Below are 56,332 nucleotides of genomic sequence, written 5' to 3'. Positions count from 1 at the left end.
GGAGGCCGACCTCCTGATCAACCTCGCGCTCGGCCACTCCATCGACGGCGACCTGGAGACCGCGTTCGCGACCAACGAACGGGCGCTGGAGATCGGGATCCGGCTCGGCGCACCGCGGATCATCCTGCGTGCCCTGGCGAACAACGTCGACGCCCTCGACAACCTCGGCCGCTCGGAGGAGGCCGTGGCGCTCGCCCTGAAGGGCGAGAAGCTCGCCCGGCGGTACGGCAGGTTCCGCCAGCACGGGGTGTTCATCGCCAACAACCGCGCCGAGGCGCTGGAGTCGCTCGGCCGGTGGGACGAGGCCATCGAGGTCATCGAGCGGTCCCTGACGATGGGTCCGACCCTGCGCAACCGGTGGCACATGCTGCGGGTCCGGGCCGACATCGCGATCGCGCGCGGCGAGGAGGACCTGGCGCAGGACATCCTCACCGAGGTCGGTGCCTTCTCCCCGCACCGGGACGAGCAGACGCAGGAGTGGACGAACAATACCCGCCTGGTCCTCGCCTGGCACATGCTGCGCGGCGAGCCGCTGACGGCCCTCGACGTGCTGGAGGCGGCGCTTGACGACCCGCCGCTCACGCGCAAGGCGATGCTCGCCGGGCGGCTGCTCGCCTCGGTTCGTTACGTCTGCGACGCGGCGGCTCCGGTCGCCCCCGACCGGGTGCCTCACGTGCGGGAGCTGGGCGACCGTCTGGCCCTCAACCTGGGCGACGGGCCGGTGAACGAGGCGTTCGGGCTGGTCTATCGGGGCGAGTTCGACGCCGCGGCCGAGGCGTGGCAGCGGCTGGGCCGTCCGTACGTCCGGGCCAAGGCGCTGCTGCACGCCGCCATGGCGACCGCCGCGAGCGGCGACCGCGAAGGGGCCTCGGCGCGCCTGCGTGAGGCATGCCCGCTCGCGGTCGCGCTGCGCGCCACCCCTCTGGTCACCCAGATCGAGACGCTGGCCCGCCGCGTCGGCTCACCTCTCTCCGACGCCACGCCGTCCGAGCCCGTACGGCAGGCCGACCTGACCCCCCGCGAGCTGGAGGTGCTGCGCCTGGTGGCGGCCGGGCGCAGCAACCGGGACATCGCGGCCGAGCTGTTCATCTCGGCCAAGACCGTCAGCGTGCACGTGTCGAACATCCTGCCCAAGCTGGGCGTGTCGACCCGGGGCGAGGCCGCCGCCGCGGCCCACCGCCTGTCCCTCCTCGATTAGACGAACGAGAGTCAGGCGAACAGCGGCTCGGCCAGCAGCAGCACGCCGAAGACGGCGAACGCGGCGGCCGCGCCGTACTTGATCCACTTCTCGGGCAGGCGCGCGCCGAGGAACCGGCCGACCAGGATGGCCAGCGCGTCGGCGGCGACCATGCCCACGGTCGAGCCGACCCACGTGCCGAACCAGCCGTGCTGGGTGGCCAGCGTGATGGTGGCGAGCATCGTCTTGTCGCCCAGCTCGCTGAGGAAGAACGCCACGGCGACGGCGATGAACGCGTTGCGGGTGGTCTTGGCCGCCTTGCCCTTCTCCTCCTCGGTGAGTTCGTCGCCGCGCAGCGTCCACGCCGCGAAGGCGAGGAACGCGAGGCCCGCGATGATCGAGATGGCGGTGGTGGGGAGGGCGTCGCCCACGATCCTGCCGAGGCCGACGCTGAAGAGGTGGACGAGTGCGGTCGCGGCGGTGATGCCGGCCAGCACCGGCCACGTCTTGAAGCGGGTCGCGAAGGTCAGGGCCATGAGCTGGCTCTTGTCGCCCAGCTCGGCCACGAAGATGACGACGAGCGAGATCCAGAGGGCTTGCACGGGGTCGCCTTCCTACGGGGGAGGTGCGACCGGGCCGCCGTACGACACCCGGGGAGTTCGGGCACGACTTCGGCCCGGCAGCATGTGGTCATGACTGTCGGGCCGAAGGTCTCGTCCGCCACGAGGGCTCCACGACCGGGCGGACGAACCGCCAGTGTGTCGATCAGTGGATTCTGGACTACTCCCCTTCGGTGTCCTCCGAGTTTATCCGAGCTAAAGACGCACTCCCACCAGGACGGGCTCGTTGACGAGCCACACCCCGAACTTCTCGTGCACGCCGTCGCGCACCTCGCGGGCCAGCGCCAGCAACTCGGCCGCGCCCGCCTCGCCTGAGGGGTTGGTGAGGGCCAGCGTGTGCTTGGTCGAGATGCGGGCCCGGCCCTTCTCGTAGCCCTTCGGGAACCCGGCGTTCTCGATCAGCCACGCCGCCGGCACTTTGACCGTGCCGTCGGGCAGGTCCCAGCGCGGATGGCCGGGGGCCCGCAGCGCCAGGGCCGCCGCCTCCTCCGGGCCGAGCACGGGGTTGGTGAAGAACGACCCCGCGCTGCGCGTGTCCGGATCGTCGGGGTCGAGCACCATGCCCTTGCCCCGCCGCAGCTCCAGCACCGCCTCCCGCGCGTCGGCCAGCGGCACCCGCGCGCCGATCTCCACCCCGAGCCGGGCGGCCAGCTCCCGGTACGCCACGGGCCCCGACAGCGGGGAGCGCTCCAGGGCGTAGGTGACGGCCAGCACCACGTGCCGGTCCGGGTCGTGCTTGAACGCGCTGTGCCGGTAGGCGAAGCCGCACTCGGCCGCCGTGAGGTCCCCCACCTCGCCGGTCACCCGGTCGTACACGCGGACGGCGGCGACGGTCTGCGAGACGTCCTGCCCGTACGCGCCGACGTTCTGGATCGGCGTGGAGCCCACCAGCCCGGGAATGCCCGACAGGCACTCGACCCCCGACCAGCCCTCGGCCACACAGCGGGCGACCAGGGCGTCCCAGTCCTCCCCCGCCTGCACGGTGACCAGCGCCCGCCCGTCCGCTGCCGGCGAACTCCGGGACGTGACGTCGACGCCGCGGGTGGCGACGCGCACCACGAGCCCGTCGAATCCGTCGTCGGACACCACGAGGTTGCTGCCGCCGCCGAGCACCAGCACGGGCTCGCCCTCACGGTCGGCCTCGGCCACGATCGCGACCAGCTCGTCCTGCGTCCGCGCCTGCGTGAACGCCCGGGCCGGTCCGCCCGTACGCAGCGTGGTGTACGGGGCGAGCGGCACCCCTGCCAACCGGTCAGCCATCGGTCTCCTCGCACCCGGAACATCCCGACGAACAGGATAGCTATCCGCGGTCCTCGCGCTCCGCCTCGGCGATCGACTCGTCGACCCTCGACGTGGCCGAGCTGCCGTCCCACAACAGCTGGGAGGCGACCACCGACGGCTCACCCGAGGGGGTCAGCGCGGTCTCGATCGTCCCGCCGGGAGCGACGTCCCGCTTGACCTCGGTGATCTCTTCAGGGCCCACGGCTCCGGCGGCCTCCCTGGCGTTCCGCGCCCGTGGACGCGGCATCGCGCCGCCGTGGGCGTCGCCGGCCTTGCCGGGGTCCTGGGTCTCCGCGGCGACGCCGGCGACGTCGCCGCGCTCCCGCTGGGTGGTGACCGGCTCGTTCTTTGCTTCGATGTCTCGCTCGCTCACGATCCGACCGCTACCCAGCACCGCCACGGCCAATCGGGCCGGTCGGCAGAGGCCGGCCAGGAGAGGGTGCTCAGGAGAGCTGGACCACCGCGCGGGCCTTGGACAGGACGCGGGCGTCGCCGGACCTCGCGGTCAGCGCGACGACGACGCGCTTGTCCTCACGCTTGTCCTCGATGACCCCGCTGATCGTGATCGTCGCGCCGTTGTCGTCGTCCGGCACCACGACCATGGACGAGAACCGCACGCCGTACTCCACCACCGCGCCGGGGTCGCCCGCCCAGTCCGTCACGAACCGGCCGCCCTGCGCCATCGTGTACATGCCGTGCGCGATGACGTCCGGCAGGCCGACGGCCTTCGCGTGCCGCTCGTTCCAGTGGATGGGGTTGAAGTCGCCCGAGGCGCCGGCGTACCTCACCAGGTCCACCCGGCGGACCCGGTATTCGGCGGCCGGGATCTCCTGGCCGGTCTCCACCTCGTCGTACTTGACCGTCGCCGCCATGATCAGGCCGCCCCTCCCCGCTCCACGATGATGTTGTACGTCCGGCAGACCAGCTCTCCCGAGGTGGTCGAGACGTCGCTGCGCAGGGTCAGGAACTCGTTGCGGCCGACGCTGCGGATCTCCGCGATGGTCGAGGTGCAGACCAGCTCGTCGCCCGCGTGGATGGGCCGCTCGTACTCGAACCTCTGCTCACCGTGCACGACCATCGCGAAGTTGAGCCCGAGGTCGGGGTCGGCGAGCGCGTCACCGGTCCCGAGAAGGCTGAACACGATGGGGAACGTGGGCGGCGCGACGACGTCCGGGTGCCCGGCGGCCACGGCGGCCCGCCTGTCGTGGTAGATCGGGTTGGAGTCGCCGATCGCGGTGGCGAACTCGCTGATCTTCACACGGCTGACCTCGTAGGGCGCGGACGACTCGTACGTCCGCCCGACGAAATCGCGGTTCAAAGGCATCGGGCCGGGCTCCTTCGAGATGAGCTGGGTAGGCCGTACCGTAACAGACCCACGCCGGCGAACACCGGCCCGCACCGTGCGGACACGACACCGGCCGGACACGACAAACCGGCGCCCCCGCAAGGGAACGCCGGTGTCGGAAGTGCGTGCGGTCCGTGCCGTGACCTAGCGGGTCTCGCGGTGCGCCCGGTGCGTCTTGCAGTTGGGGCAGTACTTCTTCAGCTCAAGCCGATCCGGGTCGTTGCGCCGGTTCTTCCGCGTGATGTAGTTGCGGTGCTTGCACTCCTGGCAGGCCAGCGTGATCTTCGGCCTAACGTCTGCGGCAGCCACGTGGGAGTGCCTTTCTGCGTTCGGGACTACTGGACAACCCGCACCGGGGCCCCCTTGTTCAGGTGGCCCGGCAGGGTAGTAGCGGAGGCCGGACTTGAACCGGCGACACAGCGATTATGAGCCGCTTGCTCTGCCTGACTGAGCTACTCCGCCTCGGCCGGAAACCAGATCCGGCCACGCAAGGATACCCGACCTGTACGGCTATTCGCGCATCGGGATCAGCCATGATCGAGGTCGGTCTTTCCGATGGGAACGAGGAGTCCCCACCAAGCCGAAAGCCCCACCCGGCAGCGCTCAGTCAGAAACACTGCTTGGATAGGACTTTCCGGCTAGAGCCCCCAAACGGAATCGAACCGTTGACCTTCTCCTTACCATGGAGACGCTCTGCCGACTGAGCTATAGGGGCGGGTCCGCCTGCCGCTCTCGCGCTGCGGACAGGTGTAACCATACACGGCCACGGCGGTGTGCGCGAATTCGAATCTCCCCTCCGGCGCACGGTTCAGGGGCACGGTTCAGAGGCATGGCTCAGGGTGTCGGCAGCACCCCGGACAGGTCCGCCTCGGTACGGTGCCGGACAGGCACATCGGCCGTGACCGCGTACCGGCTGAAGTAGCCCTTGCCCTTGACCGGGATCACGCTGCTCAGCGTCACCGTGGCGGCGTACGGCGCGTCCGCGCACTCGGGCAGGCACCAGGTGCCGCTGAGCCTGCCCGCGCCGGTCGCCCGGGTCGGCCCCCAAGTCCGCCAGGTGACCCCGCTCATCGTGCTGAACTCCGAGAGCACGAGGTTCGCCGGCCGCTGCTCGGCCCTGCCCCGCTCGGAGTTCTGCAGATTGAGCACGTACACCGGCGTCTCGGCCACGGAGCCCGTGGGCGCCGACCCGCAGCCGCCGGCGGCGAGGCAGAGCACGGTGACAGTGACAGACAGGCTGACAGCCGGAAACACAGGCAGGCGCATCGATTCCCCCTCGGCACTCTGAGTGCCCAGGGCCCGCCGCCGTTACGCCTGTGACCAGGCTATTTGACGGCCGTACGGGCGTCGCCCGCCCTGGCGGGCAGCGGGATCACCTCGCAGAGGTCGGCGAGATCGACATACCGGGCGACCTCCTCGACCGAGAGACAGTCGGCGACCACCTGACCGTTGCGCCGCACCCGCAGCACCTGGCGGTCGCGGCGGTACGCGGGGACGATCTCGTAACCGTCCGGTCCCACCCATCGGCTGTCCATAGGGGAACAAGCTATCGGGTTTTCCCCACGGCTATCTCCCGTCCCATGGGAATCGTCTTAAGTAGGGTCTTAATCGACCCCAAGTGCCGGGGCGCACAGTGAGCGTGACGCACCACCGTCCCCCACGTTCACGAAGGGTCTTCCGATGTCCGACACCCCCAACCTGCTGGGCTTCCGCATCGCGCACCGGGCGATGCGCGCCGACTCCCGGCGCCTCGCCCACGTCGCCGCCGAGATCGCCGCGGGCCGGCAGCCGTGCGGCCCGGAGCGCGCCGCCGCCATCCGTGAGTACGCGACCAAGCTGTGCCGCGGCATCCACCACCATCACAAGGCGGAGGACGACCACCTGTGGCCGCTGCTCGTCCGCTCGGCGGGCGCCGAGATCGACCTGAGCGAGCTGAGCGAGGACCACTCCGAGCTCGACCCGCTGCTGGAGGAGATCCAGGCGGTCGCGGGCGACCCGGCCGAGCTGGCCAAGCCGCTGCGCCGGCTGGCCGACCTGCTCGACGAGCACATCCAGGAGGAGGAGCGCACCATCTTCCCGATCATCACGCGGCACGTCTCCGGCAAGGACTGGGAGGAGATGGAGCAGCACGTGCGCAAGGGCGGCGACCCGCGCTTCGAGCTGCCCAGGATCGAGCAGCACGCGCGGCCGGAGGAGCTGGCTGAGCTGCGCAAGCTGGCCGGGCCCGTCCTGGTCGTCATGCTGGCGCTGCTGCGCCGCGCCCACCGCCGCCGCGAGCGGCTCATCTTCGGAGCCGCGTGAGCGCCCGGCGGGCGGCCTCCTCCCAGTGCGGGGAGCCGACCTGCCGGGCGACCTCGGCGGCCCGCAGGTAGTGGGCCTCGGCGTCGCCGGGCCGGTCGAGGAACACCGCCAGGTCGCCGAGCGTGTGCGCGACCGGCCCGAGCGTGACCGAGCCCGAGTGCAGGCCGGCCAGCTCGCCGTCGGACGGCAGCAGCAGGCGGTAGCACTCCTCGGCCGCCGCCCGGTGGCCGAGCGCGATCGCGTTGTCCGCGCGCAGAGACATGAACACGAGCCAGTAGTAGTCCCGGCGGGGGACGCGCGCGGAGGCCCACACCGCGCGGGCCTCCTCCAGCCGGCCGGCACCGGCGAGCGCCCGCGTGTACAGCTCGCCCACGTCCTGCGGCAGGCGTTCCCACAGAGCGGCGAGCTCCTCCACCGCCTCGTGGACCCGCCCCGCCGCCAGCTTGACCACGAAGCGGCCGACCGTCCCCACCATCGCGCCGTTGGCGTCGCCGGTGCGGGCCAGCTGCTCCCCGAGCTGCGTGTAGACGCTCTCCGCCCGCTCGAACTCGCCCCTGACCAGCAGGTGCAGGGCGTCGAGGAAGGCGAGGATGCCGAGGGCGAGGCCGAGCTGGCCGCTCGTCGACAGCTCCATGGCCATGTCGGCGTGCCGGCGGGCGGTGGTCCAGTCGTTGCGGCTGAGCGCGACCATGAGCAGCGAGAAATGGCCGAGCGTCTGATAGCCGAGGAGCCCGGCGGCGGCCGAGGCGGCCAGCAGATCGTGTCCGAGCGTCTCCAGGTCGTTCCGCCTGTCCGGGGTCAGGCAGACCCAGTAGCGGCCGTTGAGCGCCATGCAGCGCAGGCGGAGGTCGCCGAGGGCGTCCGCGATCGCCAGCGCCTCCGCACTGGCGGCCTCGATGCGTTCCGGGTCGTGTCCTTCGAGCGCGTGGCAGAGGGCGACGAGCATCCGGCAGCGCAGCTCCCCGGCCTCCGCGGGCAGCGACTCCTCGATCGCCCCGACGAGATCGGCGTCGAGCGCGCGGTCGGGCTGGATGGTCCAGATGACCGGCGCGTCGAGCGAGGAGACCGCTCTGGCCACCGCCGCCCGATCGCCTGTCCGGCGGGCCACCTCCAGCGCCTTCGTGCGGTTGCGCACCGCCGTGATCACGTCGCCCGCGTGCGCCTGCGCGGACACCAGGCGGCACAGGAGGTCGAGGCGGACGTCCGTGGGCGCGTCGTTCGCCCCTTCGCTCAGCAGGTCGAGGGCGCCCAGCGCGCCCTTCAGCAGCGCCGCCGCCTCCCTGTGCGCGTACAGCGCGGTCGCCTGGCCGGCGGCCCGCGCCGCGTACTCGGCCGCCGTGAGGGCGGTCGCGGTCGTCGCCGCGGCGAGCGCGTGGTGCCCGAGCGCTCCCACGTCGCCGGGGCGCACCCGCTCGAGCGCCGCCAGGACCTTGCCGTGCATCCGCGTACGGCGCAGCCTCGGGATGTCCTCGTACAGCGTCTCGCGGACGAGCACGTGGGCGAACCGGACGCGGCCGGGGCGCGGCTCCTCCAGCAGGCCGGACAGCACGCCCGCCTCCAGGCCGTCGAGCACGGTCTCCTCGTCGGCCCCCGGCATGGCGATCAGCACGTCGGCGTCGGCCTCCCGGCCGAGGACGGCGGCGTTGCGCAGCGTCGTCCGGGCCGTCGCGGGCAGCCGGGCGAGGCGGCGGCGGATGAGGTCGCGCACGCCGGGCGGCAGCGCGTGGGCCGCCGACGGGCCGTCCACCGCGAGCAGCCGGGCCGTCTCGGTCACGAACAGCGGATTGCCGCCGGTGCGCTCGGTGACCGTGCGCACCGTGGCCTCGTCGACCCGCGTGCCGGAGCGTTCCGCGAGCAGGCGGGCCACCTCGGGTTCGCCGAGGCCGCCCAGGGTGATGTTCTCCGCCGCCTGCACGGCGAGCGCCGCCCCGGTGGCCGTGAGGTCGTCGCCCGCCTCGGCCGGCCGGTGCGTCAGCAGGACGAGGACCGGCGTCCGCGTCAGGCGGCCCGCCAGGTGGCGCAGGAGCTGGAGGGTCTCCTCGTCGGCCCGGTGCACGTCCTCCAGCACGATCAGCAGCGGTCCCGGAACGCCCTCCAGGTAGTCGCCGGCCGCCCGCGCCAGCCAGAACTGGCCCACGGGCGCGGCGTCGTCGGTCAGCAGCGGCGCCAGCCGGGCCGCGGTCTCGGGTTCTGGCGGGCAGGTCGCGGACAGCTCTCGCAGCACCTCGCTCCACGCCCACGCGGGCGGCACGCCGCCGGTCGTCTCGGGACAGCGGCCGACCACGGTCTGCCAGCCGTCCGCCGCCAGGCGCCGCACGAGCGCGTCGGCGAGCGTGCTCTTGCCCGAGCCCGCGTCGCCGCCGAGCCAGGCGATGCGGAAACCGGCTCGGGCCTGCTCCGCCGCGGCGGCCAGCCGGGACAGCTCCGCCGTACGGCCGACCAGGCGGACGGGCTCGGGGTCCTGAGGGGGCGCGGGAGCCGGGACCACGGGAGCCCGGACCACAGGGGGCGCGTCGAGCGACGCGGCCTGCCCGAGGATGTCCGCCTCCACCGCGCGCAGGGCGGGCCCGGGATCGACGCCGAGCTGGTCGGCCAGCAGGTCGCGGGTCCTGCGCAGGACCGCCAGCGCCTCCCCCTGCCGCCCGGCCCGGTAGTAGGCGAGCGCGAGCAGCCGTACGGCGTTCTCGCGCAGGGGATGGGCGGTGAGGTGGCGCTCCAGCTCGGGGACGACCTCGGCCTGGCGGCCGATCGCGAGCCCGGCCTCGGCGCGGTACTCCACCGCGACCGCCCGGAGTTCGTCCAGGTGGACCACCTCGGGGACGGCCCACTCCTCCTCGCCGAACTCCGCGTACGCCGGGCCGGTCCACAGCGCCAGCGCCTCGTCCACGACCTCGAGCACCCGCGCGTGCCGCCCCTCGGTGAGCAGGCCGGCGGCGGACTCGACCAGCCGGGGGAAGCGCCAGGCGTCCACGTCGCCGGGCTCCAGCGCCAGCCGATAGCCGGGCGGAGCGGTGACCAGCACGCGGGCGGGGGCGCGAGGGGCGCGGCCCGGCTCCAGTGCCCGCCGCAGGTTGGAGACGTAGACCTGGAGCGCGCCCAGCGCGCGCGGCGGCGGCTGGCCCCTCCACAGGTCGTCGACGAACCGGTCGGTCGACACCACCTGTCCCTGGGCGCAGACCAGCCGGGCCAGCACGGCGCGCTGGAGCGAGGTCCCGAGGTCGGCGGGGCGCCCGTCGACCTCCGCCGCGATCCGCCCCAAAACCCGCAGTCTTACCATGACGGGGCAAGCATAGAGATCAGGCTCGATAGTGGTAGTAGCCGAGCAGGTCATCCAGCACGGACACGTCGTCCATGCGGATGCGCGTCCCGGTGGCGAACGCGTTGATCATCTTTCCTCCGCCGACGTACACCCCGACGTGGTGGGTTCTGCCGGGCCTGCCGTAGAAGACGAGGTCGCCGGGTTGCGGCACGCCGACGCGGCGCAGCCTGCCGATGTGGGCGTCGGTGTTGCCGGGGCCGAGCACGTCGCCGCCGAACGCGAGGTCGTACACCCAGCGGGTGAATCCCGAGCAGTCGAAGCCGCGCGTCCGGCTCGCCGGGCAGGGCTTGATCGAGCCGCTGTATCCCCGGCAGGTCCCCTTCGACGGTCCGGGCCGCGCCGCGTGCCCCCCGCCCCACGAGTACGGCAAGGCACCCTGGGCGGCGTACGCGACCTCGACGGCCCTGGACAGTTCCTCGTTGAGCGGCGCGGATCCCGCGGCGGCCAGCGCGACGATTCCCCCGATCAGAACCAGCCGCCGCCTCAGCGCACGGTTAACCCCCATGGATCGTGACAATAGCCACTCATCTCTCTTCTGGCCATGGAAGCTTTACTTCATCTGATCGACGCGCCGGAGGGGGATTGTTACCCTGAGTGCAGCTCAGTTCATACGTTCATCGGCGTGTCGGTCGAAGCGCTTCGTCGGTCGCCCCCGGACCTCCCCGTCCCGTTCCCCCGGTGGTCCCCGGCGCCAAGGAGAGCGAAGGGAACCACCGTGGAGACGTGGACGGCACAACCCCCTTCCCCCACCCGCTGGTGGGTGCTCGGGCTGCGCGGAGAGCTGGATCTCCACGCGGTGCGGCACCTGCGCGAGCCGCTGCTCACCCAGATCGAGGCCCACGGCCCGTGGCTGGCCCTCGACCTCAGCGAGGTGCGGTTCATCGACACCACGGGCGTGGGGCTGCTCGTGCGCCTGGTGCACAACCTGCGCGGCAGGAACGGCGACCTCGCCCTCATCGCGCCGGCCGGCCAGGTGCTGCGGATCCTCCGCTGGACGAACCTGACCCGGCTGTTCCGCGTCCTCGACACGGCCGACGCGCTGAACGACTCCGGCTGATCGAGCAGGATCACTCGGGCAGGATCGTCACCGGAGAGTTGCCGCCTCCCGTCGGACCATTGCCCCCCGTCGGAGGCGTCACGGACACCAGGCCCCGGCAGCTGTCGCCACAGCCGCCGAACCGCTCGGTGTTGACGGGCGTGAACTTCGTCGCCGGCACCCCGCGCAGGGCCCTCAGCATGGTGTCCTTCCAGATCGGGCCGGGGACGCTGGCGCCGAACACCGAGCCGTAATAACGGCCGCCGATCGTGACGCCGTTCAGCTTGTACTTCGAGGTGCCGCGGGGGTCGCCGAGGCTGACCGCGCCGGCGAGGTCGGGGGTGAACCCGGCGAACCAGGCGGAGGAGGACAGGTCGTTGGTCCCGGTCTTGCCCGCCGCGTCGCGGCCGATGCCGCCGACCGCCGCCATCGTGCCCTTGGTCAGGACGCCGGACAGCACGTGCGCCGCCGCGTCCGCCACCTCGGGGTCGATGGCCTGACGGCACTTCGGCTTGTAGTTGGTGGTCTTCCCGGTGCTGTCGGTGATCTGGGTGATCGCCATCGGCGCGCAGTACTTGCCGCGCGCGCCGATCGCGGCATAGGCGTTGGCGACCGTCACCGGGTCCATCTCGTTGATGCCGAGCGTGAACGTCTCGAACTCCTGGAGCGGGGCGCCGTCGGAGCGGTGGATGCCCAGCGACTTGGCCGTCTTGATCACCTCGCAGAGACCAACCCGCTGCTCCAGCATCATGAAGAACGTGTTGACCGAGTGCCAGGTGCCGGTCTGCAGGGTCAGCCAGCCGGGCGACCCCTCGTCGTTCGTGACCGTGTGGCCCGGGTCGCCGATGGGCTTGCCCGCACAGTTCTTGAACGCCGAGTAGCTCGGCGCGGTGTAGCCGGCGCCCGCGCTGAACCCGTCGTTGATCTTCATGCCCTGCTCCAGCGCGGTGAGCAGGGTGAACGTCTTGAAGGTCGAACCGGCCTGGAAGCCGATGCCGCCGCCGTGCGCGGCGTCGGCCACGAGGTTGTAGGACATCTCGTTCTTGCTCTTGCGCGTCCCGTACGGACGGCTCGCGGCCATCGCCTTGATCGCCCCGGTGCCGGGCTGGACCAGCGCCTCGGCGGCCACCGGGTTGTCGGAGGGGTGGACCCACTTCCTGATCGCCTTGTCCGCGGCGGCCTGCATCGTGGGGTCGATCGTGGTCTTGATGGTCAGGCCGCCGCGGTTGAGGAACGCCAGGCGCTGCTTGGCCGTCTTGCCGAAGTCGGGGTTGCTGAGGATCTCGTTGCGCACGTAGACGCAGAAGTACGGATACGTGCTCGACTCACAACCGCCGGGCAGCGGGGTCCCCTTGTAGCCGAGCCTGGCCTTCTTCGCCTCGGCCGCCTGCGCCTTGGTGATCTTGCCCAGCTCGGCCATCCGGTCGAGCACGACGTTGCGCCGCTTCAGCAGCCGGTCGCGGCTGGTCTTGCCCAGGTTGGGGTCGGTGGCGTTGGGGTCCTGCACGGCTCCCGCCAGCGTCGCGGCCTGCGGCAGCGTCAGCTCGCTCGCGCTGACCCCGAAGAACCGCTTGGCCGCCGCCTCGACGCCGTACGCGCCCGCGCCGAAGTAGGCGATGTTGAGGTACTTCTCCAGGATCTGGTCCTTGGAGTACTTCTGCTCCACGCCCATCGCGTACCGCAACTCGTTGAGCTTGCGGGCGTAGCTGGCCTCCAGGGCCTTGTTCTTCTCCGCCTCGGTCTGGGCGGCGTTGAGCAGCACCTGCTTGACGTACTGCTGGGTGATGGAGGAGCCGCCCTGGGCCACCCCGCCCGACTGCAGGTTCTTCGCCAGGGCGCGTACGGTGCCCTCGATGTCGATGGGGCCGTGCTCGTAGAACCGGTAGTCCTCGATCGAGATGATGGCCGTCTTCATGATGTCGGCCATCTGGTCGAGCGGGACAACCTCGCGGTACTGCTCGTAGAACCGCGCGATCTCGTGGCCCTTCACGTCCTGCACGACCGAAACCTGCGCCAGCGGGGGCTCGACGAGGTCCCGGGGCTCCAGGCCCACGTCCTGGACGGCCGACACCAGCCCGACGCCCGCGCCTCCCACCGCCGGCAGCGCGATCCCCGCGACCAGCACGCCCGCCGCCGCTCCCATGGCGGCCAGACGCAGCACCTTCCCCGTGGCGTTCACACGATCCTCCCCCAAATGGCTATAGATAAGGTTATGGGGCCGTAAAGCGCGGTCGGCCCCATAACGCGGTATTGCGGTGTTACGGCAGTCGGCCGAGGCCGCGCGCGAGCACGGTCGCTGTCTGGGCGACGACCTCGTTGTCGGCGGCGCCGTCGGCCGCCTCGCGGTTGGTGTAGATCGCCATGATGATCGGGGCGGCGTCCCCGGCCGGCCAGACGACGGCGATGTCGTTGGCGGTGCCGTACGTGCCGCCGGTGCCGGTCTTGTCGCCGACGATCCACGACTTGGGCAGCCCGGCGCGGATGCGGGCGTCCCCCGTCGTGTTGTCGCGCAGCCACCCGATCAGCCGGGACCGGTCCTTCGCACCCAGCGCGTCGCCCAGCGTGAGCGCACGCAGGTCGCCGGCGATCGAAGCGGGCGTGGTGGTGTTGCGCTTCTGCTTCGGCGACCAGTCGTTGAGCTCGGTCTCCCAGGCGTCCAGCCGGGAGATCGGGTCCTTGAGGGTGCGGAAGTAGCGGGTGAGCCCCTCCGGCCCGCCGATCCGCTTCAGCAGCATGTTGCCCGCGGTGTTGTCGCTGTAGATGATCGCGGCCCGGCACAGCTCGGCGAGGGTCATGCCGTCCTTCACGTGCTTGCCGGTCTCCGGTGAGTTCGGCTTCACCTCGCCGGCCGTCCAGTGGACGACCTTCCGCGTCAGCTCCCGGTCGGTCGTCCGGGCCAGCACCGCGCCCGCGGCCACCGCCTTGAAGGTGGAGGCCAGCGCGAACCGCTCACCCGCCCGGTAGCCGATCGTCCTCCCGGTCGCCGTGTCGATCGCGTACGCGCCGATGCGGCCCTTGAACGACGTCTCCAGCGCGCGCAGCGCGGCGGCCACGTCCGTCCGGGGCGCGGCGGCGGCCGGGGCCGCCGCGGGGACGGCGCCGACCAGGATGGAGACCGTGATCGTGGCGGCTTTCAGCGTAACCGGCAGCGTCCGTGTCATGGCATGTCCTTGCTCTCGTCCGTCACAGGTGCGTTAGACGCAGGAGCAAAGCAAAGTGTTCGGAACAAGTCCAATATTCATATGACCGGACGATCGATATCCGTTGTCGTATGAGCCCAGCTCATAGTGGCGATGCGAACCGGCGACCGGCCGCGACGAGATCGTCGACGGCCCGCACGGCGGCGGTCAGCCGTTCCTCGTGCGGCCCGGAGACGACGATGTGCGGGAGCCCGCGATCGGCCAGTTCCGCGCGCAGTCGGCGGTCCATGCCGTGCCGCACGTGCTCGCCGTCGCGCCAGCCGTCCTGCTCGAACGGCACGCCGTCCACAGACGTGTGGATCCACAGGTCGTGCCGGGCCCGTTCGTGGACGCGCAGCACCTCGGGACTCACCGTGCCGAGATAGCGCTCGTGCCACAGCGCGGTGGCGAGCGCGTCGGTGTCGCAGAACAACACGGGCGAACCGGTCCGCGCCGCCGCCTCCTCCCAGCCGAGCTGCCGGTGGGCGATCAGCGTGAACTCTTCCGGCTCCCACTCCAGGTCGTCCAGCCAGGGTTCCGGTGCCCCCGCCGCCTTCGCAGTCCGGCGGGCCAGGGCGAGCTTCTCCTCGCAGTACGTCCTGCCGTACTCGGGCACCCACCGGGTGGCGGCCCAGACTCCGCCGCGTGCGGCGTAGTGGGCGGCCAGCGCGCGGGCGAGCGTGGTGGTCCCGGTGGACTCGGCCCCGACGACGACCACCCGCCAGGCGAGGTGGGCGCGCACGGCGGGGCTCAGCCAGGGCCACGCGGCCACCGGATCATCGCGGACCATCGTCCCGCTGACCGGATGGCGGACCCTGTCCGGATCGACCGCCACGTGCGCGCCGCCGAACCTGCGGGCCAGTTCGGGCCCGTACGCCTCGGAGGAGAAGACCGCGTCGACGTCCGGCGCGAGGCCGCCGTGTGCCAGCGCCAGCGCGTGCCTGAAGACCTCGACGTGCGCGGCCCAGATCTCCGGGTCGTCGTAGTCGATCTCGATGTCGTCCACCACCGGCGCCACCACCACGTGGGGCTGCGGGTGCGCCTCGCGCAGCCATGCCGTACGCAGGGCGAGCGGGATGCTCTCCACGCTGCTGGCGGCCACGACCACCGTGACCAGCGCGCACTGCTCGGCGGCGGTGTCGACGAGGTGGTGGTGTCCGGCGTGCGGCGGGTAGAACTTGCCGATCACCAGCCCGTGAGCGTACCGGGCACTCATCGTGTCACCGCCGGCGCGGGAACGGGTCGTGCGGCCGACTCGCGCCGCCAGGCGAGCAGTCCGGCCACGCACAGCGCCAGGAACAACACGTAGAGCACGCTGGTGAGGTAGAGGTCCTTGTACGCGTAGAGGGGGATGTAGACCAGGTCGACCGTGATCCACAGCCACCACGACTCCACCCGCTTGCGGCACTGGCCGTAGGTCGCCATGAGCGACAGCGCTGTCGTCAGGGCGTCCCAGAACGGGACGGCCGAGTTGGTCCAGGTCGCCAGTGCGGCGGTGAGCAGCGCGGTCGCCGCGGCACCCGCGAGCACGAGCCACCCCCACTCCGCGCGGCTTGTTCTGGTGACCGTGAGCGTGGTCCGCCCGGCACCGCCGTACAGCCACTGCCACCAGCCGTACAGGCCGAGGAGCACGTAGACGATCTGCAGGGCCGCGTCCGCGTACAGGCCCACGGCCAAGAAGACGAGGCCGAGCAGGACGACGTTCGCGACGCCGATCGGCCAGTTCCAGATGTTCTGACGGACCACCAGCCAGACGGTGAGCGCCCCGGTCGCGAACCCGAGCAACTCGGCCCAGCTCGTCGACACACCGCCCAGGGTGATTGCGGGCTCCAGGAGGGGCCCCAGCAGATCGGTCAGCGCCACACGACCTCCTTAATCGTCACTGTGACGATAACAAGGGATCGCGATCAGGGATAGACACGCCCCGTGCCGGTCATTTCGTACGGATCGAGTGAATGGCGTATCCGACGGCGGCGCCCACCGCGTACCAGAACAGGTCGGGGGCGTTGAACGTCGTGCCGAGCACCAGCCGGGCCAGCGTGCTGTGCGCCGACAGCTCGGCCGGCACCCCCGTGAGCTGGGCGAACTCGACCAGCCAGCTCACACCGAGCGCCACGGCGGCCACCACGAACGGCCGGGCGCGCGGCACGGCCACGACGACCAGCGCGTACACGAGGAGGGTGTAGAGGAGGTCGCCCGCATACTTGGCGACCGCGCCCGGCAGCAGCGCCCGGGCCGCCAGACCGGCGGCCACGATCACCACGGCGGCGGCCAGGGCGGCGAGTCGGCGCTGCGGCATCCGGGCACCCTATCGGGAATCCCCGAGGTGATCGTCAGGCGGGCCGGTGGTAGCGCACCCAGATGTCGCCGCCGATGTGCCCGGACAACCGCAGCACGACGCCGTCCGGGTCGGGCGGCACGGGCGGAGTGTTGTGGACGCGTTTGAGCCTGACCCACCCGCCGGAGGTCACCTCGTCGGCGACGACCCGCCAGCCGACCGGCACCCGGATGATGACGTCTCCGAACATCGAGTCGCACCGGACGGTCATGTCGATCTCGCGGTGCGGGCAGTCCGCGTGCCGGAAGTCCACCACGGCCGTCCGCCAGGTGCAGTCGAGCGTGATGCGCGGCGGCACCCTCCAGCGTCCGGTCTTCCTGACGGCACGCGTGCCACGGGTGAACAGCAGCAGTTCGTCCGCCGGCTCCGGCCGTCTGTCCCCAGCCGGAGTCCGGGGCAGGTCCGCGACCAGCGCCTCCAGCTCGCCGTACGTGCGCGCGGCGTACACGTGGTCGAGCCGTTCGGTGAGCTCGTCCAGGGTGATGCGGCCCTCTCCGACGGCGGCGCGCAGCTTCTCGGCGACACGGTCCCTGTCCCGGTCTCCGGCGCGTAATTCCGCCTGGTCGCTCACGATCAAGCAGTTTAGTAATCGGTTTTCCCCACCCGCCAGGCACGCATATCCGTTATCGGAGTAGGTGTCGGCCCGAAACACCCAGGCGCGTGATCTCCTATGCTGAGCCGCCATGGACGGCATCGCGGCCACGCTCGGCACTGCCTGCGCGGTCTTCGCGGGCACCAACGTCGACGACGTCGTCATCCTGACCGTGCTGTTCCTGTCGGCCCGCGCGAAGGGCCGGCCGCGCCCCTGGCAGATCGTCACCGGCCAGTACGCCGGCATCGCGGCACTCGTCGTCGTGTCGGGCGTCGCCGCCCTCGGCCTCGCCGTCGTCCCGGACCAGTGGGCCGGCCTGCTCGGCCTGATCCCACTTGCCCTCGGCGTACGCGGACTGGTCGCGGCGCTGCGGGCGTCCGGCGGGGGCGAGACCCCCTCGACGCCGGTGGCCACCGGTGTCCTGTCGGTCGCGAGCGTCACCGTCGCCAACGGCGCGGACAACATCTCCGTCTACACACCTCTGTTCCGCACCATCGGACCGGCGGCCACCCTGCTCACCGTCGCCGTGTTCGCCGTACTCGTGGCCGTCTGGTGCGCGGCCGGGTCCTGGCTGGGCTCACACAAGAAGGTCGTCGAGTTCGCGGAGCGGCTCCGGACTCGCGGGCACCTGGACGGCGGCCGGCCCCGCGCTCGGTGCTTCGCCGGCGGTCGGCGAGGCCCTCTGGGTGACGGCGGCGGCGCTGTGGGCCGGCACCCTCGCCCGATACGGCGCGAGGGTCACCCGCCTCGGCGACATCGCCGAGGACCTGCGGCACCCGGTCCTCGGGCCGTTCGCCGCGCTCGCCCCCACCACCGGCTCACTCCTCGCGGCCCACCTCGCGACGTACCTCCCGGGCGTCGGTGCGGCGCTCGTCTGGACGATGCTCGCGATCGCCGCGGCGTTCGGCGCGTGGTTCGTCGCCTCGATGCTCACCACGCCGCGTCAGCCCGCGACGCTGCACGGCGGCTACCTCCTCCCGACCGTCGCGGCTTCACTGATCGCCGCGCAGTCGCTCGCGACCATCGGCCATCGGGCGGCGGCCACCGCGCTGTTCTCCGCGGGCATCCTCTTCTGGCTGCTGATCGGAGCCGTCCTGCTCGTGCGGTTCGCCACCGGTCCCGAGTTGCCCGGGCCGCTCATGCCGACGCTCGCGATCTTCTCCGCGCCGCCCGCCGTCGCCGGCAACGCCTGGTGGGCGATCGCCGGCCCGCAACCGAACACCGCGCACGAGGTGCTGCTCGGCACCCTCGCCGCGCTGCTGCTGCCCCACCTGTTCCTGCTCCGCAGGTACGCGCACATCCCGTTCGTGATCGGCTTCTGGGCCTTCACCTTCACCACGGCGGCGAGCGCGACGTACGGCGTGCGCCTGCTGACACTCACGCCGTCGGCGCCCCACACGACGCTCGGCTGGCTCGTGGTGGCACTGGCCACGGCGATCATCGGCGGCATCGCGGTCCGCTCGCTCGCCCTGGTCCACCTGCCCCACCGTCGCGTGAAGCACGTCCAGCCCGCCTGATTTTTGACAGCTCCAAGACGAACGGTCATATTGAAGCCATGCCTCAGGTAAGCGTGAAGAACAAGCTGGTCGAGAGCGCCGAGGACGTGTTCCGGCGGCAGGGGTTCAACGGCGCGAGCGTGCAGGACATCACCAGCGCCGCCGGCGTCCCCAAGGGGTCGTTCTACAACCACTTCGAGAGCAAGCAGGCGCTCGCCGTCGAGATCGTACGGCGCTACGCACGCGGCGCGAACTTCGCCGTGCTCAACGGCGACGGCCCCGCCCTGGAGCGGCTGCGTGGCCACTTCGCGGCCATGATCGACCGGACCCGCGACACGGGTGTGGAGTTCGGCTGCCTCCTCGGCACCTTCGCCGGCGAGAGCAGCAGCGCCGGAGACCAGGTGCGTACGGCGGTCCGCGAGATCCTCGAGGACTGGACCGAGGACGTGGCCCGCACGGTGCGGGCGGGCCAGGAGGCCGGCGAGATCACCTCGGCCCGTCCGGCGAGGACGCTGGCGGCCTTCCTGATCGACTCGTTCGAGGGCGCCACCCTCCGCGCCAAGACCATCGGCGACCAGTCCGTCGTCGCGGAGCAGCTCGACATCGCCCTCGATGCGCTGCGCGCCTGACTGGCCACCGCACAACCGAAAAATCACTCCATGGAACGATCTAGCCGGAAAAACGATGGCTAGTTAAACTCCGAGTCAGCTTCGGCCACCCGTTCGGGTGGCCGTTCGCTCGTCGCCCAACGGGGAGGGCCCGCGCCCTCCCATGCCCGTGGGCGGCACGGCTCCTCCACGCCCTGGACGGCGAGGCCTCACAGGTCTCCATGGAGGTGTCGTGTCGAAGAAGCCCCCACCTGCCTACTTACGGACCACAGCGATCGTCGCCGGCCTCGGCCTCGTGACAGCGATGATCCCGGCGGCCTCCGCCGCCGCGGACCCCACCCCCACCCCATCGCGGTCGTGGAGCGCCACGGCCGTGACGGGCGCCGAGCGCGTGCAGGGCGCCAAGTCGGCCAGCGGCCGGCTCGCCAAGAGCGACGCGGCGCTGCTCGCCTCGAAGTCGCCGGAGCGGACGAGTGTCGTGGTGAAGCTCGACTACGACTCGCTCGCGGCCTACAAGGGCGGCCTGCCGGGGCTCGCCGGCACCAGCCCGTCGGTCACCGGCAAGTCGCTCAACCTGAAGAGCGGCGACGCGGCGAAGTACCAGAAGCACATCGAGGGCATCGAGAACACCTTCCTCAGTGAGCTGGGCAAGAAGATCTCCGGCGTCACGGTGGGGCAGAAGCTCCGCACGGTCTACGGCGGCGTCGCCCTGACGCTGCCCGCCAACAAGGCCGCCGAGCTGCTGAGGCTGCCCGGCGTGGCGGCGGTGCAGGAGGACAAGCGGGAGCAGCCCCTCACCGACTCCAGCCCCGAGTTCATCGGCGCGACCACGATCTACAACCAGCTCGGCGGCGCCAAGTCGTCGGGCAAGGGCGTCATCGTCGGCATCCTGGACACCGGCGCGTGGCCGGAGCACCCGTCGTTCGCCGACCCGGGAACGCTTCCGGCTCCCCCGCCGAAGGCGGACGGCACCCCGCGTACGTGCGACTTCGGCGACAACCCGCTGACGCCGGCGGCCGACCCCTTCCAGTGCAACAACAAGCTGATCTCCGGCCAGCCGTTCCTGGAGACGTACAACGCGGTGGTGGGCGGAGAGGTGTACGGGGACAGCGCCCGTGACTCCAACGGCCACGGGACGCACACCGCCACCACGTCGGCGGGCGGGCCGGTCGACCACGCCAACCCGCTCGGCATCGACCGCGGCGCGATCCACGGCATCGCGCCCGCGGCCCACGTCGCGGTCTACAAGGTCTGCGGCGCGGAGGGCTGCTACCAGTCCGACTCGGCGGCCGCCGTCGCGCAGGCCATCGCCGACGGCGTCAAGGTGATCAACTTCTCGGTGGGCGGCGGCGCCGACCCCTACAGCGACCCGGTCGAGCTCGCGTTCCTCGACGCGTACGCGGCGGGCGTGTTCGTGTCGGCCTCGGCGGGCAACTCGGGACCGGGCGCCGGGACGACCGACCACCGCGGCCCGTGGGTCACCACGGTGGCGGCCTCGACGCAGAGCCGCACCTACCAGTCGACGATCACGCTGACCGGCGGGCCGTCGATCAAGGGCGCGTCGATCACGCAGGGCATCTCGTCGCCGCTGCCCGTGGTGCTCGCGTCGGCCCCGCCGTACAGTGACCCGCTGTGCGTCAACCCGGCGCCTCCGGGGCTGTTCACCGGGAAGATCGTCGCCTGTGAGCGCGGCCCCAACCGGGTGCTCAAGGGATTCGCGGTCAAGCAGGGCGGCGCCGCGGGGATGATCCTCTACAACTCCTCGCCGCTCGACGTCATGACCGACAACCACTGGCTGCCGACGGTCCACATCGACAAGCCGGAGACCGACGCGCTGCTCGCCTGGCTGAGCGCGCACCCGGGAGCCACGGCGAGCTTCACCCAGGGTGAGAAGACCACCTGGCAGGGCGACGCGATGACCACGTTCTCCTCGCGCGGCCCGGGCGGCGACTTCCTCAAGCCGGACGTCACCGCGCCCGGCCTGCACATCCTGGCGGGCAACACCCCGACCCCCGAGTCGCCGCTGGAAGGCCCTCCGGGCAACCTCTACCAGGTGATCGCCGGCACCTCCATGTCGTCGCCGCACGTCGCGGGCGCGGGAGCGCTCGTGTTCGCGCTGCACCCCGACTGGACGCCTGGCCAGGTCAAGTCGGCCCTGGAGACCACTGCGACGACGAAGGTCACCAAGCAGGACCGGACCACCCCGGCCGACCCGTTCGACTACGGCGGTGGCCGCATCGACCTGACCAAGGCGGGCGACCCCGGGCTGACCCTCGACGAGACCGCGGCGAACTACGCCGCCTCGGCCGCCGACCCGATGAACCGGATCGACCTCAACCTGCCGTCGGTCAACGCGCCCGTCATGCCGGGCGTGATCAGCGCCAAGCGCACGCTCGTCAACGCGACCGGCAAGACGCTGACCTACTCCGCGACGGGCACCACCGTCAGCGGGGCGAACATCACCGTGCTGCCGCCGCTGTTCACGGTGAAGCCGGGCAAGAGCCAGAAGATCACCGTGGTGATCACCGCTCCGGACCTGCCCGACGGGCAGTACTTCGGCCAGGTGAACCTCAAGCAGGTCGGCGGCAAGCGGGAGCAGCACCTCCCGGTGGCCTTCTACCGGCAGGAGGGCGCGGTGCCGATCGACCAGACCTGCGCCCCGAGCACGATCGCCAAGAACACGGGCGAGTCCACCTGCACGGTCACGGTCCAGAACAACACCCTGGAGGACACCGACGTCACCGCGCTCAGCACGCTGGACGCGAAGCTCCGGCTCAACGGCGTCACCGGCGCGACCAAGATCGGCAGCCAGATCGTGACGGCCAGGGGCACGCTCGCGGGCAGACAGCCGGACAAGCCGGCCATCGCGCCCGGTGAGACCCCGGCGGGCTACCTACCGCTCTCGGCCTTCGGCATCGCCCCCACCCCCATCGGCGACGAGGAGGCGCTGAACTTCAACGTCCCGGCGTTCACCTACGCCGGCCGTACGTACAACAGGATCGGCATCGTCTCCGACGGCTACACGGTCGCGGGCGGCACGAACGGCTCGGCGGACATCCAGTTCGCCCCGCAGACGCTTCCCGACGCCGCGCCGCCGAACGGCGTGCTCGCGTCGTACTGGACCGACCTGAACGGCGAGGGCGCCCCCGGCGTCTACGTCGCCAGCCTGACCGACGGGGTGAACAGGTGGCTCGTCGTCGAGTGGCAGGTCTACCTGTACGGCACGAACAGCCTGAAGGTCTTCCAGCAGTGGATCGGGCTGGGCGGCGCCGAGGACATCTCGTACGCCTACGACCCGGGCAACCTGCCCGGTGACCCGGGGGCGGGCTACGGCCTGACCGTCGGCGCCGAGAACGCGGATGGCACCGCCGGCAGCCAGATCAGCGGCCCGCCGACGCAGGACTATCGGATCACCAGCACGCCGGGCGCCCCCGGCGGCACGCTCACCTACTCGTTCAAGGTCAAGGGCGTGTCATCGGGCACCGGCACCGTCACGACCGGCACCTCCACTCCCCAGGTGAAGGGCATCACGGTCGAGGTCGACAAGATCACCGTTCAGTAAGGCTTTCGGAGCTTTCGGAGTGGCCCGGCGGACCTGCGTGTCCGCCGGGCCCTTCGCGTTTATGCGGTCTCCGTTCACGCGGACCCGCGCATCCAGAGATAATATAGAGCCTTTTGTTATTGACATATGTTGACGAAGCTGACACAGTTTCAATTCGAACCGGGGGATAGGGGGACATCCCGTGGGCGGTCGCTACTGCGATTTCGAGACGAAGCATCACCGAATTATTTGCAGTGAGGGAATCAGGGGGAGACGCGCGAGGCCATTCAGGGAGCCCGCGCGCGGACGTGAGTCGAAGCCCTGTGCGGGCGCGGTGGGAACGCGAGGGACCGCCGCCGCATCGACATATGGAATTCGTGCCACGCATCGAGAGTTCCGTTCTTTCGACGTCCCGATGACTCTCCTTTCCGTGCATCCGCGGCCACTCCCGGTTCTGCCTACCCAACACCTCAGTGCGAAGGCAACCAACCAGGCGAGGTCTCAGAGCATGTCGACATTCAGCCGGAGAATGCACATCCCACATTCCGCGGATCGCAGGACAGCACGTTCGCTGATGGCCATCTACGAGGCGGTCGAGCGGCTCAGCCTTTCGAAAGGATTCGACGCGATCACGGTCTCGGATATCACGAAGCTCGCCGACGTGCATCGCTCCACCTTCTACCGGCACTATCGCGACAAATTCCATCTGGTCGAATCCTGCTATGAGGACGGAACGCGCAAAGGCCGGGAAATCCTGCTTTCGGCCACGAGCGGCCTGGTCTCCCCCCAGCAGTTCGTCACGGCGTTCGCCCAGATACTCAACCACATCGCCGCACATCGGAATCTCTATGCCGCGCTGCTCGTGCACAAGAGGAGCACCTGGTTCGAAAGCTGGCTCCTCGAGCACTGGAACGGCCTCATCCACGACGTCTACCGGAGGTTTCGTCCGCCGGGCGCGCAGATGACGGACGGAGCCCTGGCCGACCTCAGAACCGGGATAACCGCACACGCCTCCGTCGCCACCGTGCGGTGGTGGGTGCGGGAGAAGCAGCGGCTGACCTCGGAGCAGCTCGCCTGCTGGTACACGAGGCATACGCTGCACGACATCTCCCGGCACCTCACGCCCTGCCTGCCGGGCACCCACTGACACGCCTCACACGACCGGCGGAACAGGCCGTCCGTGATCACGTGCTCAGGACGTCGAGCCGTCCGCTCCGCCGACGCAGCCGCTTATGAGCTCAACCGCCTTCGCGGGTTCGTCCGCGTGGCAGCGCACCCTCCTGATCGGGTGCTCGGACCTGCGCAGCTTCACAACGTGCGGGCCGGCGAGCTCGATCACGATGTTCGTGGAGCTGGAGACCTCCATCACCAGGGTCTCGCCGACCACCTCGGCCGATTTGCGCATCCCCTTGCTGCTCCTCTCGATGCGGACCGACTCGATGAGGGAGGCCGGTATTGAGACGTCATAGAACGACGCGAAACGCAGGCGGAGCCGTCGCGGTCCGACGGCGTGCGGATAGACGTGCAGGGTCGCCAGGAAGCCGGCCAGCCACAGCAGTCCGAGGACGCTCAGCACGAGCAGGACCGTGCGCACCGTCGGCCAGGGAAGAGCGAGGTGGACGACCACGAGCAGCACGCCGTCGACCACCATCACCAGCCACATGATCGTGCGCACTTCTGCGCCGTAGGCAATGGCCACCTCATCCGCGCCGAGGTCCTTCTTGCGGCGGACCGCCAGGTACAGCGCACGCCACAGAAGCAGATCCTGCTTGAAGACGGCGGCGGCCGGCGCGGGCAGCACCGCGTCGAGCGCCGTACCGGCGGCTCCGATCTCGTCACGCCCGTCCGCCCGCGCGTCGCGGTAGATGGACCACGCCAATCTCGCCTGCAGCAGGACGAGCCCGAGTAGCAACAACTCGACGACCATCACGATCCGGACGCCGGTGCCGAAGTCGATCACCCCGGTCACCAGAAGCAGCAACTCGATCGCGAGTACGGTGGGAATCAGCCACCGCCCCGCCGACGCCAGCCTCGCCGTCAGGGATCCGCCCTCAGGTCTCAACGGGATACTCCGTCCATCTCTTCTCCGACACCACCCATGCCTCCCTGATCAGGTGATCGTCCAGGTAGGAGTACGGCAGCCACCCATACCCGTCCGCCGCCCACCCGGATCCCCAGCTGTTCCGTATCAGAAAGGCGCCGGCCGCGTCCTCCCCGCGCGGCCGGTCGTCATATCCTGCGATGACCACCACATGCCGTCCGTATTTCTTCGCGTCCTTGGGCGGCAACGGCATGACATGGGTCCGGAACGAGGACATCTGAACTGGGTGCAGGGGAATGTCGACCGCCACCGGAACCCCACCGACGAGGAATTCCTTCAGCAGGCGCAGACGCGACTCCACCGGCACGGCGTCCCGGAAAACGCAGTCGTACTCTATCCCCCGCCGGGCCGCCGCCCGGCGGAAGCACCGGGGCGGCGGGTCGGTGTTCGCGCGGTCCTCCGTGAAAGGCCATTCCTCCTCTTCGACCATGCCGAATCTGTTCCACGCGTCGAAGCTCCGGACCAGCGTGGAGCCCACCCTGTTCCTGTCTCCCATGATGAGGCGGGAGGTGCGGTAATTGAACAGGACGGAGGGGGTGAAATCCCGTTCTCCATTGCGGCGCGCGTAGAAGCCGGCGATTCCGGCGGCCACGGCGGCGGTGCACAAAGGAACGGTGCGCTGGTTCACCACCGGCGGAAACCAGGCGGTGAGATCCACGGAGTTCGGCATGCCCGGCCCATCGGCGGGCCGGGCGGTCCAGGGCGTCCGGAAAGGAAGCAACGCGATCCGCACCGCCTACACGGCGCGGGCACCGGAATCGCGACCGGCGCGCATGACGGTGACCATCCTGCCGTGCCGGATCCTCGTCGCACGGGCGAACGCCTTGAGAGCCGCGGTGCCGAACTCCTCGGCGAGCCTGGGTTCGAGTTCGTAGTGACCCGCCGTGTCGGAGCCCCGTACGAGAAGAGCGCTGTCGGGGCCGCCCAGAGGCCGTACCCCGGGCCGGATGAAGTCGATGGCGAAGCAGACCCGGTCGGACCGGCTCACGTTGGGGCCGGAACTGTGGATCGTCGTCGGCAGGTGCAGCGAGCACTGGCCCGCGGTCAGCGTCACGTCCACCGTGGTCTCGTCGTCCACGTTGAAATCGACTTCCTCGCCCCGCATGAGAGCCGACACGCCGGACCCTCGATAGCTGTGCGGCATGAGACCGCTCCCGTGGGTGCGCGGCGCGTACCGCATCGTGCCGTTGCCGCGGTGGGTGTCGGTGAGCGCTATCCACATGCGCACCGCACTGCCCTCGAATCCGTCCCAGCCGTAGTACGGAGCGTCCTGGTGCCAGGCGAGCTCTCCGGGGCTTCCGGCCTTCCTGAGGAACAGGCTCGTGGCCCAGACGAGCAGGTCGGGTCCGAGCACCTGCTCCGCGACCGCCAGGACACGGCTGTCGTGCACGAGACGGTCGGCCCATCCCGCGACCAAGTGGCTCTTCGGAAACGTCCAGTGATGGCCGAGGACGCCGCCCACCCTGATGGCGAGACTCTCGTACCTCCGCACCTCCCGGAGGATCTCCGCCGCCTCCTCCGGCGTGAGAAGGTCCACCGGAAGGCAGAAACCCTCGCTCCCGAGCATCGAGAGTTTCTCCTGGTCGAGCGGCGTCACGACCGGGCGCCTTCGCCCGAGGGCGCCGGCGCGGCGGGAGGCAGGAACTCCACGACCCTGGCCATCAGAGCCGCCGCGTCCTCGCTCTTGGTGTCGGGCGCGGAGGACGCGAAGAATTCCCCGATCCTACGATGCTCTTTCGCGGTCACCTCTCCGGCTGTCAGCCGCAGCACTCGGTCGACCGTCCGCTCCGGGAAGTAGAGCGCCTTGGCCGCACGCAGGAAGACCTCCCCCGTGTGCTCCTCGAAGGCGCCTGCGGACACCCCCGCTTTCACGGCGAATCTCAGGTTGATCATCGGCTCGGAGATCGGCAGGAAGTCGCCCTCCGAGTAGATCATCGCCACCTCGTCGTCCGCGTCGACGCGGCCCGACAGATACTCCTCAAAGATCTTTCCGACGCCGTGCATCCCGTACGGCGCGCACTCCACCGCTCGGAGCGCGCCCATACTGGACGAGCCGAGCAGGTGGATCCCTTGGTCGATCGCTTTCAGCACCTCCTTGGGAGAGATCGACAGACTCTGCATGAAGCGGCCGTCGACGATGCCGATCACGGTGGGAGGCATGTCACGGGCGAGGAGTGCGTCGATGTCGCCCCGCTGGATCGGTGGCAGGATCTCGATGTCCCGCCGATCCGGAACCGACTCCCGCCGGAGGCTTGGGCCCGCGAACACCACGGCTGTCATGGAAGACTCCTCGATCAGACGGTAACCGCGAGGTCACGCTTTTTCTCCGCCAACTCGTTGAGCGCCCTCGTCCAGGCTCCGGCGCCTCGGTCCCCCAGCTTGCTGTAGTCGACTCCCCACGATTCAAGGTGCGGCACGAGCAAACGCACCACGTTCACCGGAATCCCCGGAGGGGAGAGGTCCACGACCACCGCGCGCCGTATCCCACAGGAGCGGAGCCTGCCGAGCATGAACTCGATGTCCGCGATGATGTTCTCGCTCGGCCGGGAAGGGATGTCGGACATCCGGACGCGCGTGCCGACCGGCCGCCACGCCCATCCGCCCTTGTCGAGGGTGGACGACCTGCGTACGTGGTACAGGTGCCTTGGGACGTCCTCACCGGGGAGGCTGATGTCCTCCCGCATCGCCTGGATGTCGACGGCCCTGCCCTGCGCGCACTCCGAGATGGCTCTCAGCAGCGCGACCTCCGCGTCGGGGTGCGTACCGAAGCCGCCGTGCCCCTTCGACACCGTCGGCCCCAGGTCCTCGGCCGTCGCCGCCATGAAGCTGGCCACCCCGAGGTCGGTGGTGATGTTGATCAGGCGCATCTCGATGCCAGCGGTATGGAACTGCTGGACGAGCGCCTGCACCCGCGGCGGCAGACTCTCCATGTCGAGATGGGGGTGCAGTTCCTTCAGCCGCTCGAAGATCGCGGCTGGCTGCCGCTCGACGTGCAGGCCCTTCTCCAAGACCTGGGAGAGCTGGCTGCTGAGCAGCTCCGCGATGGTGATCGAGTCCCGTTCGATCACCTCGCAGAGCGCGTGGCAGATGGCCTCCTCCAGGCTGTTCCCCGATGCCAGCCCGTTCGTGGTGGAGATCTCGTAGGTGGGCGGCTCGTGCATCTTCATGTTGTAGACCGCGCCGTCCTGCGGCACGAGGACCGATTCCTCATTGAGCAGGTCGAACCCCTCCACCCAGGAGATGGGCGCGTCATCCCGGTAATGGCGGGACAACTTCAGGTTGTAGTCCCTCGGGTTGAGCACCGAGCGCCCCTGCGCCGACAGCTCCTCGTAGGAGGCGATGGCCGCGGGACGAACGGGAAGCCAGGCGGAAAATCGCTCGATCCCCTCCATGACAGCCGACGTCATGGCGTCGATCGGCCGGGCGCCCTTGCCGTTGTACACGGAGATCACGTCGTGCGAACGCGGCGAAATCGCGTTGTAGACGGGTATTCCGACCCGGTCCAGCCAGGTGATGTCGGCGACACGCGTGATACCGGCCCGGCGCAGGTGCGGCCGCACCCGGTCCCACGTGACCTCCGAACTCACCTCACGGTGCGCTCCGGTCCCGTTGATCTTCGGAATATGCTTGCGAAGGCGCATGCTTCCTCCTCTTGGGTCGTCCTATGCGCCGACGAGACTCGACGTCCTCCGGCTCCCGGGCGCGTTCAGATAGGGGCGACGGATGTCGAGACCCTCCTCGACGTACCTCTCCTTGATCGACAGGAAGCGCTCGCGCGGTGAGTGGCGGCCTTCCTCGTACGCGCGCACCAGTCCCTCCGCCACGAGCTGGCAGCGGTGTAGGCCGAAGCTCGTGCGCTGTCCCTCGATTTCGGGCTCCTGCGCGAAGGAGAAGCCCCGGGCCAGTCTGAGCGCGAAACAGGGGTGGTCGTCGCGGAAGCGGTTCTCCCGGCTGCGATGGATCTCCTCGAGCACAGCCCGATGACGCTCCCAGGCTCCCGCGCCAAGGTAGACCACGAAAGCGTCCCGGCGTTCGAACGCCTCCTGGTTGTTCACCAGCTTCAGCTGGAAGGGGACATGCAGGTCGTTCAGCGCCCGAGTGATGGCGTGGACCAGTTCCGGCGCCGCATCGGCGTCCGCCAGCGTCAGATAGAGACGGACGAGCCCGTCCGCCCCCCCGTCCAGCCCACCGTGGTCCCCGAAGATCGTGTACCACCCCAGCAGCAGGTAGGGCCGGCCCGACGGCAGGCGCAGCGTGACCTCCGCTTTCTCTGTCAGCGGCCCCTCGGCGATCAGCTCCTCCGGTGCCGCCCGCAGCGTCAGGGCGTCCTTGGTGACGAGGTAATCGCGGCCCCGCCTTCCCCGGACAACCCAGCCGTCCTGCGCCTGTCCCCGCCCCGCGTCGGCCGCCTGGATGCGGCTGACCAGTTCGTAGTCCTCGTGTCCCTGCAGCGACGCCGCACGGCGACCACCCCGCAGAAACAGCTCCGCGGCGAAATAGTCGCCGGCGTAGTAAGTGAGGTAGATCAACCGGTGCAGGTGCGCCAGAACCGGGCGCTCCGGATCGACGTCCAGATCCCTCGGCGGTTCCAGGGTGCCGAACTCGGGATGCCGGAAAGTGGCGGAGTCCAGGATCTCAATTTCCTGCGCTATTCGCCAGAAGATCTTCTCGTAGTTGTTCATCCAGCCTCCTTTCTTTTCCGGCCGCGCCGATGAGCAGCGTGGAAACGACGTCGGGAAACTGCACGAAGCGCTTGCCGAAATGCAGGCAGAGATAGCCGATCCTGCCCAGTCCGCCGAGTTGCTGAAGCCTGACCGTGGCATGCACGAGCAGTGCTATGCCGGCGTACTGCACCGCTCTGTTCAACTGCTCGGCGGACATCGGTGCGCCGGCCGAATAAGCCCGCAGGAACGCGCGTACATCGGTCTGCATCCGCGGCAGCCAGCCGGAGGCTCCGATGGAGAATCGCACGCGCCGCATGTGGCCGACGAACAGCTGTCCCACCAGGAAACCGACGTCGTACATCGGGTCGCCGAATCCCGCGAGCTCCCAGTCGATGAGCCTGACCGGCAGCGCTCCTTCCGGCCGTTCCGCTGGGAAGAGGACGTTGTCTCCCCCCAGGTCAAAATGGATGAGGCTGCTGGGAGCCCATTGGTCGTGCAGATCCCGGAAACTCGGTTCCAGTTCCTGCATGGCCCTCAGATAATCGTCGAATTCCAGGCCGCAGCCGTGGACGTACTCCCACGTGCTCACGACCGTGTCGCGCGGCACCGGAGGGCCCAGTCTCCGGTCCTCGTACCTGTCCCTGATCCCCTCGACCGGAATGCCGTGCAGGGCGACGAGAACCCGGGCCAGGGCAGGCAGACACTGCTCCGGCAGCCGGTTTTCCTCTTTAAGCAGGTCGTGCAGGCTGGGGCACGGGGCGACCGCGTCGACGACGACCACTCGGGCCCACGGGTCCACCGTCAGGATCCGGGGGATGGACGCCCTCACCCGCGGAGGAAGCCGCAGCTCATCCAGCAGCCCCAGCATGGTGGGTTCGTAGTCGTTCTGGACGTCGATGTCCTCATCCGGCCACTTCAGCAGCACATATGAGTCGTCCGCCAGTCGCGCCAGGGCCACGCGCCGCCGCGAGATGCAGCGCACCACGGAGGTCACGTCATGAACGGGGTGTCCCACCGAGCGGAGGATGCGCCCGACCGACTCGGCGGTGAACAGGTGATCGTCATCCGCACGCGGCGACGGACGCGCGCCCGGACGCGGAATCAGGAACCCCAGCGTCCGGGCACGCAGTAGATCTTCTGGAGAAGGGTTCATCGATTCTTCAGCCGTCGACCGTCTCAGCAGTGTGTGGCGGGGGTGACGAGCGCTCCGGTGAAGGTGCCCTGGATACTCTCGTCGGGGGAGACGCCGACCTTGTCCTCGAGGAACCGCTGCAGTTCCTCCGCGCTGATGCCGGCGAGCTCGGAGAACGACACGTCGACGGACTCGATGTCGATGCTCTGGACGTCGTCCTCCTCGACCCGGCCCATCAGCTCTGCGACCAGAGCCTCGTCGACCGTGACTTCGGACATTGTTGCCCTCCTTCATGTGGGTGTCGACCGAGTGTCAGGTTATTTTGCGGCAGCAATGCCCACAATAGGCACTATTCTCCTTCTCGTCGCATATGCGACACTTTTGCGAATATGTCGCTTGATGGCGAAATATCCGCCACCTAGGCTGTCTGTGAGATCGGCAACTGCGGCAACGGGGTGGGTATTGGCGCGAGCAGGTGATGAACCTGACGGTTCATCGGATTCAGGGAAGCCCGTTCACATGGCAGATAGGAAAGCGACGCGGTCGATACGTGGCCCTTTCGTCCACAGGATCTGCGCGAGAACGCGGAACGGGTATCGATGGGCCGAGCACCTGCAAAGACCCGGCGGCGTTTATCTGGACAATTCTGGCATCGCCGCTCTGTTTCGGATCGTGCCGCGGGTCGGCGCGGTCGCCGTACCCCCTCGTGTGCACGGTAACGATCTGGCGGTCTGGAGCGCCCTGCCCACCCCCGGACTGCTGTGCGACCGGCTCTTCGACCGGAGGTTCGCCGGGGAGGAGAGTTGGTGGCGCGACGTGCTGGAGGGCCTGGCCTCTTTCCTGGGGGCGCTGCACCGGCTCCCGGTGGACCAGGTGGCGCAGGCCCTGCCGGACCGCGCGATGGCCACCGCCTGGATCGCGTCGGACAACGAGGCCTCGGCGGGGATACGGAAGGCCGCGAAGCAACTGCCGCTGCACCTGACTCCGCTGATGTCGGGCGCGGCCGACGGCGCCTGCCCGCCACCGCGACGGCTGTCGGTCGTCCACGGCAGGTTCTCGACCGGCGTGATCGCCCTCACGTCGCCGGTGGTCGTCCTCGGATGGCGGGAAGCCGGTGTCGGTGACCCCTCGAGCGATGTCGCCTATCTCCTAGGCGAGTTGCTGGAGGCGGCCGGGCTGGCAGACATGGACGCACCGCTTCTCCGCAGGCATCTCGAAGCATTCCTCGCCCGGTATCAGGCGTCTGCGGGCCATCCGCTGGACGCCGCCGAGCGCGAACGGCTGAACATGCTCACGGCGCGAAGGGTGATCGACCATTACGCACAGGCGACCTGGGCCTTCGGACCGGACGACGCCCTGTGCGACGTCCTGCCGCAGGTGGAGAAGCAGTGGCTGGTCCTCTGCGAGGTGACAGCCCCGTGACGACTCCTCCGCCGCAGGGGCGGCTGAGACTCCTGCTCGGTGTCTGCGGCTCGGTGTCGTCCCTCACCGTCCCGCATCTCCTTCCCTGGCTCAGCCTCAAACTCGGCGTGACCGAGGTCCGTGTGGTGCTGACCGGAATGGCCCGGCGGTTCATCACCGAGGAGTCGCTGAGAGCGGTTGCCCCGTGTGAGACGTTCTCCAGCTGGGACGACCTGCCGGCAGGCCGCGACTCACACGTGACGATGGCCGGCTGGGCCGAGGCCATCGCAGTCCTTCCCGCCACGGCGAACTTCCTCGGGAAGGTGGCCAACGGCATCGCCGACGACCTGCTGACCTCGATTCTCCTGGCGGCCACCTGCCCGGTCGTCCTCGTTCCTGCCATGAACCAGGTCATGTGGGAGAAACCCGCGGTCCAGCGGAACATCGTCCGGCTGCGTGAGGACGGTTACCGGGTGGTGGAACCGGGGGACGGCGCCGCGTTCGCCACCGGAGAAACGGAATCGGGATCCCTCGGCGACTTCCGGCGGCCATTGATCACCGCGATCGCGCAGGCGCTGGCGGCACGTCCAGGAAAACAATCTCCTCAAGGAGCCGAGTGATGCTGAAGGCCGACACTCTGTTGCAGCGTGTGCCCGAACTCTACATGGAGCTGGAGAGCGCGAACCTGGTCCGCGTCCATCACGATCAGCGTGTGTGGGAGTTCGGCCAGCACGCTCTCGGGTTGCTCGACGTCTTCCATGCCCCGACTTCTGTCGCAGAGTGCATGCGGCGCCTCGGACCGCGCCTCAAAGGGCGCCGTGCGGTGGAGGAGACGCTGACGACGCTCAGCATGATGGTGAGCGCCGGCATCCTCACCGAGGAACCGCCCACAGGCTTCACCCCGCTGATGTTCCCGACAGGGGGGTACGGCCTGGCCCACCTGAACATCCGCATCCTGGAGGACCCGGTCAGGAAGGGCACCTTCATCCGGGCGATAAACGAGGTGGTGACTCCTGACGACGTCGTGCTCGATCTCGGCTCAGGCTCGGGGATTCTGGCCATCGCCGCCGCGAAGGCCGGCGCCAGGCACGTCTACGCGATCGAGCCGGCGAGAAGCGGCGACCTCGCCGCGGAGGTTGCCAAGGTCAACGGCGTCGCAGACCGCATGACCTTCGTCAAGGGCTGGTCCAGCACGACCGAGCTGCCCGAGCCCGCCACCGTCCTGACCACCGACATTGTGGGCAACGAAGCCCTGGACATGGTCATCTGGGAATCGGTCCAGGACGCCAGGGAACGTCTGCTCACACCGGACGCCCGGCTGATCCCCTCGTCGTTCGACACCTATATGTACCTGGTGAACATGCCCGAGAGCACCGTGGGGCAGCAGCGAATCCTCCCCCGGCAGATCGAGCGATGGCAGAGCCGATACGGCATCGACTTCTCCCCGATGCTGCGGGCCGACCGAGAGCGGGTCGCGGGGTTCTACGAGAGACCGGAGACCGTCCAGCAGTGGCAGCGGATGTCGGATCCTCACCCGCTCAGCAGGATCGACCTCCGGGAGGACGCCCGGGTGTTCGAGGGGGACGTGACTCTCACCGCCTCCCAGCCAGGCACCGTCTCCGGCGCCGTTCTCTACTTCGAGGCGCGGATGTCCCCCAGCGTGTCCATGTCGACCGCCCCCTGGCATGGGGACGAGCGGAGCCACTGGTTCACCGCTTGCTGGGCCCTGTCTTCCGAGATCGAGGTCGTACCGGGTGATCAGATCCGCCTCCGATACCGCTACGACGGCGACGGGCGCGCGAATCTGACGCTGGTGAACGACTGATCGAAACAGCACCCTCACCACTCGTTGCCCCCTGACCTGGCTCTCACCGCCGCGACCCCCTGCACCCCTGAGTTCTCAGTCGGCGATGGCGATCTGGGCGCGTACGGCGGGGCTGAGCCCGGCCAGAAGGCGCTCGGCGCGGCCGTCCGTGGTCGCCCGGAGCAGGGCCGCGGTGACCGGCGGCGGCACGTACTCCAGCACCTGCCGGGCCCGCCGGGTCGTCATCGCCTCGACCAGCCGGACCGCGGCGGGGGTGACGCCGATCGCGTTGAGGATGTCCGCGGCGACCCGATCGGGGACGTCCGCCAGGATGCTCGCGCCCCGGCTCGCGGGCAACTGCCGCAGCAGCGCGGCCGCTCCACCGGCGGTCATGTGACCGACCACCCGCCCGGCCTGACCGGACGGCAGCAGGGCCAGCACGCCGGCCGCCCGGGACGGATCGCCGGCCATTGCGTCCAACGCCTGCCCGGCGGCACCGGGCGCCATGGCGGCGAGCGCCGCGGCGGCGCTGCGTAAAGAGGCAGTGTGCGGCACCGGTGACGGCTGGGGCGGTCGCGGTCGCGGCCTCTCGACCGGCGGCTCGGACCGCTTCCTCTCGGGCGGCGGCGGGGCGGCGATCGCCGCCAACCGGCGGTCGAGTTCGGCGGCCCCCATCCGGAGGGCGGGGTCCTTCCTGAGCAGCCCGGCGATCACGTCGTACAGCGGCCCGCGGCGGCGTGGCGGCGGAAGGTCGTCGTTGCAGACGGCGTGCACGGTCGCATAGGCGTTGTCCCGGCGGAAGGGCGAGTAGCCCTCCAGCGCGCAGAAGAACGTGACGCCGAGCGACCACAGGTCGGCGGCGGGTCCCACCGCACGCCCCTCGATTCGCTCCGGCGCCATGAACTCCGAGGTGCCGAGCAGGATGCTGTGCGAGGTGAGGCCGCTCTCGCCGACGATCTGGGCGATCCCGAAGTCGACGAGAACCACCTTTCCGTCGCGGCCCACCACGATGTTGGCCGGTTTGACGTCACGGTGCAGGACATGCGCGGCGTGCGCGGCCGTCAGCCCGGCCAGCACGTCGCGTCCCAAGGCGGCGATCTCGCGCTCCGACAGCGTCCGCCGCCCGATCAGGTCGTCCAGGGAGCCGCCTTCCACGTAGACCATGACGATCCACGGCGAGCCGCCCTCCTCGAAGACGTCGTAGATCTCGGCTATCGCGGGATGTCTGATCCGGGCCAGCGAGCGAGCCTCGCGCATGGCCCTCACCCGCTGGACTGCGAGCCCCTCGCCGTACGGCGTCAGCGCGATCTCCTTGAGCGCGACGAGCCGGCCGAGCGTCCTGTCCTTCGCGAGCCAGACCGTGCCCATGCCGCCGCGGCCGAGCTGGGACCTCAGTTCGTAGCGGTCCCTGATCACCCGTCCCGGGCCCGCCATCGGAGCGTCAGTCGTCATCGGGCAGCAGTTCGACTCCGCCGGGGCGCTCGGCGCCGTTCCTGGGCACCCGCGTGGTCCTGGCGTCCGGCATCCGCCTCAGTTCCTCGTCCTCCAGCGAGTCGTACGCATCGGTCTCGCCGACGGTCTCCGCGCGGGTGCCGGTGGGTCCCCGGTAGTCCGCGCCGCCCTCGGGGACGGTGACGACCGGTTGCGGGCCGGTCTCGCCCGTACGGGACCAGATGCGCCAGACGTCCTGCGATCCGGCCGAGGGCGGCGCGGACGCCCCGGAGCCGGCCATGCCCTGTGCGAAGGTGCCCCGCGCGTCCCGGAACTCGTGCTTCTCGGCCAGCGCGAGGACCTTCTCGTAGTTGCCCGGCCGCTGCATCAGCTTGATCGTGACCGGCAGGCACTCGATGAGGAGGAACAACAGGAACAGCAGCAGGCGGGTGATGCCGAGGCTGCTGTCCTTGCCGGTCACCTCGTTGAGCGCCTGGATGCGGATGAGGAGGCCGTTGGTCGCCATGTTCTCCGCGTCGAAGGACGCCTGGAGGTCCGCCTGCCGCTTGATCCCGGCGTCGAGCTGCGCCTTCGCCTTGGGCAGGGCGTCCTGCGCGCTCGCGAGGCGGGCCTGCTTGGCCTCCTCGCTGTTGGCGCTCAGCTCCCGCTTCCGGTCCTCGATCTGCCGGTTGATCAGGTCGATTCGCCGCTTGTCCTTCTCGTACGCACGCCGGCTGTCCTGGGCCAGAGGGCCGTCGCCCTTCTTCGGGCACGAGGGCCCTCCGTACAGCTGGCACTGCCACTCGCCGTAGTGCTTGTCGGCGAGTTTCTGCTGCCTGGCGCGCTCGGCGGTCAACGCCTTGACGTTCGGGTCCTGCTCGGTGTCGATGGGCACGTCACCACCGGAGGAGATGACTTTTTCCAGGTCGGCCACCTCCTTGCGGAGCTGGCCGACGTCCTTGCCGACGTTGCCCTGCTGCTGCCGCGCGGCGAACGCGTCCGCACGCTGCTGCTTGATCTGGACAATTTGGGCATCGATTTCAGACCGGAAGATCTGGAGCACTAATGGCGTGGAGATGACGAACCCGAGCAGCAGGGCCATGAGAACGCGCGGAACGGCCAGCGGCCAGCGGCGCGGGGCGTCCGCCCGCATCGTGCTGACCAGCCAGCGGTCGAGGCTCAGGATCATCAGGCCCCATACCAGCGCGGCGAGGACGGCCAGGACGATGTTGACGCCCAGGGCGCTGTTCAGCGCGAACGTCATCGACACCACCGCGAGGACGGCCGTCGTGAGCACGGCGCCGCCGATGCCCTCGAACTTCCCGTACTCGGTGGGGCACCGTTCGAGCACCTCCGGCCGCGCTCCGGACAGGGCAATCAGAAACCGCCTCATGTTTCTCCTCGCCTACGCGCACATATTGGAACGTGGCATAACGCTCGAGACTCGGGCTATCGTAGGTCCCCGCCGTAAGATTGCGGGAAACTGAGAATGATTCGACGCAACGACACAACAAGAAGCCTACCGTTATGACAAGTCGTCTTTTCGTGGTTACCGGCTAGCTCGGATAAAGGGGGACGGGGGCCACGAATAGGACAAGCAACGGAGGATCCGTGTCAGAGCCCGACAAGGCTCTGCTTCGCAAGGCCGTCGCCCGAGCCGTTGCGGGGCTCACCGCCACCGGCCGCCTCACGATCGTGGAGGTCGCCGCCGACGGCATGACCGTCTTCCGGATCCACCGGGACGACAACGGCAGGCCGCGCTGCCACTACTGGTCGTCGTCCTGGGGCGACCTGACCTCGGAGCAGGGGTGGGAGCACGAGTCCTCCCGGCAGGCCGTGCTCCGGGCCGCCGACCCGCTCTCCGCCGACGAGGTCGTCCTCGTCTGCTCGTTTCCCGACGGCGCGGAGGCCAACCGGGCGCTCGGCTGGCTGAGCGAGGCGCGGCCCGCCACCGTCTTCCCCTCCAACGGGCCGGTCATCGCGATCGTCGAGGACGTCCTGGCCACCGACCCGCTGTCACGGTCGTACGACCTGGTCGTGTTACGCGCCGACCACGCGAGCGGGCGGCTGCGGCTGGGGAGCAAGCAGCTGTTTCCGATCGGCACCCTCCCCGGGACCCGGGCCGAGGTGGCCGTCCGCTGCGAACCCGGCGACGAGTACGGCACCGCGTTCGCCGTGGTCACCTGGCAGGGCCGGGAGCCCAGGCTGCTGTCGGTGCACAGCGCCAGGATCACCCCCGGGCGTTACCTGCTGACCGCCGAGCTGGTGCGACCGGGGAAGGTGCGCTTCACCGGCGTGCCCGAGCTGACCCGGGACCCGCGCGGCTGGAGCGACCTCGTGGCGGCGGCGCCGTCACAGCTGCCGCCCCAGGCCGGACCTGCGCACCTGATCTGCGCCGTGGAGGTGTGCGGGCCGGACGCGAAGGTGGAGGAGCGCCTGAGCCGCGTGCGTCAGATGGTCAGTCATCTGTCCGCCGAGCTCGCGGGCCTCCTGCGGGTCTCCCTCGTGGCGTACGGCGCGCACTCCTACGACGTCCGTGCCGGAGGAGAGCACCCGGTGGAGGTCGCCGCGTGGCAGGTCGCGCCCGAGCGCGCGCTGGCCGCCCTGGAGCGGCTGGAGGACCGCGGCGCGATCACCGAGGGCTACCCCTACTATCCGCACGCCGCCCAGCTGGAGGACATGCTGGACGCGGTGGCCCGGCGGCTCCCGACGTCGGATCAGGTGCGCACGGTCCTGCTCACGGTCGGCGACCGCCCGCCGCACCCGGCGCGTACGAACCGGTCGCTGATCCTGCCCTGCCCGCGCCCGCACGACTGGCGGTCGCTGGTGGACCGCGTCCAGAGCCGGCCGGACACCGTGCTCGCCGCGATCTGCGACCGCCAGGACGCCTCCGCGCACCCTGCCTGGCGTCGCCTCGGCGCGAACGCGCTCGCGCATCTGGACGCCCTCGACGTCCGGGGGCTGGCCGCCGACCTGGGGCTGGCCGCGCCCGCCACCCTCCCCATCCCGTTCCCCCTCCTCGACGAGACGGAGTGAGACCAGACATGCAGTCCGACCCGGCGTCGGGACCACCGGCCCACGACATCGCCATGTGGGGCGCCCCCGGCAGCGGCAAGACCACGCTGCTGGCCGCCCTCAACATCGCGCTGATGCGGCGGAAGGACGACTGGAAGATCATCGGCTCCGACGCCGCCTCGTCCGACTACCTCATCGAGAGGACGAACGCGCTGTCGAGCGGGAAGATCTTCCCGGAGGCGAGCCAGAGCCTGGAGCACTACCGCTGGACCCTGGTCGGGCCGGCCGAGCGGCAGGAGCGCCGGTGGCTGCGCAGAGCCCGGCCCGCCCCGCCGCTGAAGATCGGCATCAGCATGGTCGACGCGCCGGGCGGTCTGTTCAGCGCGGGCCCCGTGCATACGGGGAACGGCTCCCGGGTCGTCGACGACCTGCGCCAACGCCTGATGGACAACCTGGTGAAGAGCCGGGGCCTGGTCTTCCTGTTCGATCCCATCCGGGAGTTCGAGCTCGGCGACGCCTTCGACCACCTGCACCCGCCGCTCACCCGCCTCGCCGAGAAGATGCTCGAGATCGGGGAACTGCGCGACGGGATGCTCCCCCATCACGTCGCGGTCTGCATCACCAAGTTCGACGACCCGCGGGTGCTGGAGACCGCGGAGAAGCTGCACCTGCTCGATTCCTCCCCCGACGACGAGTACGGATTTCCCCGGGTGAGCAGCGAGGACGCCCGCGACCTGTTCCGGGCGCTGTGCGAGGTGTCCGCGAGCGGCAACGCGGACATGGTCGTCAACGCCCTCGACCAGTTCTTCCACCGCACCCGCGTCGAGTTCTTCGTCACCTCGTCGATCGGCTTCTACGTACGGCCGCACACCAAGACGTTCGACCGGAACGACTACCAGAACCTGCTGCCCGAGGCGGGCAAGGAGCTGCGGATCCGGGGGCAGGTCCATCCCATCAACGTCGTCGAGCCCATGCTGTGGCTCGGACGGCGGCTCGCCGGCGGCGGTCCCCGGTGATCGGTTTCGAGTGGGCGCTGGAAGGCAAGCGCCCCGGCAGCTACGACGAATACGGCCTGCTGGAGTGGAGCGACGGGCGGCTCGATCGCGAGGTGTTCGACAAGCTCAGACACCGCTACGCCGCGAGCACCGCCGGCGACCTGCCGCAGGTCACGATCGGGACCGCGAGGATCAGCGAGAACGGCGAGATCTCCTACTACCTGGTCCTGGCGATCCGCGAGTGGTCGGGTCACCGCGACTTCGCCAACCGCAAGATCGCCTACACCCGATGGTTCTACGTGCCGTACGAGCAGCTCGTCGATCAGCCGGTGTCGTACACGGCGCTCTACACCGCCTTCGCCGCGTTGCCGCTGGAGCCGCGGCCTCCGCTGACCGTGGCCGTGCCGCCGTACGACCCGGAGGCCATGGCACCCGGCCCGGACACGCTCTCCGCCGCGGCGCTGCTGCTGAACGGCCGGCCCGTGTGCGTGATCGGCGCCGACACCGTCCCCATGATCGATCGGCTGCGATTCGCCGACACCGTCGCGGCGCTGCTGCCGTACGGGACGCGGACCAGGTTCACCGCCGCCACCTGGACCAGCAGCACCAGCGAGCACAACATCAAGCTGTCGTTCGCGCGGTACGCCCCCGAGGGCGCGCAGACGGTGGTCTGGGGACGCGGGGCCGAGAGCGTCCACGAGCAGACGCCGTCGAAACTCTGCTACCAGTTCTACACACGGTCGGACGTCCCGGCGACGGAGATGATCGCCAGGCTCGCCCGCCAGGCCGAGCCGCTGTCGATCGAGAAGGACCGGCCCAAGGTGCTCCAACTGGTCGAACAGTCCGGTTCCACGGCACTGGAACCCGAGCCGGAACCCGAGCCCGATCACTCCCCGCCCGCCCCTCCTCCCACCCTGCCCGTGAGCTCCACGGATACCACCGTGGCGTACCGGAACGGCGTGGGAAACGCCTACACCGAAGGGCTGGCCGATGCGCTCACGTACGCCCCCGACGTCCGCGCCGCGGTCGAGGATCTGGCTCGCTCGGGCACGACGGACCCCACCAAACGGCAACACCTCCAAAGGGCCCTGCTCCAGCGCAACTGCTTCCGCAGTGTGATCGATCCCCGTGGTGACGCGGACCACCTCTACGCACGGCTCGTGGACGCGGCCTTTCCGCCCGAGGAGATGTGGAGGCAGTCCAGCCAGGACGTCGCCGACGCCCTCATCTGCTCGCCGAGCACGCCGGAGACCGTCCGGCGGAGGCTCGCCTCCCTCATGGGCACGCCTGCCGTCGAGCGCCGGCGGACCTGGCGGGTCCTGGACCGGCGGGTGCGCCTGGCGGTGATCCTCACGGGCACGGCCGCGCTCGTCGCGGTGGCCGTCGTGGCCGTCTTCCTGACTCTGGGCGACGCCGGCGAACCCCCTCCGACGGACCTCTCCCCTTCGCCGCCGACCGTGATCGTCCAGGCGCCCGCGGACCAGCGGTACGCCGCCGAGGCCTTCGCCGAGAGGCTCCGCCGCGACGGCTACGCCCCGGCCATCGAGACGATCGACCCGGCGACCGTCACGCCGCCCGCCGGCGTGCCGGCCGTGACCATCGCGTACGACCTCGACGTCCTCGGGTCGGTCAGCGGCGGTCAGTACTCCGGCAGGGACGTGCGGGGGGACCTGCAGACGTGGGGCCTCAGTGAGCTGGCGGACCTTGGGGTGACGAGTCCCGACGTCCTGCTCGTCAGGGACGACATCAAACCGGAAAGGTTCCTCGACCACCCCGGCGAGGGCGGCGACATCCTCATCCGCAACACGATCGGCGGGGAGCAGCTACGCGCGCTGACCGATCGTGGTCTCCGGCTGACCACCGTGCCGGCCCAGGAGATCTCGCGTCGGCTGGCCGGGAAATCCGCCCGCGCCGCGATCGTGCCCGAGAGTGTGAGCGCCTTCGAGGGCTACCAGCGCCCCGCTCCACGGGACCTGCCGCTTCCGCAGCGCAGACTGGTCGTGCTCGTCAACCGCGCGGCGGACGAACCGATGCGGCAGGACCTGCTCCAGGTCACCGGCGCCGCGGATCTCAGGCACGCGCCCCAGGGCGACCCCAAGCAGGCCGCGAAGGCCCTCGTCGATCAGATCGCCCCGGTGACGGAACCGACGTCCGTGGAAGAGCCGGAAGGAACCACTTCCTTCCCGTACGCCCTCTTCTTCGTGGTGGTCGCCCTCGCCTTCGTGGCGGTGGTGCTGCTGATGTGGCGGCCCGCCCGGCTCGGCGGAACGCTCAGCCGGCACCGCCGGTGACCGTCTCGGTGGCACAGCAGGCGGAGCCGGCCTCCTTGGGGAGGATGTCGACGCTGAGGGCGCCGGCCGTGGGACTGTCGGCCTTGACCACGTACACCTCCCAGGGCTCGCCGCCGGGGCCGTGCACCCACACCTTGTCCTGGAGTGCGTAGCAGCAGGTGGTGTCGTTCTCCTCGAAGGTCGCCAGACCGGCCTCCTTCAGGCGTTCGGTCGCCGCCGTGACCTGGGCGTCGTCCTCGACCTCGACACCGAGGTGGTCCATCCGGGTCGGTTCCCCCGGCTCGCCCTCCAGGAGGACCAGCTTGAGCGGCGGCTCCGCGATGGCGAAGTTGGCGTACCCCGGCCTGCGCTTGGCGGGCTCGACACCGAACAGCTTGGAGTAGAACGCGATCGAGCCTTCCAGGTCGGCGACACGCAGAGCGAGTTGGACACGGGACATGCGCTTCCCCTTGGTTAGATGAACTTCTAATCAGGATGCCCGCAGTTTGCGAGCTTGCATAGATAGATGTCAAATTAGAGTCGTGTCGAAGCAAGAGCTGCCGATCGTCGATGTCTGTTGCGCCCCGCTGGCCTGCGAACCGCTGTCCGAGAGCGAGGCCGCCGAACTCGCTCCGCTGTTCAAGGCGATCGCCGACCCCGTACGGCTGCGCCTGCTGTCGCTGATCGCCTGCCACGAGGGCGGTGAGGCGTGCGTGTGCGACCTGACGACCGCCTTCGACCTCACCCCGCCGACGATCAGCCATCACCTGAAGGTGCTCAGGCAGGCCGGGCTCATCGAGTCCGAGCGCCGGGGCACCTGGGTCTACTACTGGATCAACCCCGCCGTACTGGCCCGCATGTCGACTCTGCTCACGCCCGCATCGACGGCCTTCGCCGAAACAGCGTGACGCTGATTGGAGGAGCACGTGTCCGAGCATGTCGACAAGGTGGGAGCAATCCTCATCCGCCCGATGCGAGAGACCGACGCCGCGCAGGTCCTCGCGATCTACCAGGCCGGTCTCGACGGCGGAAACGCCAGTTTCGAGACCACGGCACCGACCTGGCAGGCGTTCGACGCCGCGAAGCTGCCGCTCCACCGGCACGTCGCCGTCGACGCCGCGAGCGGGCAGGTCGTCGGCTGGATCGCGGTCAGTGCGGTCTCCGATCGGTGTGTGTACGTCGGAGTGGTCGAGCATTCCGTGTACGTCCACCCCGACCACGGTGGCCGCGGAGCGGGGCTGGCGCTGTTGAACGCCCTGATCCAGTCCACCGAGGCCGAAGGCATCTGGACCATCCAGTCGGGCGTCTTCCCCGAGAACACCGCCAGCCTGCGCCTCCACGAGAAGGCCGGCTTCCGCGTCGTCGGCACCCGCCACCACGTCGGCCGCCACCACGACCGCTGGCGCGACGTCGTCCTCCTCGAACGCCGCAGCACCGTCACGGGCCTCTGACCGCCTTCCCGCCGACCGTTTCCAGCCGACCGTGAGGAGCACCGTGCCCGGCACGATGAACGACGACGAGGTGGCGAAGTGGCTCAAGACGCGAGCGATACCGCTGAACGGCCTGAAACCGGGCGCCGGAACCGCCGACCTGGCGTCGTTCCGCGTCGCACTGGACGGCGTGCGGGTGGTGGGGCTCGGCGAGGCCACGCACGGCACCCGGGAGTTCTTCCTGATCAGGCACCGGTTGCTGGAGTTCCTGGTCGAGGAACTGGGCTTCACGACGCTCGCTGTGGAGGCCAGCGCCTCGGCGTCCCGAGCCGTGGACGATTACGTGCAGGGCGGCTCCGGCGATCCGGTCGAGGCGCTCGCCGGGCTGGGCTTCTGGACGTTGCACACGGTGGAGATGCTGGCGGTCGTCGAGTGGCTGCGCGACCACAACCGCACCGCATCGCGGAAGGTACGGTTCGCGGGCATCGACCCGCAGCATCCGGCGGCATCGCTGGACGCCCTGCGCGCCTACCTCGGTGATGACGCGCCGGGCCTGCTCGACCCCCTCGCTCCCCTCGCCGCAAAGCGCCTGGGCGTCGGCCCCCCGCTCGACCGACGGATCGAAGCCGACGCCCGCCGCGTGGAGGACTTCCTGGCCGGCGTCTCCGTTCCGGATGAGGCGCCGGCGCATGCACGGATCGTGTGCCAGAGCGCCGACCTCGCGAGCCGGCCGCTGCGGCACCCGGACCCCGCACAGACCGTGAGCGTCGCCCGCGACCGCTATCTCGCCGACAACGTGGACCTGCTCCTGGCCGACCCGGACGCCAAGGTCGCCCTCTGGGCGCACAACGGCCACGTCATGGCGGGCAGCCACAGCGGCGGGTCGGTGCCCACGATGGGGCTGCACCTCAGGCAACGGTATGGCGAGGCGTACTACGCACTCGGCGTGCTCTTCGGAGCGGGCCGGTTCCGGGCCCGCCGGCCACGCTTCGGAAAGGTGGACCCGGCCACGCCCCCGGTCGCCTTCCGCGTCCCGCTCGTCCGGAGACCGACGATCGTGGAGGCCCGCCTGGCCACCGCTCATCCGGGTGATCATGTGATCGACCTGCGGAGCGGACCACGGCCTGAGGCCGCGGCGCGGTGGCTCGGCGAGCCCCTCCACATGCGTGGCTATGGGGCGGTGGCGAGGCGGTTCACCTACAAACTCAGCTACATGCCCACGGTGCTCTCCGAGCACTTCGACGGCATCGCCTTCGTGCCCGAGACCACCGCCTCCACCCCTCTGTAGACACTCAACGGTCGAGAGCGAGGGTGGCGAGGTGGCGGGCGATGCCGGCGGTGTCGGTGTCCTGCACGTTGCTGAGCACGACGACCTGGATGTCGTCGTCGGGCAGGTACATGTTGCTCGCCGTGTAGCCCATGAAAAGACCCGGGTGATACCGGAGTCGGTGCCCCTGGAGCCGGTCGACGAGCCAGCCGAAGGCGTACGCGCTCGACGGCAGGTTGAGGCAGCCGGTGGAGGGGCACGGCGCCTGTGGCGTGAACGCCTGCTTGACGGTGGCGGGTGGCGCGACCGTGTACGAGCCGAACGCCCGGTCCCAGCGGGCGATGTCGTCGACGGTGGAGTAGAGGCCGGTCGCGGAGAACAGCTCGGAGCCGTTGAGGAGCGGGGCCGGTGACCCGAGCGTGAAGTAGCCCTTCGCGAACCCGTTGGGCGGGTATCTCCTGCTGTAACCGGTGTGCTCGAGGTCCAGTGGGCCGGTGATCTCGTCGCGCAGCACGGTCCCGTACGGCTTGTGCGTCACCGCCTGGATGATCGCACCGGCCAGGACGTAGCCGGAGTTGGTGTACTTCCAGCTGGTGCCGGGCGTGAAGTCCAGTGGCAGGTTCACGAACTGCTGGATCAGTTTCCGGGGCGTGGTCGGTTTCGTGACATTGGCAAGGTAGCTGGGCAGCTTCTCGATGTTGGGGATGCCGGAGGTGTGCGTGAGGGTCTCGCGGATCGTGATGGGCCGCCACGCTGCCGGGCAGGCCTTGATGTAAGCCGGGACGAGATACGGGCAGATCGGGTCGTCCAACTTGAGCAGCCCGCGGTCGCGCAGTTTCAGCACGAGCATCGAGGTGAACTGCTTGGTGATCGACATGACCCGGTAGACCGTGTCCGGCCGGTTGGGGATGTGCTTCTCCTCGTTGGCCTCGCCGGCGGCGAAACGCGCCAGCACCCGCCCACGCCGTACGACCAGCGCCGAGCCGGTGAACTGCTTCTTCGCGGCCAGATCCCGCAGGTACGCCAGCATCTCCGCACTGGTGGAATCGTCCTGCGGCGTCGATGACGTGCCCGGCGGGTCCGATTTCTGCGTGGAATCGCTCGTGTCGCCGGCGGCCAGTGAGTCCGATTTCTGCGCGGGCCGGTTCGTGATATCCGACAGGCTGTTCCGATCGATGAAGGAGTTCGCGGTCGCGTCCGTTTTCTGCCAGTTGTACGGCAGAGCCCGCGAATCCGTCTCGCCCTTCTGCATCGGCGTGAGGGCGAGCGTGACGTCGCGGAGCAGATTCTGCCGTTGGCGCTGCCGCTCGCGCTCCGACTGCCGCTGCTTGTCACGTTGCCTGGAGTGATGGCTCCCATGCGCTCCGGAATGATCGCGCGCGGACGGGATATCGACGTCGAGGCCGGTGACGACGGCACCTTCGGCGGACGCGGCGGAGGCGGGATTGCCCAAGGGTACGGCCCCACCGGACAGCGCGGTGCCCAGCATAAGGATCCCGACAACATTAGGACACTTAGGCATTTTCTCCCCCACGAAACGTACCACTGTCCCGAATTCAGACATTTCCCGAATTGATGGAACTCGAGAATGCCCGGCGGACCATTCTTCCGGAGGGCTGTTTTCCGTTCACCGGCACCACAAACCGCCGATCGACGCGGTTGGCGCTGCCGAGGGAAAACCTCAATGCGCCGGTTACGAATCGCGCTGTGACCGCCAGCCGTGGATCAGCAGATCGAACAGCGTCTCCACAGCCGCGCGCGGATCATGCCGGCCCTGGGCCAGAGTCGGGATTTCCAGGACGAAGCGCGCGAGAGCCGAACATTCGAGATCACCCGCCTCCCGCCCGAGTTCCTCCGCGATCACGGCGCCGAGAGCGGCCGCATGCCGCATCCACATGCGCTCCGCATACTCGCGCAGCGCGGGCGTACGGTCCACCAGCGCGTGGAACTCGCGCCGACGAGGATCCGACCAGATCCGCACCCAGGACTCCAGCGCGTGGGCGCGGAGCGCCTCGATCACGCCCTGGTCCTCGGACCGTTCGCGCACGGCGGCGGTCAGCGCCGCCTCGACTTCCTCCTCACGGTCGAAGACCAGTGCCTCCTTGCTCGGGAAGTGCGCGAAGAGGGTCGTCGTCGACACATCGGCTCTTTCTGCGACGTCGCGGACGCTCACTTGCTCGAAGCCGTGCTCCAGGAAGAGCTCCAGGGCGGCGTCGGCGATGGCCTGCCTCGTCGCGGCCTTCTTGCGCTCGCGACGGCCAACGGTCGGAGAGTCGGGCATGGCATCACTGTACTCCATAGCTGAACTCAGACAGAAACTGTAACGGTTGCACTTTTGTACTCGTTTCTGCTTTGGTGGTCCCCACAGGGGTTGCCGTCCCACGGGGGCGCGGCACCGGTCGTCGCCGCGCCGAGGCGCCACCGGGAACCCCTCCCACGAAGGGAATCCACCGTGAACTCTCCGACACCCGCGAACGCGCGGATCAGCATCATCGGCGCCGGCCCGGGAGGACTCACCTGCGCACGCATCCTGCAGCGGCACGGCATTCCGGTGACGGTGTACGACCGGGATCCGGATGCGGACTCCCGCAACCAGGGAGGCTCGCTCGACCTGCACGAGGAAGACGGCCAGCTCGCACTCCGTGAAGCCGGCCTGCTGGAGGAGTTCTTCGCGCTCGCCAGGTTCGAGGGGCAGGAAATGCGCAGCATGGACTCAGCGGGACGCGTTCTCGCCCACCACCTGCCGGCCGAGGGCGAAACGGTCAGCCCCGAGATCGACCGCGGACAGCTTCGCGATCTCCTGCTGCGCTCACTCGCCCCGGGGACCGTTCAGTGGGGACGCACCCTCGAATCAGTGAGCGGACCGGCCGACGGGCCGCGAACGTTGACGTTCACCGACGGGACGGCCGTCGAGGCGGACCTCGTGATCGGTGCGGACGGCGCCTTCTCCCGCGTCCGCACCGCCGTGTCGCCCGCGACACCGGGCTACGTCGGGGTCAGCTTCCTGGAGGCATGGTTCGACGACATGGACAACGCGCACCCCGAGCTTTCCGAACTGGTAGGGCGGGGCAGCGCCCACGTCGCCGACGGGGAGCGCGGCCTCTTCGCACAGCGGAACAGCGGCGGCCACATGCGGGTCTACATCATGCAGCGCGTTCCCCTGGACTGGATCGCGGCGAACGGGCTTCGCCCCGAGGACACCGAGGGCATCCGCGCACATCTCCTCCGCGAGTACGCGGCTTGGTCGCCACGGCTGCTCCGGCTGATCAGCGACAACGACGGCCCCTACGTCGATCGTCCACTCTTCGCCCTGCCGGTTCCGCACACATGGGAGCACTCGCCCAGCGTGACGCTCCTCGGAGATGCCGCACACCTCATGCCGCCGTTGGGCGTCGGCGTCAACCTGGCCATGCTCGACGCCGCTGAGCTCGCGCTCGCGCTCGTCAACTCCTCCACCATCGACGACGCCGTACACAGCTACGAGAAATCGATGCTCCCGCGCTCGGCCGAAATGGCCCAGATGCTCGAACACGGCGCCGAGTTCCTGCTGGCCGTGCCCGACCCCGACGAGACCGAGCCGCCGGGTCGCGCGCAGTCCTGACGCGAGGCGCGGAGCCCACGCGGGGCGAGCCGGAGTGGTTCTTCCGCGTGGGTGCGTTCTCTTCAACGACCCGTTGCGACATGCTTGACGAGGGCATGTGGGTCACCTGCGATGCCTCAAGAGGCTGCACGGGCTGTGTTAGCATCGCGCCCATGTTCCACCCTCGTGCCTAAAGAGCGGCCCCCGCGTCGCCCGTTCGTCATGGGCTTGACGCGGAAGAGGTCCCCTTAGGTCCGCAGCGCTCACCGCCGTACACCGGCCTGACGCTGCCTTTTCGAGGTCTCCCATGTCGTCTCGATCCGCGGCGTCCTACTACGCCGTTCTTCGCACCCCTCTCGCCGGCCGCACCTTCACCGCAGCGCTGGTCGGACGCCTGTCCTACGGAACCGTCTTTCTCTCGCTGGTCCTGGCCTTCACTCGGGCCACCGGCTCCTACACCATGGCCGGCGGCGCCATCGCCGTGTTCGGGCTCGTCAGTTCGTTGCTGTCACCGATACGGGCCCACCTGATCGACAGGCACGGGATCCGCCGCGCCCTTCCTCCGATGGCGGTCGCGTACGCCCTGCTTCTTTGCCTGGTCGCAGCCCTCACCTGGCGACCGGGGGCGTCCGGTGCCCTGTCGTGGCTGCTCGCCGGCATCACCGGCGCGTTCACCCCGCCACTCGGCCCCATCATGCGCAGCCTGTGGAGTGACCTGCTCCCCGACGGCCCGCTCCTGCAACGCGCCTACTCCCTCGACACCGTCGCCGAAGAACTCCTCTACGTGACCGGCCCCCTGATCGCGGGCTTGCTGACGGGACTGGCCCATCCCTCCCTGGGGGTCGCGGTGAGCGCCGGACTGGTGGCCGTCGGCTCGCTGGCACTGGCGTTTTCGCCCGCCGTACGTTCGGCCGCTCGCGAAACCGCCCGGACCACCGGGGCCGTCTGTCGGCCGTCGTCGGAGAAACGCACCAACGGCTGGCGGAGTCTGCTCGCGGCCAACGCGGGCCTACGCCAGCCCATCCTGGTCGCCGGCGGCGTAGGCACGGCGCTGGGCGCGCTGAACCTCCTCGTTGTGGCTTTCGCCGCGCAACACGCGCAGCTCGCGGCGGTCGCCTGGGTCGAGGCCGCGCTGGCCGCCGGAAGCGCTGCCGGCGGCCTGGCCTATGGTGCGGTCTCCTCGCGACTGAGCCCGGAACGTCGGCTGCCCCTGTTGGCGACGGCGTTGGCCGTGTCGCTGGCCGCCGCGGGGTTCGTATCGAACATGGTCGCGCTGTCCCTGCTGGTCGGGGTCGCGGGGCTGTTCGTCGCTCCGGTCCTCACCACGGCCTACATGCTGGCGGACAAGGCCGCGGCTCCCGGCTCGAAGACACAGGCAGGTGCCTGGGTCAATACGGCGTTCAATACCGGAAACGCCGTGGGCTCGGCTTCCATGGGACTGCTCCTGGGACGATTCACCCTGGCCGCGGCCTTCGCGGCCGGCGCGCTACCGTCCCTCCTCGCCGCGCTCGTGGGAATGAGGAAGGCTCGCCGTCCCATCGGCTCAACCCTGGCCGGAGCCGTAGGAGCTGAACCGGATACTCGGCGGAGGTGTTGACCGCTGGTGCGGCGCAGAGCGCCTTATCCGGTCGCTGCTCGTATCTTCGGCTACTGGGGCGACGACGTCGCCGACTCATGGAGGGGATTGGCGTGCCTGACGGATGGCAGTGGGACAGCACGCTGTTTCAGGGGTGCGCGGCCTACTACGAACGCGGCCGGCTGCCGTACGCGCCGGGATTCGCCGAAACGCTGGCTGCGACGCTCGGTCTGGATGGCCGGGGCCGGCTTCTCGACGTCGGCTGCGGGCCGGGCACCGTGATTCTCACTCTGGCGCGGTTCTTCAGCGAAGCGGTCGGCATCGACCCGGATGAGGACATGCTGGCCGAGGCCGAGCGACAGGCCAAGCGTCGTGGCGTGACCAACGCGCGCTGGGTGGCCGCCCGCGCCGAGGACCTGCCGGCCGGTCTGGGCACGTTCCGGGTCATGGTGTTCGCCCAGTCCTTCCACTGGACCGATCGGGATCGCGTCGCTGCGACCGTGCTGGAGATGCTGGAGCCGGGAGGCGCGTTCGTCCACATGAGCGACCTCAAGAATCCACCCGCCGAACCGGCGCCACTGCCGCTGCCGGCTCCCCCGTACGCGGAAATCAGCGACCTGGTACGCCGGTATTTGGGGCCGGTACGCCGCGCGGGACAGGGGACGCTCGTCAACGGCACCCCGGATCGTGAGGACCTCGTCCTGGCACGGGCGGGGTTCGAGAACTTCGAACGACATGTGGTGGCGGCCGGAGCGGCGGCCGATCGCACCGCAGACGACATCGTGGCGTGGGTGTTCTCCCGATCCGACTCCGCCCCTCACCTCTTCGGCGACAGGCTGGAGGACTTCGAGCGGGACCTGCGCGCGGTGCTGCGACAAGCGTCACCCGACAACCGCTTCGCGGAGCATCTTCCGGCGACCGAGATCATGATTTGGCGCAAGCCGCATGGGGAGCGGTGACGGCAACGCCGCAATGGCCCGTCGCCGATTGATCATCAGCAGATGATCAATGCGACCTGTCGGGTGAAAAAGACCGGGGCGCCGTGGCGGGATTTGCCCGAGCGGTACGGGCTGTGGAAGACGCCCACGGACCGGTAGGGTCGTCCGCGTGGATCTTGACGATACCGCCGCCCGGCTCGGGGTACCCGTCGAGGACGTCGACCGCGTGCACCGGCTCGCCGGCGACCGGCCGTCGGCTCCGCTGCCTGCCAAGGCCGACGCGCCCGCGATCCTCGCCCGGCTCGCGGTGCGACCGGACGACGCTGCCGAGATCATGGCGGGCTGGCCCGACCCCGACTCTCCACTGTGGACTCCGGAGCTGCGCTGGCTGCTCGACCGCTCGATCGCCCTGGTCCGCGCCGATCTCGGGGGCCATGGCTGGCTGTCGCCCGGTCCGGAGCTGCCGCGCGAACGGGGCCCCGCCTGGCGGCATCTCTACGTGTATGCGTACCTGGCCTTGATCGACGTCGTCAGGGGATACCACCGCGACCACGGCATCGCCGACGCCGTGTCGTGGGTGACCCTCGCGGACCTGGGCCGCAACCTCGCGATCGACCGGCGGATGCACCGCGAGGGCTGGCCGGTCATGCAGAGCTGGCTGACGCTGCACGCGCGGGGCGGCGTCTACGAGCTGGGCCGGCTGCAGTACCAGCGCGGTGACACCGCCATCGGCCTGCACATCCCCGAGTCGGGGCCGATGACCCCGGAGGCGGTCACGGCGTCGCTCGACGAGGCCCGCGCGTTCTTCCCGCGCCACTTTCCCGACGAGCGCTACACGGCGTTCTCCTGCGGCTCGTGGCTGCTCGACCCGCAACTGCTGGAGTATCTGCCCGGGGACTCCAACATCGTCCGGTTCCAGCGAAGGTTCGAGCTGGAGCCCTACGAGGAGCCGGAAGGGATAGACGCCGACGTCGAGGTGCTTCGGTTCGTGTTCCGCACCCTGACCACGCCACTCGACCAGCTGCCGAGCCGCACCGTGCTCCAGCGCGCGATCGTCGACCACCTGAAGGCCGGCCGCCACTGGCACTGGCGCCGCGGCCGCTTCCCGATCTAGCCACAGCCTTAGGTTCTGTCTCACGGATTTCCCGCCGCCTGCTGGGCGTGTCGGGCCGGGCTGATCGCCTTCCGCCCGCCGCTGAGCGGCACTCTGCCCGAATCACGCTCTTGAAGATCAAGGGCGGCGCTTCGCGCGCCGCCGCGCCGTATCCAAAGCACCCACCGCCCACAGCGCCGCATCGCCGCCCAGGTGACGGCCTACTGACCGCCGTTCCTCTTCCGGTCGTGCCGCAGCGCGAGCCGCACCGCGAAATAGACGACCGCAAACAGTACGGCCACCTCAAACACGAGTAAGAACAGCTCTGCCAGCCCGAGCCCGAACATTGACCACCCCTCAAGAAAAGGGACCGAGCGCAGTATGCGCCAACGCTGCGCCACAGTCGAGCAAATGCCTCCAGAGGGGACCTCGGTTGCAAGGTGATCAGGCTGGCGAGACGTGCGCGTCCGCGCAGGAGAACCTATCGATCGCGTGCCCCAGGCGTGCCCTGCGCCAGGGGCGATCACGGGGAACCAAAAATACTCGCGGATCATGAAACGAAGAAGCCCCCGACCGGCATCTCTGCTGATCAGGGGCCACTTTCCTGCTGGTGGCAGGTCCAGGGTTCGAACCTGGGTAGGCTGAGCCGACGGTTTTACAGACCCGCCGCCTAATCGCTTCTACCTGCGGCAACTTATCTCGACACTCAAAATTCGGCACGCATCCGGCATGATCATGAGGGTAGCGCGTCCGTGACGAGATCAATGATGGGGCCGTGTCTTGACCGCTATGGCGTGAATGGCCGTCTACGGGCTTCTCAGAGCCCTTGATAGAGACACGTGATCGCTCAGCCCGCGTTGGGACGCCCCCTGTCCCACCAATCAGCGGTGCCGTGCCGCCATAGGAGAGGGACAGCCCACCCCACCGCTACGGCGGGGCTCACTGCGATTACCGTGAGAACAGGGCCGCCCTCGGTGTATCCACCGTCCCATTCGCTGATCAACATGGCATTTCCGGCGTACTCTTGGAGAGTTGGAGATCGGGCGGATGCGGAGCTGCCGAATGATTACGCGAGATACGGCTGCAGCCGTGGCGACTTCCAGAGTTCGGGCGCTGGCCATGGGGCTGGTCATCGCCGGCGCTCTGGCATCGAGCGCCTGTCAACCTCGCGCCGAGGCGATGTTTTACATCATCAACTACAGTCAGGAAACCGTCACGGTGAAATGGAAATGGGGCACCAGGACTCTCCAGGCCCTTGATCCCGGGGAAGGATATTCCTACGGCTTCGCGGACAGCGCCTGCACCAATCCGGAGCCAGACGCGATCCTGATCGCGACGAGCGAGACCGGAAAGACCTATACCTATGGCCCGCGGATCTGCAAGGGGACATCCTGGCTGATAGGTAAATAGCGAGCACACCTCCCGCATGCAGCTCACTCACACTGCCAGTCCCCGCGCTTCAGCCGGGATCAGTGGCCATATGGTGATGGTAGTGGAGGTCGGCATGGCGCATCCGCAGTTTTCCGGACACGCAGGCCCTCCGCTGCAGCCATTTGCTGCATCGTCGTCCCGCCGTAGATGGGGCTGCGATACGTATCCTGAGGCGAATACATGCGGGAGCCCTGATGTGGGACTACGACAGCTTGATCGGCAAGGCTTCGCGATATTTCAAGCGTGCTGCACAGGCCAGCTCCGACTCCGAGTGTGACGTGATGGCGACCTGGCTCCTGCTGGGTGTGGAATTGCTAATTCGAGCTGGGCTAGCAGAGACTAGCCCAGCCCTTAATGCTGATCCGATTTTCATGGTCGATGCCGTGCGAGGACAGGAGAACGCCAAGGCTAAGACCATTCCGATCTCTACCGCCATCGAGAGGTTGACTCAACTACTTCCACCTACAGCGGAGTCCGACTTAAAAGCTCCAGCTATCGCCTTGATCAACTTACGGAATGCCGAGCTCCACTCCGGTATGGCCGCCCTCGACATTGACGCAGCAGGATGGCTACCCAGCTTCACTCGCGTGGTAGACATCATCTGCGCTCACCTGGGGGTCGAGGCCAAGGACATCGTCGGCGACGAGATCATCGGCTGGGGCCGCACTCTGGTGGATAAGGCGGATCAGGCAGTAATAAAGGAGGTCAACACACGCATTAAGCCGCACGAGACCTGCTAGTTGCGATGCGGGTGATGAACGGGCAGCCCGAGAGGGAAAATTGCCAGATCCTCCCTCGGGGCCCCTGCCCTATGCTTGGTATGGGATGGGCAATGGCGAAGTTAAGCCGATTTTTTTCGCCGAATGCCCAGCCTGCAAGAACAAGATCTGGATAAAATCAGACGAAGTCCGCAGAAGCACCGAGCGCCTCGAAGGGAAAATTCTTTATAGCGACGCAGTTTATGTGTCGACTTTCTTGAAATGCCCGGTCTGCGAACTGACCCTGACTGGTTCAGATGAGATACGAGCGGCTAACCTGCCACAGCAACATATCGTCCAGTTTGAAGAGGATCTCGCACACCGCTTTATGTACGGGGACGATGAAGACGCCTATGGTGATGAATAGCACGTAGCCGAGTTCACCCGCGTGACACTGTCAACGCCCAGCCCTCAACCGCGATGCGGGAGCGGGCAGGACAGAAGCCGGAATATCTCCTACCTTGATGATCTGGTTGGGGCCAGAGAAGCGAGCCGTCACGAGCACGCCGGCAGAACTCTCGCCGCTTTGCGCTGGTTGGATCAGCACACAATCGCTCTGGCCGCATTCACCGAACCGGGGAAGGGCGCCACTCTGGCCCGCGCGGTGCTGGATCGGATCAGCCGGACGAAAAGACGGGAAGCTCGCCGCGGCGAACACTGCGAACCGGAAGCGAATGGTCCTCAACAACGCCATGGAATACGCGCGGGAGATCGGAGCCCTGCCAGGCAACCCGCTCAAGGCTGTGAAGTGGACCAAGCCCCGGACGCTTTCCACCGTGGACCCTCGCACCGTGATCAACATCGAACAGGCTCGCCGGTTCCTCATGGCGGTACGTAAGGACAGCAAGCGGGGAGAGCGAATGGAAGCCTTCTTCGGCTGCATGTACTACGCCGCCCTACGCCCGGAAGAGGCCGTCGACCTGCGCCGGGAACATCTCGTGAGCCTCCCTGACGATGGCTGGGGAGAGATAGATGCGCCTGACCAACGCTGAGCCCCGCGCCGGAAGCCGCTGGACCAACAGCGGCCAGCCCAGGGAACGTCGCGCCCTCAAGCATCGAGCGGAAGGCGAGACTAGATCGGTGCCGATCCATCCGGAGTTGGTCACGCTGCTACGGGCGCACCTGAAGGCGTACGGCGCTGGCCCCGATGGGCGCGTCTTCGTGGAACCCCGAGGCGGGATCATGACCGATCGCGCCTACCTCAAGGTCTTCCATGACGCTCGTGAGAAGGCATTCTCAGCCGAAGAAGCCGCGTCGCCCTCATGGACGTGCCATACGCCCTGCGGCACGCCGCCGTGTCCACGTGGCTCAACGCGGGAGTCCGGCGCCCCAGGTTGCCGAGTGGGCAGGGCACAGCGTGGACGTGCTCCTACGGGTCTACGCCAAGTGCATCCACGGGCAGGAGACCGAAGCAATGCGCCGGATCTTGGACGCCACGAAGCCCTGAAAACTTCGGCACGTATTCGGCACGATCACCCGTAGGGAGCCGTTGACGGCCGGACACCATCGGACACGCGAAAAGAGCCCCGGACCCGCATCGCTGCTGGTCAGGGGCTCTTTTCCTGCTGGTGGCAGGTCCAGGGTTCGAACCTGGGTAGGCTGAGCCGACGGTTTTACAGACCGCTCCCTTTGGCCACTCGGGCAACCTGCCTTGTCTTCCGCTCGCTGCGGCGACAGGTAGAAGAATAGCGGACTTCCCGGGTGCACGTGACATGGGTTCCGGCTCGGCCCCCTCACCCACCGCAGGGCCCCGGAAATACGGGAGCAGGCATGACAGCCCACCGGCCATAGTGGGACGGTGATCAGACAGGCGGAGCGGGCGGATCTCGCGGCCCTGGCGGAGATCGAGAGGGCGGCGGACGGGATGTTCGTGCCGCTGGGCATCGTCTTCCCGCCGGGCACCACGGTCATCGAGGAGTGCGACGATCCCAGGCGTGTCATCGTGGCAGGCCGGCCGCCCATGGGGTTCGCTCTGCTCGGGGTGGTCGACGGACTCACCCACCTCGAGCAGATCGCCGTACATCCCGATCACGGCAACCGAGGGATCGGGACCCGGCTCCTCGAGGCCGTCTCCAGAGCGGCCGCAGAGGCCGGTACTGCGGCGGTGACGCTGACGACGTTCCGGGACGTGCCGTGGAACGCCCCCTGGTACGCCCGGCGCGGCTTCCGCGTCGTACCACCCCACGAGTGGGGGCCGGAGCTCACCGCGCTGGTCGAGCACGAGCGGGCCCTCGGCATAGAGGTGGCGCCCCGCGTCGTGATGAGGAAAGACCTCTGATCACATCGGGGCCCACTAATCTCGAAGGGTAACGGAGAGAGGACACGGACACCGATGGCCGACAGCAGTTTCGACGTGGTGAGCAAGATCGACCGGCAGGAGGTCGACAACGCCCTGAACCAGACGGTCAAGGAGGTCGGGCACCGCTTCGACTTCAAGGGTACGGGCGCGAGCATCTCCTGGTCGGGGCAGAAGGACATCGAGATCAAGGCGAACAGCGAGGAGCGGGCCAACGCGGTTCTCGACGTCTTCAAGGAGAAGATCGTCAAGCGCAACCTGTCCCTCAAGATCCTGGACGCGGGCGAGCCGAAGCTGTCCGGCAAGGAGTACCGCCT

Annotated in this window: 54 protein-coding genes, 3 tRNA genes and 3 pseudogenes (2 of these 60 only partly in view); 28 read left to right on the top strand and 32 right to left on the bottom strand. The window is 69.2% G+C overall.

Annotation, left to right across the window (positions count from 1 at the left end; genetic code table 11):
- A protein-coding gene (locus Msi02_RS44000) for an ATP-binding protein (RefSeq protein WP_275414148.1) crosses the window boundary here: on the top strand, positions 1-1,198 show its 3' portion. Its footprint begins 1,667 nt before the window's first position; the window shows 1,198 of its 2,865 coding nt (coding positions 1,668-2,865); its start codon lies off the left edge, out of view; it ends in the stop codon at positions 1,196-1,198.
- Between the two features lie 11 nt (positions 1,199-1,209).
- Here Msi02_RS44000 and Msi02_RS16880 read toward each other — a convergent pair whose 3' ends face one another.
- The 10 genes from Msi02_RS16880 to Msi02_RS16835 form a co-directional block, all read right to left on the bottom strand.
- Positions 1,210-1,779 carry a TMEM165/GDT1 family protein gene (locus Msi02_RS16880; protein ID WP_204049227.1) on the bottom strand — a complete coding sequence of 190 codons (570 nt, stop codon included), beginning with the start codon at positions 1,777-1,779 and terminating at the stop codon, positions 1,210-1,212.
- A gap of 213 nt (positions 1,780-1,992) precedes the next feature.
- Positions 1,993-3,057, bottom strand: a complete 1,065-nt coding sequence (locus Msi02_RS16875) for a UDP-N-acetylmuramate dehydrogenase (RefSeq protein ID WP_204049226.1) — start codon at positions 3,055-3,057, stop codon at positions 1,993-1,995.
- Positions 3,058-3,097: 40 nt separating this feature from the next.
- Positions 3,098-3,451, bottom strand: a complete 354-nt coding sequence (locus Msi02_RS16870; protein ID WP_204049225.1) for a hypothetical protein — start codon at positions 3,449-3,451, stop codon at positions 3,098-3,100.
- Positions 3,452-3,521: 70 nt separating this feature from the next.
- A complete protein-coding gene (locus Msi02_RS16865; protein WP_079313795.1) occupies positions 3,522-3,950 on the bottom strand; it encodes a MaoC family dehydratase in 429 nt (142 codons plus the stop codon).
- A 2-nt stretch (positions 3,951-3,952) separates the two neighbouring features.
- Entirely contained in the window at positions 3,953-4,402 is a 450-nt protein-coding gene (locus Msi02_RS16860; protein ID WP_079313796.1) for a MaoC family dehydratase N-terminal domain-containing protein, read from the bottom strand.
- Between the two features lie 165 nt (positions 4,403-4,567).
- Positions 4,568-4,732: a 50S ribosomal protein L33 gene (gene rpmG / locus Msi02_RS16855; RefSeq protein ID WP_030510782.1), complete on the bottom strand. Its 165-nt coding sequence runs from the start codon at positions 4,730-4,732 to the stop codon at positions 4,568-4,570.
- A 79-nt stretch (positions 4,733-4,811) separates the two neighbouring features.
- Positions 4,812-4,885, bottom strand: a tRNA-Met gene (locus tag Msi02_RS16850).
- A 180-nt stretch (positions 4,886-5,065) separates the two neighbouring features.
- Positions 5,066-5,138, bottom strand: a tRNA-Thr gene (locus Msi02_RS16845).
- A 119-nt stretch (positions 5,139-5,257) separates the two neighbouring features.
- Complete coding sequence (locus tag Msi02_RS16840) at positions 5,258-5,689, bottom strand: hypothetical protein (RefSeq protein WP_204049224.1); 432 nt, start codon at positions 5,687-5,689, stop codon at positions 5,258-5,260.
- Between the two features lie 59 nt (positions 5,690-5,748).
- Positions 5,749-5,958 (bottom strand): transposase, encoded by a 210-nt coding sequence (locus Msi02_RS16835; protein ID WP_139579905.1) that lies wholly within the window; start codon positions 5,956-5,958, stop codon positions 5,749-5,751.
- A gap of 145 nt (positions 5,959-6,103) precedes the next feature.
- Here Msi02_RS16835 and Msi02_RS16830 point away from each other — a divergent pair, with 145 nt between their 5' ends.
- Entirely contained in the window at positions 6,104-6,724 is a 621-nt protein-coding gene (locus Msi02_RS16830; protein ID WP_204049223.1) for a hemerythrin domain-containing protein, read from the top strand.
- On the opposite strand, the gene Msi02_RS16825 is transcribed toward Msi02_RS16830, so the two are convergent.
- Positions 6,705-10,001, bottom strand: coding sequence for an ATP-binding protein (locus Msi02_RS16825; RefSeq protein ID WP_204049222.1), 3,297 nt, complete (start codon positions 9,999-10,001; stop codon positions 6,705-6,707). The genes Msi02_RS16830 and Msi02_RS16825 overlap by 20 nt on opposite strands.
- Positions 10,002-10,020: 19 nt before the next feature.
- Positions 10,021-10,548 (bottom strand): C40 family peptidase, encoded by a 528-nt coding sequence (locus Msi02_RS16820; RefSeq protein ID WP_079313800.1) that lies wholly within the window; start codon positions 10,546-10,548, stop codon positions 10,021-10,023.
- 210 nt (positions 10,549-10,758) lie between these two features.
- Here Msi02_RS16820 and Msi02_RS16815 point away from each other — a divergent pair, with 210 nt between their 5' ends.
- The gene (locus Msi02_RS16815; RefSeq protein ID WP_204049221.1) at positions 10,759-11,100 is read left to right on the top strand and encodes an STAS domain-containing protein; all 342 of its coding nucleotides are present in this window, start codon (positions 10,759-10,761) and stop codon (positions 11,098-11,100) included.
- A gap of 10 nt (positions 11,101-11,110) precedes the next feature.
- Here the strand turns inward: Msi02_RS16815 and Msi02_RS16810 are convergent, their stop codons facing one another.
- The 6 genes from Msi02_RS16810 to Msi02_RS16785 form a co-directional block, all read right to left on the bottom strand.
- Entirely contained in the window at positions 11,111-13,258 is a 2,148-nt protein-coding gene (locus tag Msi02_RS16810) for a transglycosylase domain-containing protein (RefSeq protein WP_308441809.1), read from the bottom strand.
- A gap of 79 nt (positions 13,259-13,337) precedes the next feature.
- A complete protein-coding gene (gene bla / locus Msi02_RS16805; protein ID WP_204049220.1) occupies positions 13,338-14,240 on the bottom strand; it encodes a class A beta-lactamase in 903 nt (300 codons plus the stop codon).
- Positions 14,241-14,361: 121 nt separating this feature from the next.
- Positions 14,362-15,474, bottom strand: coding sequence for an AAA family ATPase (locus Msi02_RS16800; protein ID WP_204049219.1), 1,113 nt, complete (start codon positions 15,472-15,474; stop codon positions 14,362-14,364).
- Positions 15,471-16,121 carry a nicotinamide riboside transporter PnuC gene (gene pnuC / locus Msi02_RS16795; RefSeq protein ID WP_204049218.1) on the bottom strand — a complete coding sequence of 217 codons (651 nt, stop codon included), beginning with the start codon at positions 16,119-16,121 and terminating at the stop codon, positions 15,471-15,473. Before pnuC ends, Msi02_RS16800 begins: the two co-directional genes overlap by 4 nt.
- Positions 16,122-16,191: 70 nt before the next feature.
- A complete protein-coding gene (locus tag Msi02_RS16790; RefSeq protein ID WP_204049217.1) occupies positions 16,192-16,557 on the bottom strand; it encodes a ribosomal maturation YjgA family protein in 366 nt (121 codons plus the stop codon).
- 34 nt (positions 16,558-16,591) lie between these two features.
- Positions 16,592-17,167: a DUF1707 SHOCT-like domain-containing protein gene (locus tag Msi02_RS16785; RefSeq protein WP_204049216.1), complete on the bottom strand. Its 576-nt coding sequence runs from the start codon at positions 17,165-17,167 to the stop codon at positions 16,592-16,594.
- Positions 17,168-17,279: 112 nt separating this feature from the next.
- On the opposite strand from Msi02_RS16785, the pseudogene Msi02_RS16780 reads away from it, so the two are divergent.
- The 5 genes and pseudogenes from Msi02_RS16780 to Msi02_RS16755 all read left to right on the top strand — a co-directional run.
- A pseudogene (locus Msi02_RS16780) lies at positions 17,280-17,786 on the top strand (cadmium resistance transporter); the annotation flags it as partial.
- A 76-nt stretch (positions 17,787-17,862) separates the two neighbouring features.
- Positions 17,863-18,705 (top strand): annotated as a pseudogene (locus tag Msi02_RS16775) (SLAC1 family transporter); the annotation flags it as partial.
- A gap of 38 nt (positions 18,706-18,743) precedes the next feature.
- Positions 18,744-19,313: a TetR/AcrR family transcriptional regulator gene (locus Msi02_RS43290; RefSeq protein WP_239108470.1), complete on the top strand. Its 570-nt coding sequence runs from the start codon at positions 18,744-18,746 to the stop codon at positions 19,311-19,313.
- 283 nt (positions 19,314-19,596) lie between these two features.
- Positions 19,597-22,854 (top strand): S8 family serine peptidase, encoded by a 3,258-nt coding sequence (locus Msi02_RS16760; RefSeq protein ID WP_204049288.1) that lies wholly within the window; start codon positions 19,597-19,599, stop codon positions 22,852-22,854.
- Positions 22,855-23,407: 553 nt separating this feature from the next.
- The gene (locus tag Msi02_RS16755) at positions 23,408-23,980 is read left to right on the top strand and encodes a TetR/AcrR family transcriptional regulator (protein ID WP_204049214.1); all 573 of its coding nucleotides are present in this window, start codon (positions 23,408-23,410) and stop codon (positions 23,978-23,980) included.
- Positions 23,981-24,025: 45 nt separating this feature from the next.
- Here Msi02_RS16755 and Msi02_RS16750 read toward each other — a convergent pair whose 3' ends face one another.
- The 8 genes from Msi02_RS16750 to tvaA all read right to left on the bottom strand — a co-directional run bounded on the left by Msi02_RS16750 (position 24,026) and on the right by tvaA (position 31,008).
- Positions 24,026-24,895 (bottom strand): hypothetical protein, encoded by an 870-nt coding sequence (locus Msi02_RS16750; RefSeq protein WP_204049213.1) that lies wholly within the window; start codon positions 24,893-24,895, stop codon positions 24,026-24,028.
- Positions 24,885-25,592: a C1 family peptidase gene (locus Msi02_RS16745; protein WP_204049212.1), complete on the bottom strand. Its 708-nt coding sequence runs from the start codon at positions 25,590-25,592 to the stop codon at positions 24,885-24,887. The genes Msi02_RS16750 and Msi02_RS16745 overlap by 11 nt, the downstream gene beginning before the upstream one ends.
- Positions 25,593-25,670: 78 nt before the next feature.
- Positions 25,671-26,531, bottom strand: a complete 861-nt coding sequence (locus Msi02_RS16740; protein WP_204049211.1) for a phytanoyl-CoA dioxygenase family protein — start codon at positions 26,529-26,531, stop codon at positions 25,671-25,673.
- Positions 26,528-27,214 (bottom strand): TfuA-like protein, encoded by a 687-nt coding sequence (locus Msi02_RS16735; protein ID WP_204049210.1) that lies wholly within the window; start codon positions 27,212-27,214, stop codon positions 26,528-26,530. Before Msi02_RS16735 ends, Msi02_RS16740 begins: the two co-directional genes overlap by 4 nt.
- A 14-nt stretch (positions 27,215-27,228) precedes the next feature.
- A complete protein-coding gene (locus Msi02_RS16730; RefSeq protein WP_204049209.1) occupies positions 27,229-28,575 on the bottom strand; it encodes a YcaO-like family protein in 1,347 nt (448 codons plus the stop codon).
- A gap of 21 nt (positions 28,576-28,596) precedes the next feature.
- Entirely contained in the window at positions 28,597-29,616 is a 1,020-nt protein-coding gene (locus Msi02_RS16725; protein WP_204049208.1) for a T3SS effector HopA1 family protein, read from the bottom strand.
- On the bottom strand, positions 29,570-30,751 hold the full coding sequence (locus Msi02_RS16720) for a phosphotransferase (protein ID WP_204049207.1): 1,182 nt from the start codon (positions 30,749-30,751) through the stop codon (positions 29,570-29,572). The genes Msi02_RS16725 and Msi02_RS16720 overlap by 47 nt, the downstream gene beginning before the upstream one ends.
- Before the next feature lie 23 nt (positions 30,752-30,774).
- A complete protein-coding gene (gene tvaA, locus Msi02_RS16715) occupies positions 30,775-31,008 on the bottom strand; it encodes a thioviridamide family RiPP peptide (protein ID WP_204049206.1) in 234 nt (77 codons plus the stop codon).
- Positions 31,009-31,438: 430 nt separating this feature from the next.
- Here tvaA and Msi02_RS16710 point away from each other — a divergent pair, with 430 nt between their 5' ends.
- The 3 genes from Msi02_RS16710 to Msi02_RS16700 are packed head-to-tail and all read left to right on the top strand — an operon-like array spanning position 31,439 to position 33,956.
- Positions 31,439-32,152 (top strand): phosphotransferase, encoded by a 714-nt coding sequence (locus Msi02_RS16710; protein ID WP_204049205.1) that lies wholly within the window; start codon positions 31,439-31,441, stop codon positions 32,150-32,152.
- Complete coding sequence (locus Msi02_RS16705) at positions 32,149-32,751, top strand: flavoprotein (RefSeq protein ID WP_204049204.1); 603 nt, start codon at positions 32,149-32,151, stop codon at positions 32,749-32,751. The genes Msi02_RS16710 and Msi02_RS16705 overlap by 4 nt, the downstream gene beginning before the upstream one ends.
- Complete coding sequence (locus Msi02_RS16700) at positions 32,751-33,956, top strand: 50S ribosomal protein L11 methyltransferase (RefSeq protein WP_204049203.1); 1,206 nt, start codon at positions 32,751-32,753, stop codon at positions 33,954-33,956. Before Msi02_RS16705 ends, Msi02_RS16700 begins: the two co-directional genes overlap by 1 nt.
- Positions 33,957-34,031: 75 nt before the next feature.
- Here Msi02_RS16700 and Msi02_RS16695 read toward each other — a convergent pair whose 3' ends face one another.
- On the bottom strand, positions 34,032-35,387 hold the full coding sequence (locus tag Msi02_RS16695; protein WP_204049202.1) for a protein kinase domain-containing protein: 1,356 nt from the start codon (positions 35,385-35,387) through the stop codon (positions 34,032-34,034).
- Positions 35,377-36,759 (bottom strand): DUF4407 domain-containing protein, encoded by a 1,383-nt coding sequence (locus Msi02_RS16690; protein WP_204049201.1) that lies wholly within the window; start codon positions 36,757-36,759, stop codon positions 35,377-35,379. Before Msi02_RS16690 ends, Msi02_RS16695 begins: the two co-directional genes overlap by 11 nt.
- A 218-nt stretch (positions 36,760-36,977) precedes the next feature.
- Between Msi02_RS16690 and Msi02_RS16685 the strand changes: the two genes are divergently transcribed.
- The 3 genes from Msi02_RS16685 to Msi02_RS16675 are packed head-to-tail and all read left to right on the top strand — an operon-like array spanning position 36,978 to position 41,667.
- Positions 36,978-38,402: a hypothetical protein gene (locus tag Msi02_RS16685; RefSeq protein WP_204049200.1), complete on the top strand. Its 1,425-nt coding sequence runs from the start codon at positions 36,978-36,980 to the stop codon at positions 38,400-38,402.
- Positions 38,403-38,410: 8 nt separating this feature from the next.
- Positions 38,411-39,397 (top strand): DEAD/DEAH box helicase family protein, encoded by a 987-nt coding sequence (locus tag Msi02_RS16680; RefSeq protein WP_079313856.1) that lies wholly within the window; start codon positions 38,411-38,413, stop codon positions 39,395-39,397.
- On the top strand, positions 39,394-41,667 hold the full coding sequence (locus Msi02_RS16675) for a hypothetical protein (protein ID WP_204049199.1): 2,274 nt from the start codon (positions 39,394-39,396) through the stop codon (positions 41,665-41,667). Before Msi02_RS16680 ends, Msi02_RS16675 begins: the two co-directional genes overlap by 4 nt.
- Here the strand turns inward: Msi02_RS16675 and Msi02_RS16670 are convergent.
- Complete coding sequence (locus Msi02_RS16670; protein ID WP_079313813.1) at positions 41,648-42,106, bottom strand: ArsI/CadI family heavy metal resistance metalloenzyme; 459 nt, start codon at positions 42,104-42,106, stop codon at positions 41,648-41,650. The genes Msi02_RS16675 and Msi02_RS16670 overlap by 20 nt on opposite strands.
- Positions 42,107-42,188: 82 nt before the next feature.
- Here Msi02_RS16670 and Msi02_RS16665 point away from each other — a divergent pair, with 82 nt between their 5' ends.
- From Msi02_RS16665 to Msi02_RS16655, 3 genes are read left to right on the top strand one after another with little or no spacing between them, the layout of a single operon-like run.
- Entirely contained in the window at positions 42,189-42,554 is a 366-nt protein-coding gene (locus Msi02_RS16665; RefSeq protein ID WP_204049198.1) for an ArsR/SmtB family transcription factor, read from the top strand.
- Positions 42,555-42,572: 18 nt separating this feature from the next.
- Positions 42,573-43,097: a GNAT family N-acetyltransferase gene (locus tag Msi02_RS16660; protein ID WP_239108459.1), complete on the top strand. Its 525-nt coding sequence runs from the start codon at positions 42,573-42,575 to the stop codon at positions 43,095-43,097.
- Positions 43,098-43,140: 43 nt separating this feature from the next.
- On the top strand, positions 43,141-44,364 hold the full coding sequence (locus Msi02_RS16655) for an erythromycin esterase family protein (RefSeq protein WP_204049197.1): 1,224 nt from the start codon (positions 43,141-43,143) through the stop codon (positions 44,362-44,364).
- A 4-nt stretch (positions 44,365-44,368) separates the two neighbouring features.
- Here the strand turns inward: Msi02_RS16655 and Msi02_RS16650 are convergent, their stop codons facing one another.
- Positions 44,369-45,832: a serine hydrolase domain-containing protein gene (locus tag Msi02_RS16650; protein ID WP_204049196.1), complete on the bottom strand. Its 1,464-nt coding sequence runs from the start codon at positions 45,830-45,832 to the stop codon at positions 44,369-44,371.
- A gap of 204 nt (positions 45,833-46,036) precedes the next feature.
- Positions 46,037-46,624 (bottom strand): TetR/AcrR family transcriptional regulator, encoded by a 588-nt coding sequence (locus tag Msi02_RS16645; RefSeq protein ID WP_204049195.1) that lies wholly within the window; start codon positions 46,622-46,624, stop codon positions 46,037-46,039.
- A 171-nt stretch (positions 46,625-46,795) separates the two neighbouring features.
- On the opposite strand from Msi02_RS16645, the gene Msi02_RS16640 reads away from it, so the two are divergent.
- The 9 genes and pseudogenes from Msi02_RS16640 (at position 46,796) to Msi02_RS43285 (ending at position 54,711) form a co-directional block, all read left to right on the top strand.
- Complete coding sequence (locus Msi02_RS16640; RefSeq protein ID WP_204049194.1) at positions 46,796-47,944, top strand: FAD-dependent oxidoreductase; 1,149 nt, start codon at positions 46,796-46,798, stop codon at positions 47,942-47,944.
- 286 nt (positions 47,945-48,230) lie between these two features.
- Positions 48,231-49,520, top strand: coding sequence for an MFS transporter (locus Msi02_RS16635; protein ID WP_204049193.1), 1,290 nt, complete (start codon positions 48,231-48,233; stop codon positions 49,518-49,520).
- Between the two features lie 77 nt (positions 49,521-49,597).
- Positions 49,598-50,458 carry a class I SAM-dependent methyltransferase gene (locus Msi02_RS16630; RefSeq protein ID WP_239108458.1) on the top strand — a complete coding sequence of 287 codons (861 nt, stop codon included), beginning with the start codon at positions 49,598-49,600 and terminating at the stop codon, positions 50,456-50,458.
- Between the two features lie 18 nt (positions 50,459-50,476).
- Positions 50,477-50,596: pseudogene (locus Msi02_RS16625) on the top strand (transposase); the annotation flags it as partial.
- A 10-nt stretch (positions 50,597-50,606) separates the two neighbouring features.
- Positions 50,607-51,551 (top strand): acyltransferase domain-containing protein, encoded by a 945-nt coding sequence (locus tag Msi02_RS16620; RefSeq protein ID WP_204049191.1) that lies wholly within the window; start codon positions 50,607-50,609, stop codon positions 51,549-51,551.
- A gap of 1,068 nt (positions 51,552-52,619) precedes the next feature.
- The gene (locus Msi02_RS16615) at positions 52,620-52,940 is read left to right on the top strand and encodes a hypothetical protein (protein WP_204049190.1); all 321 of its coding nucleotides are present in this window, start codon (positions 52,620-52,622) and stop codon (positions 52,938-52,940) included.
- 215 nt (positions 52,941-53,155) lie between these two features.
- Positions 53,156-53,701, top strand: coding sequence for a hypothetical protein (locus Msi02_RS16610; RefSeq protein WP_204049189.1), 546 nt, complete (start codon positions 53,156-53,158; stop codon positions 53,699-53,701).
- Between the two features lie 85 nt (positions 53,702-53,786).
- Positions 53,787-54,086, top strand: a complete 300-nt coding sequence (locus Msi02_RS16605) for a hypothetical protein (protein WP_204049188.1) — start codon at positions 53,787-53,789, stop codon at positions 54,084-54,086.
- A 307-nt stretch (positions 54,087-54,393) separates the two neighbouring features.
- Positions 54,394-54,711 (top strand): site-specific integrase, encoded by a 318-nt coding sequence (locus Msi02_RS43285; RefSeq protein WP_239108457.1) that lies wholly within the window; start codon positions 54,394-54,396, stop codon positions 54,709-54,711.
- Between the two features lie 574 nt (positions 54,712-55,285).
- On the opposite strand, the gene Msi02_RS16595 is transcribed toward Msi02_RS43285, so the two are convergent.
- A tRNA-Tyr gene (locus Msi02_RS16595) sits at positions 55,286-55,370 on the bottom strand.
- Between the two features lie 147 nt (positions 55,371-55,517).
- Between Msi02_RS16595 and Msi02_RS16590 the strand changes: the two genes are divergently transcribed.
- A complete protein-coding gene (locus Msi02_RS16590) occupies positions 55,518-55,997 on the top strand; it encodes a GNAT family N-acetyltransferase (RefSeq protein ID WP_239108456.1) in 480 nt (159 codons plus the stop codon).
- A 54-nt stretch (positions 55,998-56,051) separates the two neighbouring features.
- On the top strand, positions 56,052-56,332 hold the 5' portion of the coding sequence (locus tag Msi02_RS16585) for a YajQ family cyclic di-GMP-binding protein (RefSeq protein ID WP_204049187.1). The gene runs 211 nt beyond the window's last position; only the first 281 of its 492 coding nucleotides appear in the window; it begins with the start codon at positions 56,052-56,054; the stop codon falls past the right edge of the window.

The sequence above is a fragment of the Microbispora siamensis genome (genome assembly GCF_016863095.1).
Lineage (GTDB): Bacteria > Actinomycetota > Actinomycetes > Streptosporangiales > Streptosporangiaceae > Microbispora > Microbispora siamensis.
Note: the sequence above shows the minus strand (reverse complement) of the source record. Positions and strands in the feature narration are given on the sequence as shown.

What these genes read in the sequence shown, in the direction of transcription:
- Msi02_RS16875 (WP_204049226.1), bottom strand. Translation starts at nt 3,057, where the DNA reads ATGGCTGACCGGTTGGCAGGGGTGCCGCTCGCCCCGTACACCACGCTG.
- Msi02_RS16865 (WP_079313795.1), bottom strand. Translation starts at nt 3,950, where the DNA reads ATGGCGGCGACGGTCAAGTACGACGAGGTGGAGACCGGCCAGGAGATC.
- Msi02_RS16860 (WP_079313796.1), bottom strand. Translation starts at nt 4,402, where the DNA reads ATGCCTTTGAACCGCGATTTCGTCGGGCGGACGTACGAGTCGTCCGCG.
- Msi02_RS16840 (WP_204049224.1), bottom strand. Translation starts at nt 5,689, where the DNA reads ATGCGCCTGCCTGTGTTTCCGGCTGTCAGCCTGTCTGTCACTGTCACC.
- Msi02_RS16835 (WP_139579905.1), bottom strand. Translation starts at nt 5,958, where the DNA reads ATGGACAGCCGATGGGTGGGACCGGACGGTTACGAGATCGTCCCCGCG.
- Msi02_RS16830 (WP_204049223.1), top strand. Translation starts at nt 6,104, where the DNA reads ATGTCCGACACCCCCAACCTGCTGGGCTTCCGCATCGCGCACCGGGCG.
- Msi02_RS16825 (WP_204049222.1), bottom strand. Translation starts at nt 10,001, where the DNA reads ATGGTAAGACTGCGGGTTTTGGGGCGGATCGCGGCGGAGGTCGACGGG.
- Msi02_RS16820 (WP_079313800.1), bottom strand. Translation starts at nt 10,548, where the DNA reads ATGGGGGTTAACCGTGCGCTGAGGCGGCGGCTGGTTCTGATCGGGGGA.
- bla (WP_204049220.1), bottom strand. Translation starts at nt 14,240, where the DNA reads ATGACACGGACGCTGCCGGTTACGCTGAAAGCCGCCACGATCACGGTC.
- Msi02_RS16800 (WP_204049219.1), bottom strand. Translation starts at nt 15,474, where the DNA reads ATGAGTGCCCGGTACGCTCACGGGCTGGTGATCGGCAAGTTCTACCCG.
- Msi02_RS16790 (WP_204049217.1), bottom strand. Translation starts at nt 16,557, where the DNA reads ATGCCGCAGCGCCGACTCGCCGCCCTGGCCGCCGCCGTGGTGATCGTG.
- Msi02_RS43290 (WP_239108470.1), top strand. Translation starts at nt 18,744, where the DNA reads ATGCCTCAGGTAAGCGTGAAGAACAAGCTGGTCGAGAGCGCCGAGGAC.
- Msi02_RS16760 (WP_204049288.1), top strand. Translation starts at nt 19,597, where the DNA reads ATGATCCCGGCGGCCTCCGCCGCCGCGGACCCCACCCCCACCCCATCG.
- Msi02_RS16755 (WP_204049214.1), top strand. Translation starts at nt 23,408, where the DNA reads ATGGCCATCTACGAGGCGGTCGAGCGGCTCAGCCTTTCGAAAGGATTC.
- Msi02_RS16735 (WP_204049210.1), bottom strand. Translation starts at nt 27,214, where the DNA reads ATGACAGCCGTGGTGTTCGCGGGCCCAAGCCTCCGGCGGGAGTCGGTT.
- Msi02_RS16730 (WP_204049209.1), bottom strand. Translation starts at nt 28,575, where the DNA reads ATGCGCCTTCGCAAGCATATTCCGAAGATCAACGGGACCGGAGCGCAC.
- Msi02_RS16725 (WP_204049208.1), bottom strand. Translation starts at nt 29,616, where the DNA reads ATGAACAACTACGAGAAGATCTTCTGGCGAATAGCGCAGGAAATTGAG.
- Msi02_RS16720 (WP_204049207.1), bottom strand. Translation starts at nt 30,751, where the DNA reads ATGAACCCTTCTCCAGAAGATCTACTGCGTGCCCGGACGCTGGGGTTC.
- tvaA (WP_204049206.1), bottom strand. Translation starts at nt 31,008, where the DNA reads ATGTCCGAAGTCACGGTCGACGAGGCTCTGGTCGCAGAGCTGATGGGC.
- Msi02_RS16700 (WP_204049203.1), top strand. Translation starts at nt 32,751, where the DNA reads ATGCTGAAGGCCGACACTCTGTTGCAGCGTGTGCCCGAACTCTACATG.
- Msi02_RS16695 (WP_204049202.1), bottom strand. Translation starts at nt 35,387, where the DNA reads ATGACGACTGACGCTCCGATGGCGGGCCCGGGACGGGTGATCAGGGAC.
- Msi02_RS16690 (WP_204049201.1), bottom strand. Translation starts at nt 36,759, where the DNA reads ATGAGGCGGTTTCTGATTGCCCTGTCCGGAGCGCGGCCGGAGGTGCTC.
- Msi02_RS16680 (WP_079313856.1), top strand. Translation starts at nt 38,411, where the DNA reads ATGCAGTCCGACCCGGCGTCGGGACCACCGGCCCACGACATCGCCATG.
- Msi02_RS16670 (WP_079313813.1), bottom strand. Translation starts at nt 42,106, where the DNA reads ATGTCCCGTGTCCAACTCGCTCTGCGTGTCGCCGACCTGGAAGGCTCG.
- Msi02_RS16650 (WP_204049196.1), bottom strand. Translation starts at nt 45,832, where the DNA reads ATGCTGGGCACCGCGCTGTCCGGTGGGGCCGTACCCTTGGGCAATCCC.
- Msi02_RS16645 (WP_204049195.1), bottom strand. Translation starts at nt 46,624, where the DNA reads ATGCCCGACTCTCCGACCGTTGGCCGTCGCGAGCGCAAGAAGGCCGCG.
- Msi02_RS16635 (WP_204049193.1), top strand. Translation starts at nt 48,231, where the DNA reads ATGTCGTCTCGATCCGCGGCGTCCTACTACGCCGTTCTTCGCACCCCT.
- Msi02_RS16630 (WP_239108458.1), top strand. Translation starts at nt 49,598, where the DNA reads ATGGAGGGGATTGGCGTGCCTGACGGATGGCAGTGGGACAGCACGCTG.
- Msi02_RS16610 (WP_204049189.1), top strand. Translation starts at nt 53,156, where the DNA reads ATGTGGGACTACGACAGCTTGATCGGCAAGGCTTCGCGATATTTCAAG.
- Msi02_RS16605 (WP_204049188.1), top strand. Translation starts at nt 53,787, where the DNA reads ATGGGCAATGGCGAAGTTAAGCCGATTTTTTTCGCCGAATGCCCAGCC.
- Msi02_RS43285 (WP_239108457.1), top strand. Translation starts at nt 54,394, where the DNA reads ATGGTCCTCAACAACGCCATGGAATACGCGCGGGAGATCGGAGCCCTG.